Annotated in this window: 52 protein-coding genes and 1 tRNA gene (1 of these 53 running past the window's edge); 17 read left to right on the top strand and 36 right to left on the bottom strand. The window is 64.3% G+C overall.

Annotation, left to right across the window (positions count from 1 at the left end; genetic code table 11):
* The 9 genes from ABFC66_RS06050 to ABFC66_RS06090 all read right to left on the bottom strand — a co-directional run.
* Positions 1-1,474, bottom strand: the 5' portion of a protein-coding gene (locus tag ABFC66_RS06050; protein WP_346740072.1) for a molybdopterin cofactor-binding domain-containing protein. It extends 785 nt beyond the left edge of the window; the window shows 1,474 of its 2,259 coding nt (coding positions 1-1,474); it begins with the start codon at positions 1,472-1,474; its stop codon lies off the left edge, out of view.
* Positions 1,475-1,486: 12 nt separating this feature from the next.
* Positions 1,487-1,951, bottom strand: a complete 465-nt coding sequence (locus tag ABFC66_RS06055) for a (2Fe-2S)-binding protein (protein ID WP_346740073.1) — start codon at positions 1,949-1,951, stop codon at positions 1,487-1,489.
* A 110-nt stretch (positions 1,952-2,061) separates the two neighbouring features.
* On the bottom strand, positions 2,062-4,641 hold the full coding sequence (locus tag ABFC66_RS06060) for an ATP-binding protein (protein ID WP_346740074.1): 2,580 nt from the start codon (positions 4,639-4,641) through the stop codon (positions 2,062-2,064).
* A 156-nt stretch (positions 4,642-4,797) separates the two neighbouring features.
* Entirely contained in the window at positions 4,798-6,195 is a 1,398-nt protein-coding gene (gene ahcY / locus ABFC66_RS06065; protein WP_346740075.1) for an adenosylhomocysteinase, read from the bottom strand.
* Between the two features lie 238 nt (positions 6,196-6,433).
* Complete coding sequence (locus tag ABFC66_RS06070; RefSeq protein WP_346740076.1) at positions 6,434-6,736, bottom strand: HPr family phosphocarrier protein; 303 nt, start codon at positions 6,734-6,736, stop codon at positions 6,434-6,436.
* Between the two features lie 5 nt (positions 6,737-6,741).
* Positions 6,742-7,149, bottom strand: coding sequence for a PTS sugar transporter subunit IIA (locus ABFC66_RS06075; RefSeq protein ID WP_346740077.1), 408 nt, complete (start codon positions 7,147-7,149; stop codon positions 6,742-6,744).
* 142 nt (positions 7,150-7,291) lie between these two features.
* Positions 7,292-7,774, bottom strand: coding sequence for an HPr kinase/phosphatase C-terminal domain-containing protein (locus tag ABFC66_RS06080; protein ID WP_346740078.1), 483 nt, complete (start codon positions 7,772-7,774; stop codon positions 7,292-7,294).
* A gap of 7 nt (positions 7,775-7,781) precedes the next feature.
* Entirely contained in the window at positions 7,782-9,623 is a 1,842-nt protein-coding gene (locus ABFC66_RS06085; RefSeq protein ID WP_346740079.1) for a sensor histidine kinase, read from the bottom strand.
* 32 nt (positions 9,624-9,655) lie between these two features.
* Positions 9,656-10,357, bottom strand: a complete 702-nt coding sequence (locus ABFC66_RS06090) for a response regulator transcription factor (protein WP_346740080.1) — start codon at positions 10,355-10,357, stop codon at positions 9,656-9,658.
* Between the two features lie 671 nt (positions 10,358-11,028).
* Here ABFC66_RS06090 and ABFC66_RS06095 point away from each other — a divergent pair.
* Positions 11,029-12,642: a phosphoenolpyruvate carboxykinase gene (locus ABFC66_RS06095; RefSeq protein WP_346740081.1), complete on the top strand. Its 1,614-nt coding sequence runs from the start codon at positions 11,029-11,031 to the stop codon at positions 12,640-12,642.
* A gap of 76 nt (positions 12,643-12,718) precedes the next feature.
* A complete protein-coding gene (locus ABFC66_RS06100; protein WP_346740082.1) occupies positions 12,719-14,212 on the top strand; it encodes an acetyl-CoA hydrolase/transferase family protein in 1,494 nt (497 codons plus the stop codon).
* Positions 14,213-14,216: 4 nt separating this feature from the next.
* Here ABFC66_RS06100 and ABFC66_RS06105 read toward each other — a convergent pair whose 3' ends face one another.
* Entirely contained in the window at positions 14,217-14,909 is a 693-nt protein-coding gene (locus ABFC66_RS06105; protein WP_346740083.1) for a YafY family protein, read from the bottom strand.
* Positions 14,910-15,011: 102 nt separating this feature from the next.
* Here ABFC66_RS06105 and ABFC66_RS06110 point away from each other — a divergent pair, with 102 nt between their 5' ends.
* Positions 15,012-15,746: a glutathione S-transferase family protein gene (locus ABFC66_RS06110; RefSeq protein ID WP_346740084.1), complete on the top strand. Its 735-nt coding sequence runs from the start codon at positions 15,012-15,014 to the stop codon at positions 15,744-15,746.
* A 7-nt stretch (positions 15,747-15,753) separates the two neighbouring features.
* Here the strand turns inward: ABFC66_RS06110 and ABFC66_RS06115 are convergent, their stop codons facing one another.
* Genes ABFC66_RS06115 through polA form a run of 3 tightly spaced genes read right to left on the bottom strand, consistent with a single transcriptional unit; the run spans position 15,754 to position 19,905 of the window.
* Complete coding sequence (locus tag ABFC66_RS06115) at positions 15,754-15,912, bottom strand: hypothetical protein (protein WP_346740085.1); 159 nt, start codon at positions 15,910-15,912, stop codon at positions 15,754-15,756.
* Between the two features lie 50 nt (positions 15,913-15,962).
* Positions 15,963-17,018, bottom strand: coding sequence for a hypothetical protein (locus tag ABFC66_RS06120; protein ID WP_346740086.1), 1,056 nt, complete (start codon positions 17,016-17,018; stop codon positions 15,963-15,965).
* 22 nt (positions 17,019-17,040) lie between these two features.
* Complete coding sequence (polA, locus tag ABFC66_RS06125; protein WP_346740096.1) at positions 17,041-19,905, bottom strand: DNA polymerase I; 2,865 nt, start codon at positions 19,903-19,905, stop codon at positions 17,041-17,043.
* A gap of 278 nt (positions 19,906-20,183) precedes the next feature.
* On the opposite strand from polA, the gene ABFC66_RS06130 reads away from it, so the two are divergent.
* A complete protein-coding gene (locus ABFC66_RS06130) occupies positions 20,184-21,101 on the top strand; it encodes an ABC transporter ATP-binding protein (protein WP_346740087.1) in 918 nt (305 codons plus the stop codon).
* Positions 21,102-21,116: 15 nt separating this feature from the next.
* On the opposite strand, the gene ABFC66_RS06135 is transcribed toward ABFC66_RS06130, so the two are convergent.
* Positions 21,117-21,617: a PAS domain-containing protein gene (locus tag ABFC66_RS06135; protein ID WP_346740088.1), complete on the bottom strand. Its 501-nt coding sequence runs from the start codon at positions 21,615-21,617 to the stop codon at positions 21,117-21,119.
* Between the two features lie 468 nt (positions 21,618-22,085).
* Here ABFC66_RS06135 and ABFC66_RS06140 point away from each other — a divergent pair.
* The 3 genes from ABFC66_RS06140 to ABFC66_RS06150 all read left to right on the top strand — a co-directional run bounded on the left by ABFC66_RS06140 (position 22,086) and on the right by ABFC66_RS06150 (position 24,225).
* Positions 22,086-22,162: transfer RNA gene (locus tag ABFC66_RS06140), tRNA-Arg, on the top strand.
* A gap of 345 nt (positions 22,163-22,507) precedes the next feature.
* Entirely contained in the window at positions 22,508-22,660 is a 153-nt protein-coding gene (locus ABFC66_RS06145; RefSeq protein WP_346740089.1) for a hypothetical protein, read from the top strand.
* 206 nt (positions 22,661-22,866) lie between these two features.
* Positions 22,867-24,225 carry a PAS domain S-box protein gene (locus ABFC66_RS06150; RefSeq protein ID WP_293459805.1) on the top strand — a complete coding sequence of 453 codons (1,359 nt, stop codon included), beginning with the start codon at positions 22,867-22,869 and terminating at the stop codon, positions 24,223-24,225.
* A gap of 353 nt (positions 24,226-24,578) precedes the next feature.
* Here the strand turns inward: ABFC66_RS06150 and ABFC66_RS06155 are convergent, their stop codons facing one another.
* Positions 24,579-25,766, bottom strand: a complete 1,188-nt coding sequence (locus tag ABFC66_RS06155) for an NnrS family protein (RefSeq protein ID WP_346740090.1) — start codon at positions 25,764-25,766, stop codon at positions 24,579-24,581.
* 153 nt (positions 25,767-25,919) lie between these two features.
* Positions 25,920-26,624, bottom strand: coding sequence for a Crp/Fnr family transcriptional regulator (locus tag ABFC66_RS06160; protein ID WP_293459809.1), 705 nt, complete (start codon positions 26,622-26,624; stop codon positions 25,920-25,922).
* A 172-nt stretch (positions 26,625-26,796) separates the two neighbouring features.
* Between ABFC66_RS06160 and ABFC66_RS06165 the strand changes: the two genes are divergently transcribed.
* The 10 genes from ABFC66_RS06165 (at position 26,797) to ABFC66_RS06210 (ending at position 37,369) form a co-directional block, all read left to right on the top strand.
* On the top strand, positions 26,797-27,273 hold the full coding sequence (locus ABFC66_RS06165; protein ID WP_293459811.1) for a hypothetical protein: 477 nt from the start codon (positions 26,797-26,799) through the stop codon (positions 27,271-27,273).
* Between the two features lie 84 nt (positions 27,274-27,357).
* The gene (locus ABFC66_RS06170; protein WP_293459813.1) at positions 27,358-29,694 is read left to right on the top strand and encodes a cbb3-type cytochrome c oxidase subunit I; all 2,337 of its coding nucleotides are present in this window, start codon (positions 27,358-27,360) and stop codon (positions 29,692-29,694) included.
* A 57-nt stretch (positions 29,695-29,751) separates the two neighbouring features.
* Positions 29,752-30,099, top strand: a complete 348-nt coding sequence (locus ABFC66_RS06175; protein WP_293459815.1) for a cupin domain-containing protein — start codon at positions 29,752-29,754, stop codon at positions 30,097-30,099.
* A gap of 2 nt (positions 30,100-30,101) precedes the next feature.
* The gene (locus ABFC66_RS06180) at positions 30,102-30,494 is read left to right on the top strand and encodes a DUF488 domain-containing protein (protein ID WP_293459817.1); all 393 of its coding nucleotides are present in this window, start codon (positions 30,102-30,104) and stop codon (positions 30,492-30,494) included.
* Positions 30,475-31,974: a DUF6306 domain-containing protein gene (locus ABFC66_RS06185; protein WP_293459819.1), complete on the top strand. Its 1,500-nt coding sequence runs from the start codon at positions 30,475-30,477 to the stop codon at positions 31,972-31,974. The genes ABFC66_RS06180 and ABFC66_RS06185 overlap by 20 nt, the downstream gene beginning before the upstream one ends.
* Positions 31,964-32,488 (top strand): group III truncated hemoglobin, encoded by a 525-nt coding sequence (locus ABFC66_RS06190; RefSeq protein WP_293459821.1) that lies wholly within the window; start codon positions 31,964-31,966, stop codon positions 32,486-32,488. Before ABFC66_RS06185 ends, ABFC66_RS06190 begins: the two co-directional genes overlap by 11 nt.
* On the top strand, positions 32,485-33,885 hold the full coding sequence (locus ABFC66_RS06195) for a cytochrome ubiquinol oxidase subunit I (protein ID WP_293459823.1): 1,401 nt from the start codon (positions 32,485-32,487) through the stop codon (positions 33,883-33,885). Before ABFC66_RS06190 ends, ABFC66_RS06195 begins: the two co-directional genes overlap by 4 nt.
* Positions 33,882-34,895 carry a cytochrome d ubiquinol oxidase subunit II gene (cydB, locus tag ABFC66_RS06200; RefSeq protein WP_293459825.1) on the top strand — a complete coding sequence of 338 codons (1,014 nt, stop codon included), beginning with the start codon at positions 33,882-33,884 and terminating at the stop codon, positions 34,893-34,895. Before ABFC66_RS06195 ends, cydB begins: the two co-directional genes overlap by 4 nt.
* A 265-nt stretch (positions 34,896-35,160) precedes the next feature.
* Complete coding sequence (locus tag ABFC66_RS06205) at positions 35,161-36,336, top strand: Fic family protein (RefSeq protein ID WP_346740091.1); 1,176 nt, start codon at positions 35,161-35,163, stop codon at positions 36,334-36,336.
* A gap of 112 nt (positions 36,337-36,448) precedes the next feature.
* Positions 36,449-37,369, top strand: coding sequence for a LysR family transcriptional regulator (locus ABFC66_RS06210; RefSeq protein ID WP_293459829.1), 921 nt, complete (start codon positions 36,449-36,451; stop codon positions 37,367-37,369).
* Here the strand turns inward: ABFC66_RS06210 and ABFC66_RS06215 are convergent.
* From ABFC66_RS06215 to parA, 20 genes are all read right to left on the bottom strand, one after another.
* Positions 37,333-37,590 carry a DUF2274 domain-containing protein gene (locus tag ABFC66_RS06215; RefSeq protein WP_293459831.1) on the bottom strand — a complete coding sequence of 86 codons (258 nt, stop codon included), beginning with the start codon at positions 37,588-37,590 and terminating at the stop codon, positions 37,333-37,335. The genes ABFC66_RS06210 and ABFC66_RS06215 overlap by 37 nt on opposite strands.
* Positions 37,587-38,792, bottom strand: a complete 1,206-nt coding sequence (locus ABFC66_RS06220) for a TrbI/VirB10 family protein (protein ID WP_293459833.1) — start codon at positions 38,790-38,792, stop codon at positions 37,587-37,589. The genes ABFC66_RS06215 and ABFC66_RS06220 overlap by 4 nt, the downstream gene beginning before the upstream one ends.
* A complete protein-coding gene (gene trbG / locus ABFC66_RS06225; RefSeq protein WP_346740092.1) occupies positions 38,789-39,862 on the bottom strand; it encodes a P-type conjugative transfer protein TrbG in 1,074 nt (357 codons plus the stop codon). The genes ABFC66_RS06220 and trbG overlap by 4 nt, the downstream gene beginning before the upstream one ends.
* Complete coding sequence (gene trbF, locus ABFC66_RS06230) at positions 39,859-40,548, bottom strand: conjugal transfer protein TrbF (RefSeq protein WP_293459835.1); 690 nt, start codon at positions 40,546-40,548, stop codon at positions 39,859-39,861. Before trbF ends, trbG begins: the two co-directional genes overlap by 4 nt.
* Positions 40,549-40,551: 3 nt before the next feature.
* Positions 40,552-41,913: a P-type conjugative transfer protein TrbL gene (gene trbL / locus ABFC66_RS06235; RefSeq protein WP_293459837.1), complete on the bottom strand. Its 1,362-nt coding sequence runs from the start codon at positions 41,911-41,913 to the stop codon at positions 40,552-40,554.
* Positions 41,910-42,239, bottom strand: a complete 330-nt coding sequence (trbK-alt, locus tag ABFC66_RS06240; protein WP_085772628.1) for a putative entry exclusion protein TrbK-alt — start codon at positions 42,237-42,239, stop codon at positions 41,910-41,912. Before trbK-alt ends, trbL begins: the two co-directional genes overlap by 4 nt.
* 9 nt (positions 42,240-42,248) lie before the next feature.
* Complete coding sequence (gene trbJ / locus ABFC66_RS06245) at positions 42,249-42,986, bottom strand: P-type conjugative transfer protein TrbJ (RefSeq protein ID WP_293459840.1); 738 nt, start codon at positions 42,984-42,986, stop codon at positions 42,249-42,251.
* Entirely contained in the window at positions 42,983-45,421 is a 2,439-nt protein-coding gene (gene trbE, locus ABFC66_RS06250) for a conjugal transfer protein TrbE (protein WP_085772627.1), read from the bottom strand. Before trbE ends, trbJ begins: the two co-directional genes overlap by 4 nt.
* A 7-nt stretch (positions 45,422-45,428) precedes the next feature.
* A complete protein-coding gene (locus ABFC66_RS06255) occupies positions 45,429-45,704 on the bottom strand; it encodes a VirB3 family type IV secretion system protein (protein WP_085772626.1) in 276 nt (91 codons plus the stop codon).
* Complete coding sequence (locus tag ABFC66_RS06260) at positions 45,704-46,045, bottom strand: TrbC/VirB2 family protein (protein WP_085772625.1); 342 nt, start codon at positions 46,043-46,045, stop codon at positions 45,704-45,706. The genes ABFC66_RS06255 and ABFC66_RS06260 overlap by 1 nt, the downstream gene beginning before the upstream one ends.
* A complete protein-coding gene (gene trbB / locus ABFC66_RS06265; RefSeq protein WP_293459844.1) occupies positions 46,042-47,055 on the bottom strand; it encodes a P-type conjugative transfer ATPase TrbB in 1,014 nt (337 codons plus the stop codon). Before trbB ends, ABFC66_RS06260 begins: the two co-directional genes overlap by 4 nt.
* Positions 47,056-47,231: 176 nt before the next feature.
* Positions 47,232-47,678 (bottom strand): CopG family transcriptional regulator, encoded by a 447-nt coding sequence (locus ABFC66_RS06270; RefSeq protein ID WP_085772623.1) that lies wholly within the window; start codon positions 47,676-47,678, stop codon positions 47,232-47,234.
* A 7-nt stretch (positions 47,679-47,685) separates the two neighbouring features.
* Positions 47,686-49,668 (bottom strand): conjugal transfer protein TraG, encoded by a 1,983-nt coding sequence (locus ABFC66_RS06275; RefSeq protein ID WP_293459848.1) that lies wholly within the window; start codon positions 49,666-49,668, stop codon positions 47,686-47,688.
* Positions 49,669-49,709: 41 nt separating this feature from the next.
* The gene (locus tag ABFC66_RS06280) at positions 49,710-51,449 is read right to left on the bottom strand and encodes a VirD2 family relaxase/mobilization nuclease (RefSeq protein WP_293459850.1); all 1,740 of its coding nucleotides are present in this window, start codon (positions 51,447-51,449) and stop codon (positions 49,710-49,712) included.
* Between the two features lie 354 nt (positions 51,450-51,803).
* Positions 51,804-52,520 carry a lytic transglycosylase domain-containing protein gene (locus ABFC66_RS06285; protein WP_293459852.1) on the bottom strand — a complete coding sequence of 239 codons (717 nt, stop codon included), beginning with the start codon at positions 52,518-52,520 and terminating at the stop codon, positions 51,804-51,806.
* Positions 52,521-52,524: 4 nt separating this feature from the next.
* Positions 52,525-52,860, bottom strand: coding sequence for a DUF736 domain-containing protein (locus ABFC66_RS06290; protein ID WP_293459854.1), 336 nt, complete (start codon positions 52,858-52,860; stop codon positions 52,525-52,527).
* Between the two features lie 35 nt (positions 52,861-52,895).
* Positions 52,896-53,441: a S26 family signal peptidase gene (locus ABFC66_RS06295; protein ID WP_293459856.1), complete on the bottom strand. Its 546-nt coding sequence runs from the start codon at positions 53,439-53,441 to the stop codon at positions 52,896-52,898.
* Entirely contained in the window at positions 53,438-53,956 is a 519-nt protein-coding gene (locus tag ABFC66_RS06300) for a DUF2840 domain-containing protein (protein WP_293459858.1), read from the bottom strand. Before ABFC66_RS06300 ends, ABFC66_RS06295 begins: the two co-directional genes overlap by 4 nt.
* A complete protein-coding gene (locus ABFC66_RS06305; RefSeq protein ID WP_293459860.1) occupies positions 53,953-54,207 on the bottom strand; it encodes a hypothetical protein in 255 nt (84 codons plus the stop codon). Before ABFC66_RS06305 ends, ABFC66_RS06300 begins: the two co-directional genes overlap by 4 nt.
* Positions 54,204-54,668, bottom strand: a 465-nt coding sequence (parA, locus tag ABFC66_RS06310; RefSeq protein WP_346740093.1) for a ParA family partition ATPase, incomplete at its 5' end; no start/stop codon positions are given. The genes parA and ABFC66_RS06305, both read right to left, overlap by 4 nt.

Consider the following 54,668-nt stretch of genomic DNA (forward strand, 5'->3'; position numbering starts at 1 on the left):
CTTCCGCGTCGAGCGCCACCTTGAAGACGCTGGTCACGGCAGGGCGATAGGCGTCGTGCTGGACATCGTCCTCGCGCGTATAGACGAGCTTCACCGGCGCATCGACTTCCTTGGCGATCAGCGCCGCGAAATCGATCTCGCTGGGGAAGTCGGCAAAGCCCTTGCGCACCGGAATGCGCCGCCCAAATCCGCCGCCGAGCAGCATCGGATGGAGCGTCACATCGTCGAACGAGAGTCCAGCGACATCGGCAATGCGTCCGCGTGTGCCGAGCGCGTCCTGAGCGCCGACCCAGACCTCCGCCTTGCCGTCCGCCTTGATCCAGACGGTGCAGTTCATCGGCTCCATGCAAGCATGGGCGAGATAGGGTACGCGGTACGTCGCTTCCACGAGCCTGCTTGCGCCCTTCAGGGCCGCTTCCGTATCGCCGATCTCGACATCCTTCGCGCTGTCGTCGGCGGCAATGTCCTTGTCGTGCTGCGCGTAGATCGACGCGGTTGAACGCGTGTCGTTCCCCTTGGTGTCGATCTTGAGTTCGAGCGCAGCTGCGGCTTCCTTCGCGCGCCAGAAATTATTGGCGACGACCGCGACACCCACGGGCAGGCGAACCAGCTTCTTCACGCCGGGCCGCTTGAGGATTTCCGCCTCGTTGTAACTCACGACCTCGGCGCCAAAGACCGGCGCGAATTTGATCGCCGCATGGAGCATGCCGGGAACATGAACGTCGATGCCGTATTTCGCGGACCCGTCGACCTTGGGCGGAATGTCGAAGCGCGGAATGGGCTTTCCGACGATCGTGTAGTCCTTCGGCGACTTGAGCACCGGATTGGAGAGCGGCGAAAGCTCCGCCGCATCGGCGGCAAGCTCCGCGAATGTCGCGGACTTTCCTGAAGCATCATGATGCACATGGGAGAGGCGCGCCACGCATTGCGAGGGATCGACATTCCAGCGGCGCGCGGCGGCGCGGATCAAGAGATCCTTCGCAGCGGCACCGGCGACGCGCATGCCATGCTGCCCCGTCCAGCGCACCGAGGAGGAACCGCCCGTCACCTGGAGATGCATGAGCTTCGCCACGCCATACCAGGCAGCATTGTTGATGCCGGTGAGGATCGAAGGAATCTCGATGCCGTCGGTGAAATTCTGGCTGAGCGATTCATTGGCGAAAGCCTGCTCGGCCGGCGCCTGCTCGGCGCGTACGAGCGACCAGTCGGCTTCCATTTCCTCCGCCGCCATCATGGCAAGCGCAGTGATGACGCCCTGCCCCATGTCGGAATGGGGAACATAGACGGTGAGCACATTGTCCGGCGCAAGCTTGAGCCAGGTCGTGACAAGGCGTTCGCCTTCACCTCCTGCCACAGCCTTGTCCTGCAGACTGAGACGCGAGGGGCCCGACCATGCATAGCCGAGCAGCAATCCGCCGCCGACGAGGCCGCCGCCGATGAGAAAACCGCGCCGTGTAGGTTTCTTGATCTCCATGACCGGCCTCCCTCAGGTGTTCGACAGCGAATGGATCGCGGCGCGGACGCGCGGATAGGTGCCGCAGCGGCAGATATTGGTGATCGCCTCGTCGATCTCCGCATCTGTGGGCTTCGGCTTTTCCTTCAGGAGCACAGACACCGCCATCAGCATGCCCGACTGGCAATAGCCGCATTGCGGCACCTGCTCGGCGATCCATGCGGCCTGAATGGGGGCAAGCGCGGCCCTGGCGCCCGAGGCCTCGGCAAGGCCCTCAATGGTTACAACGTCATGATTTTCGACCGCGCTGACCGGCGTCATGCAGGAGCGTACGGCCTCGCCGTCGACATGCACAGTGCAGGCGCCGCAGGAAGCAACGCCGCAGCCGAATTTCGTGCCTGTGAGGCCGAGTTCGTCGCGCAGCACCCAGAGAAGCGGCATCTCAAGCTCGATGTCGAGCGTATGGCTGACGCCATTGACCTTGATGGTGACGGACATGGGTTCCTCCCCTTCTCGCCCGCGACAGGCAGGCGGCTCCGAACCGAATGACCGAAACTATCAAATCGGTCAGCGGCTGGAAAGAGCGGGTATCGGCCGCCGGATAGCGCTCAGGGCAGCTCCACCGGCTCCGGGGAGAACTGTACATCCGGCGCGGGCAGTCTGGAAAGCAAGGCCGCGCCCGCCACCCGGACCGGAAGGTGGCATGTCACACGCGTCCCCACATCCGGCGCGGATTCCAGTGTGACCCAGCCGCCATGAAGCTCGACGAAGGACCGCACCAGGGAAAGGCCGAGGCCTGCCCCGCGGCGGCGATCCTGGCCCGCCCGCGATTCGAAGCGGTCGAAGACGGTGGCCTGGAATTCCGGCTTTATGCCATCGCCCGTGTCGGCGACGTAGAGCTGAATCGTATTTTCGAGCCGCTCCGCGCCGATGGTGATCGTATCGCCGGGACTGGTGAAGGCGAGCGCGTTCGACAGCAGATTGATCATGATCTGCTTGATGCGCTTCTCGTCGGCGCGGATGATGCCGAGATCCTCCGGCGCCGCCACCTTGAGCACGATCCGGCTCTTCTGGGCAGGGCGCTGCGCAAATTCTTCCGCGGCGCGGATAACGCCTGAAATCTCGACGTCCGAAAGGTCAAGCGTCATCGCGCCGGCCTCGATGACGGTGAGGTCGAGAATGTCGTTCACGATATCGAGCAGCGTGTCCGACGATTCGAGAATGCCCTGCGTATATTCGTGCTGCTTCGGATTGAGTTCACCGAACATCTCCGCTTCGAGGATTTCGCCGAAGCCGAGGATGTTCGTAAGCGGCGTGCGCAGCTGATAGGAAACGTGGCTGATGAATTCGGACTTGAGCCGGTCGGCCGTTTCGAGCGCATCGTTGCGATCGCGCAGCGCCAGTTCCATCCGGATCGAGTCCGTCACATCGACATAGGTGAGAAGGCTCGCACCGTCGGGAAGCGGCACCACCGCGTAGTCGATCACCGTACCATCGGGGCGGTTGAGACGACCTGTCGCCTGCGAACGAACGCCGGACGCCATCATGATGCGCGCCTTGAGATTTTCCGCATCCGCTGCATCGCTGAAGAGCGGACGGCAGGCCTCGACGATGTCATTCACATGAGGCTCGGATGAAAGGGCCTCGGGTGCGAGGTTCCATATCCGCGCATAAGCCGGGTTGGAGAGCTTCAGGCGCCCGTCCGACCCGAAGACCGCCACGCCTTCATAGAGATGGTCGATCGTCTCGCGTTGCACGCGGGCCAGCGTGTTGTAGGAGCTTTCGAGATTGAGCTGCTCGGTCACGTTCTCATAGAGATAGATGACGCCACCGAAGGGATGCGCCTGGCCCAGCACCTTGATGGTGCGCCCATCGGGCAGGTGCCAGTATTCCTCGAGCGGATCGAGAGAGGTGTAGAGCTCCATCCGCGCCTGCTTCCAGGCCTGAAAATTCGCCTGTTCCGGCAGGCGGCGCTGCGCGCGCAGTTCGTCGAGCATTTCGCTGTCGGTCGGCTCGCTGTCGAGCCATTGCGGATCGAGGCCCCAGAGCGTTTCAAAGGCACGGTTGCGGAATTTGAGACGCTTGTCGGGGCCGCAGATCGCAACCGCGGTCGTCACGCGGTCGAGCGTCGCGGCGTGACTCTCGATATGGCGCCGCAATTCCGTCTCCGTCGCCTCCAGCGCCGAAACATCGACGGCAAGCCCCGTCAGCCCATCGGCGACTCGCTGCTCGAAGACCTCGATGGCGCGGCGTTCGCCCGCCATGATCGCATGGGTGCGCTCGCTGGCGCGATTGCGGTCGAGAAGGCGGCGGCGCAGCGATGCGAGCACCTCTTCGCCCAGAAGCTCGAGGCCGCGCGCCACGGCATCGGCCGGCGAGGGCGCATCCACGGCGCGCGCATAAGCGTCGTTCACCCAGATGAGCTTGCCGTCCCCATCTCGCCGCCAGGTGGGGAACGGCGCCGTCATCAGGTGCTCCTCGAAGCGCGCGCGCTGGCTCTCGGCCTGACGGATGCGCTCGTTGAGACGGCTCACCTCCGCCCGTTCGCCGGTCACGTCGCGCAGCCACAGGACCGCGAGCGCGCCCGCCGGCCGCCCCTCGGCTTCGAAGGTTCGGCCATCGAGCGACTGCACGTGCAGAGAGAAACGCGCGCCCCGCGTGCGCAGGCGCTGCACGGCGACGTTGAGACGGCCAGCATTTTCGGGCTCGAGCCGCGTCAGCAGATAGGAGAAATCGAGATCGCCGGAGGCCGGATCGACCAATGTCGCCGTGGAGCCGACGATGCGCGGACGCGACTGAAACGTGCCAGGGGCGGCGCGGAGGCTTTCCGGCGTCCAGATGAAGACGGCATCGGGCTCGGCGGCCAGAATGGACTCCGCCGCGAGAAGCCTCGCGTCCAGACCGGCAAGTTCCTGTTCGCGGGCAAGCGCCACACGGCGCGCGACACGCGCCGCCCTGAAACCGGCGACAGCGGCAAGGACACCGAAGGCGGCGACGCCGAGGGCGCCGAGCATATAGAGGCTGACGACAGGCTCCGCCGGCACGCCGAGCGTGGCCAGTGCCTTGGGAAGGGTCTCCTGAATACCCAGCGTGTCGGCCGAGGCAGGGGCGGCCAGCAGCGCGGTCCCGAGCGCCAAAACGCTCGACCCCAACCGCAGCCCTGCCGGCGGCATTCGCTTATCCGTCATTGTCCCCGCGCCCCGTGCGATTCGCACGGTCCGATCTGCCCAACCGAAGCAATACTACATCATGTCTCAAGGCGGTGCGAAACGGCGCATCGTGTAGCCGCACAAACAAAAAGGCCCGGCAATGGCCGGGCCTTTCAGGTTCGGCCGGGGCCGAAATCAGTAGCGGTAGGCTTCGGGCTTGTAGGGGCCCGCGGCGTCCACGCCGATATAGGCCGCCTGCTTGTCGTTGAGCCTGGTCAGCTTCACGCCGATCTTTTCCAGATGCAGCGCCGCGACCTTCTCGTCGAGCTTCTTGGGCAGCGTGTAGACCTTCTTCTCGTAGGCGTCCGGCTTCGTCCAGAGTTCGATCTGGGCGAGCGTCTGGTTCGTGAAGGAGGCCGACATGACGAAGCTCGGATGGCCCGTCGCGCAGCCCAGATTCACGAGGCGGCCTTCGGCGAGAAGGATGATGCGGTTGCCACCGGGGAACTCGATCTCGTCCACCTGCGGCTTCACATTGTGCCACTTGAAGTTGCGCAAGCCGCCGACCTGAATTTCGCTGTCGAAATGGCCGATATTGCAGACGATGGCGCGGTCCTTCATGGCGCGCATGTGATCGACGGTGATGACGTCCACATTGCCCGTCGTGGTGACGAAGATGTCGCCGCGCGGCGCGGCTTCTTCCATCGTCGTCACTTCATAGCCTTCCATCGCGGCCTGCAGCGCGCAGATCGGATCGATCTCGGTGACGATGACGCGGGCGCCCGCATTGCGCAGCGACGCCGCCGAGCCCTTGCCCACATCGCCGAAACCGGCGACGACGCCGACCTTGCCGGCCATCATCACGTCGGTCGCGCGGCGGATGCCGTCGACCAGCGATTCACGGCAGCCATAGAGATTGTCGAATTTCGACTTGGTGACGCTGTCGTTGACGTTGATCGCCGGCCAGAGCAGCGTGCCCTTCTTCTGCATCTCGTAGAGGCGATGGACGCCCGTGGTCGTTTCCTCGGTCACGCCGCGAATGTTCTTCGCGAGCTGCGTGTACCAGCCATGCTTGTGCTTCAGGCGGCGCTTGATCGCGGCGTAGAGAATTTCCTCTTCCTCATTCGAGGCCGTTTCGAGGAAGGCGACATCGCCACCCTCGGCGCGCAGACCCAGATGGACGAGCAGCGTCGCGTCGCCGCCATCGTCGAGGATCATGTTCGGCGTGCCGCCATCGGCCCATTCGAAGATGCGGTGCGTATATTCCCAGTAATCCTCGAGGCTCTCGCCCTTGATCGCGAAGACGGGCGTGCCGGAAGCGGCGATCGCGGCGGCGGCGTGGTCCTGCGTCGAATAGATGTTGCAGGAGGCCCAGCGCACATCGGCGCCCAGCGCCTTCAGCGTCTCGATGAGAACGGCTGTCTGGATCGTCATGTGGAGCGAACCGGCGATCCGCGCGCCCTTGAGCGGCTGCGCCTTGCCGAATTCGGCGCGGGTCGCCATGAGGCCAGGCATTTCGGTCTCGGCGATGTCGATTTCCTTGCGGCCCCAGTCGGCGAGGTTGATGTCCTTGACGACGTAATCGTTGCTCATGGGGGCTCCTTCGGAATGGACTGGCTGCCGGGCAAAATCCGGCATGGTCCCGCCTTATAACAGCAGGGTTCGGGACGGGCAAGCATGATATAAAGAAGTCTTTATATCTGTTTCAGGGTCATCCGGGACACGCCGGGCAACCCGGGGCGCGCGACAACGGAAATGCCTGCTCGCGGGGAGCAGGCCGCCTTTCAACATGGCTGGATTAAGACAGTCGGAGCGTCGAGCGCGCGGGCGCTTAGTCGCGCTCGCCGAATCCGTCCGACACGAGGGCCTCCAGAGCGTCGAGCGCTTCTTTGGCCTGTGGACCTTCGGCTTCGATCAGGATGCAGCAGCCGGGTCCGGCGGCGAGCATCATCAGGCCCATGATCGAGGTGCCGGAGACGGAGTGCCCCTCCTTCGAGACCTTGACCTCCGCATCGAACTTCTCCGCACACTGAACGAACTTCGCCGAGGCCCGCGCATGCAGGCCGCGTGTGTTCACAATGTTGAGAAGACGGCTTTCGGGGCGGCTGGTTCCAGCCTCGGCATCTGAGGGCATCAGGTTCAGGTCCCGTCGCCCGCGAGAACGCGGCTCGCGATCGAGATGTATTTGCGGCCCGATTCCTGGGCGAGATCCACGGCCTGGCCAAGGCTCGCATGGTCGCGCACGCTTGCAAGCTTGATAAGCATCGGCAGGTTCACGCCAGCGATGACCTCGACCTTCGCCTTGTCCATGATCGAGATGGCGAGGTTGGAGGGCGTGCCGCCAAACATGTCGGTCAGAAGGATGACACCGTCGCCGGAATCCGCGCTGGCCACCGCATCGAGAATGTCGCGGCGACGCTGCTCCATATCATCGTCAGGACCGATGCAGATTGCCTCGACCTGCGGCTGCGCGCCCACCACATGTTCCATGGCCGCAACAAATTGGCTGGCCAATGCGCCGTGGGTTACCAGTACTAGTCCGATCATCAATAGCCCTCTTCGCCGTCCCGGCCCAATACGCAGGCTGGTTCGCCGGCCGCGCCCCCGCGGAGGGGCGTATCGTGCCTCCAATCGCGCTCAAAAGACAAGCGCGCGGAGGCATCACAAACACAAAGATCGCAGACCTCAATCACCGGCCGATACCGGAGCCTCCACCGAGGCGTCCGTCGTTTCCGGGGAAGCCCCCGACCGGGATGGTTTCCAGCGCGAGACGTACCCGGTCTGCCGCCGTCAGGTCAAATGCATGAAGCGCGACAAGGGGGAGGTCCACCCCCTCGACGTCGAGGAAACGGGGTTCAGGCATTCGGGGTACGTCCTCGCGGGAGACCAGATCGACCGCCAGCGCCACCTCCGCCTGCGGAGCGAAAGGAAGCGGCAGGAGGCCGAGACCTCGGATTTCCAGCAGTCCCGCCAGCGCCGCCGGCGGGGAAGCCATGAGCCGCCCCTCTTCCACCCTGAGCGCAACCTGATCGTCGGCGACCAGCATCGCGCTTGGGCCGTCTCCCCGGATGAGCCGGTAGGCAAGATCGGACTTGCCGGCGCCGGAAGGCCCCCGCAGCAACACGGCGCGGGGACCGATCAGGACACAGGTGCCATGCATGAAGATGGTCATGTTCGGCTCAACTCGAGGAGGACGGCAATTCGACGATGAAGCGCGCGCCCGCTACGCGGCCATCCTCCATCCGGTTTTCGGCGCGGATGGTGCCGCGATGGGCTTCCACGATCTGCTTGGAAATGGCGAGGCCAAGACCCGAATGCTCGCCGAAGCTGTCCGGACGGTCGGTATGAAACCGGTCGAAGATGCGCTCGAAATTGTCCGGCGAAATGCCCTGCCCCTCATCCTCGACGCGGATGATGATGCGGCCCGGCACGCGCTCGGCCAGGACATGCACCGTGCCGCCTTCCGGACTGAAGGACAGCGCATTGTCTATGAGATTGCGCATGACCTGGCCGAGGCGCATGTCGAAGCCCTTCACGATCATGCCGGCGCGCCCATGAGGGCCCGGCTCGATGCTGAGCGCGACTTTGGCGGAACCGCTGGCCCCCGTCTCCGTGAACAGATCGCAGACCGTTTCAAGCAGCGTCGCGAGGTTGACGTCTTCCATCTCCTCGCGCGACAGCTCCGCATCGAGGCGCGAGGCATTGGAAATATCGCTGATAAGGCGGTCGATGCGGCGCACGTCGTCCTGAATGATCTGCATCAGCCGCGCCTTGGCCTTCTCGTCCTTGGCCAGCGTGAAAGTCTCAATGGCGCTGCGAAGCGAGGTGAGCGGATTCTTCAGCTCATGCGCGACATCGGCGGCGAAGCTTTCGATCGCATCCATGCGCCTGTAAAGCGCGTTCGTCATGTCGCGCAGCGCGCCGGACAATTCGCCGATCTCGTCGCGGCGTGCCGTGAAGTCGGGAATCTGCGCGCGACGCGTCTTGCCCCGGCGCACGATCTCGGCCGATTCCGCGAGGCGCCGCACTGGCTCCGCAATGGTGCCGGCAAGCAAGACGGAAAGCAGGATGGTGACGCCCAGGTCGATCAGAAAGAGCTGCATGATGGCGAGCCGCTCGGCGCGAACGATGGCGTCGATGTCGCCGCCGCGCGTCGAAAGCATCAGTGTGCCGAGCACCGCGCGGTAACGCTGGATCGGCACGGCAACCGAAACGATGAGTTCCCCGCGGTCGTTCACGCGCTCCATGCTGGAAGGAATGCCGCGCAATGCGCGCGTGACCTCGCTGTAGATCGTGCCGTTCTGGCTGCCTGCTTCCTTGTAGCGTTCGAGGTCGCGTCCGGGCAGCAGGCCCAGCAGCCTGTCACGCAGGTGGCCGAGCGGGCCCGGCGCTTCGGCGCCTGCGGGCGGAGGAAGCTCAAACGCCACGATCTGGCCGGAGGCGGTGAGCTGGCGCGAGTCGAGAATGAGCCAGCCATCCTTGTCGTAAAGGCGCGCGCGAGTCTGCGTCGGCAGAACGAGGCGGCGCAGGATGGGGGCGGCATTTTCGGGAATGATCGGCAGTTCGCCTCCCCCCTCGTCCTCATCCATGTCGCCAGCGACGGGCGGGCGAATGTCGCGCGGCTTGTTCCGCCGGCGCTCCAGCGGATCGACGACCGGCGCCTCCTGATTTGAGGTCGCGCTTTCGGCGATGGCGCCGGCAATGATCTCGGCCTGCGTCAAAAGGCTTTGCCGCCGCGCGTCGATCAGGCCCTCGCGGAACTGGTTGAGGTAGAGAACGCCGCTGACCAGCACGCAAAGCGCGACGACGTTGAAGGCAACGATGCGCCGCGTCAGGCTGGAGAAGCGCCCCCGCAGGAGGAAACCGCGAAAGGCGTTGAAGATCGCCCCCGGCAGCATCTCCGCGATACGCCGAAAATCGCGGCGGGGACCTCGCCTGACTCTTGAAGCAGCGTCTCCCTCCGGCGCGGCGGATTGCCGCGCCGCCGATGGCGGAACCTCATGCTCGCTCACGCTCGCCATGACGGGGTCATCCGGGGCCGGCCTCTTGCCTCTCAGCTTTCACGATAGCGATAACCGACGCCGTAAAGCGTCTCGATCGCATCGAAATCGTCGTCCACTTCCTTGAACTTCTTGCGCAGGCGCTTGATGTGGCTGTCGATGGTCCTGTCGTCCACATAGACCTGATCGTCATAGGCCGCGTCCATGAGGGAGTCGCGGCTCTTCACATAGCCGGGCCGCTGCGCCAGCGCCTGCAGGATCAGGAATTCGGTCACGGTGAGGACCACGGGCTTGCCGTCCCATGTGCAGGAGTGCCGCTCCGGGTCGAGGACCAGCTTGCCGCGTTCGAGGACGACCTTTTCAGCGCCTTCGGGCGCGGCGCCTTCGACCTTGGGGCTCGAACGGCGAAGCACAGCCTTCACACGCTCGACCAGCAGTCGCTGGGAGAAAGGCTTGCGGATATAGTCGTCCGCCCCCATGCGGAGCCCGAAAAGCTCGTCGATCTCGTCGTCCTTCGAGGTCAGGAAGATCACCGGCAGGTCCGACTTCTGCCGCAGGCGGCGTAGCAGCTCCATGCCGTCCATGCGCGGCATCTTGATGTCGAAAACGGCGACATCCGGCGGATTGGCGGCCAGCCCCGCAAGGGCGGCGGCACCATCCGTATAGGTCTGGACATGATAGCCCTCGGCTTCGAGCGCCATGCTCACCGAGGTGAGAATATTCCGGTCATCGTCAACCAGCGCGATGGTTGGCATTCGGCCCCGTCCCTTTTCAAGAGCGTCGTTTCCAACATTGTCCATCGGCGAATCCCCTCGGGCAGGCGCTATGCCTGCATGACTGCACGAGCTAAGGCTCGGGAAGGCTTAGGGTCGCTTTTGGCCTAAAATGTGGCGGCAGTATAAGCACTTGCGCCGTGGCACGCCATGGATCGTACCCATAATCCTGAAGGCGCCTGGAGCAGCCCGACCGGCCCGGTACATTGGGTGAACATGAGGCACCCGGCGCCTGGCCGAGCCCGATCTGAGAATCATTCTTTTCGAGTCGGTTGCACCCGGAAAGCCGGGCAATTATGGTGCGCGCCAATCTGAACGGGAACACCGGGGGAAGCCTGGCCGCGGCGGGAAGTCGAGCCGGCCACCATGAGCCCCCCGCAAAAGAAAGAAACTGCATTGGCAGCCGGCCGGTCCCGTGGGACCGGGAGGGCCATGCTATAATCCCGCCTTATTTCTAAGGCCCTATGCGGCCGCCCAAACGACCAGACCCAGACGACCAGGCAAAGACGACAGAAACATTTTTTGCAAGACGAGGCAGCAACACACCGGCGGTTCCCGAAAATTCCGGCGACGGCAGACTTTCCGCACCGGCTCCCGAACCCGAAGCCCAATACGGCGACCGGCGCTGCCAGGACCATGACAGGAGAAAAGGTGTGAAACAGACCGGGCCCTACATCAGCAAACACGGCGTGGACAAAAGCGGCTTCAAAAACCTTGCCGCCGCCCATTGGAATTACCGCCCCGCGGCGCTTTATGAAGAAGCCGTCCGCCGCAACGAGGGCCTGGTCGCAGCCGATGGCCCCTTCGTCGTCAAGACCGGCGTTCACACCGGCCGCTCCGCGAAGGACAAGTTCATCGTCCGCGACGAGAGCACCGAAAACACGGTGTGGTGGGACAACAACAAGGCGATGACGCCGGAAGCCTTCGACCTTCTCCATCAGGACATGCTGAAGCATGCCGAAGGTAAGGAGCTCTTCATTCAGGATCTCTTCGGCGGCGCCGACAAGACCCACCGCCTCGCCACCCGCGTCTACTCCGAATATGCCTGGCACTCGCTGTTCATCCAGAACCTGCTGATCGAGCCGAAGTCTGAAGAGCTTGACGACTTCCTCCCCGAATTCACGATCATCGACCTGCCGAGCTTCGAAGCCGACCCGGCGAAGTACGGCGTCCGCACCTCGACGGTCATCGCCTGCAACTTCACGAAGCGCATCGTTCTGATCGCGAACACGTCCTATGCCGGCGAAATCAAGAAGTCGGTCTTCTCGATGCTCAACTATGAGCTGCCTCCGAAGCGCGTCATGCCGATGCACTGCTCGGCCAATATCGGCCCGAAGGGCGACACGGCTGTCTTCTTCGGCCTTTCCGGCACCGGCAAGACCACGCTTTCGGCCGACGCGAGCCGCACGCTCATCGGCGACGACGAGCATGGCTGGTCGGAGAACGGCGTCTTCAACTTCGAAGGCGGCTGCTACGCGAAGATGATCAAGCTCTCGGCTGAAGCCGAGCCCGAGATCTATGCGGTGACGAAGCGCTTCGGCACCGTGCTCGAAAACGTCGTGATGGACGAGCAGACCCGCGAGCTCGACCTCGACAGCGCCGCTCTTGCCGAGAACAGCCGTGGCGCCTATCCGCTCGCCTTCATCCCGAATGCGAGCGCGACCGGCGCCGGCGGCCATCCGAAGAACATCATCATGCTGACGGCGGATGCCTTCGGCGTGCTGCCTCCCATCTCGAAGCTGACGCCGAGCCAGGCGATGTATCACTTCCTCTCGGGCTACACGGCGAAGGTCGCCGGTACCGAGAAGGGTGTGACGGAGCCGGAAGCGACCTTCTCGACCTGCTTCGGCGGGCCGTTCATGTCGCGCCATCCCACCGAATACGGCAACCTGCTGCGTGCCCTCATCGCCGAGCACAAGGTCGACTGCTGGCTCGTCAACACGGGCTGGACGGGCGGCGCCTATGGCGTCGGCTCGCGCATGCCGATCAAGGCGACGCGCGCGCTTCTCGCCGCCGCTCTCGACGGATCGCTCGCGACGGTCGAATTCCGCACCGACAGCAATTTCGGCTTCCAGGTGCCGGTGAGCGTGCCGGGCGTCGACACGAAGATCCTCAACCCGCGCGAGACCTGGGCCGACAAGGCCGCTTACGACGCGCAGGCGCAGAAGGTCGTCGGCATGTTCATCGAGAACTTCGCGAAGTTCGAAGATCATGTCGATCCCGAGGTCCGCGCTGCGGCCCCGGCGCTGACGCGCGCCGCGGAGTAAGCGTGACCACCGCCTGAAACAGAGAAGCCCGGACCGAAAGGTCCGGGCTTCTTGCTTTCCAGTTCATGGGACGAAAATGTATCGCGATCGCATTCGCAATGCCGGCCTTTACAACCGCATCGTCACCGCAGATGAAGCAGCCCAACTCATTCGCGACGGCATGACCGTGGGCATGAGCGGCTTCACGCGTGCAGGCGAAGCCAAAGCCGTGCCTCTGGCGCTGGCCGAACGCGCCAGACGCGAGCCCATGAAGATCACGCTGATGACGGGCGCCTCGCTCGGCAACGATCTCGACAAGACCTTCGCCGAAGCCCATCTGCTCTCGCGCCGCATCCCCTTCCAGTCCGATCCCGGCCTGCGCAAGGCGATCAATGCCGGCGAAGTGATGTTCGTCGACCAGCATCTCTCGGAAACGGTCGAGATGCTGCGCACTCACCAGCTTCCCGATGTGGACATCGCCATCGTCGAGGCGGTCGCTATCACCGAGACGGGCGGCATCGTACCGACGACATCGGTCGGCAATTCGGCGAGCTTCGCCATCCTCGCGCCCAAGGTCATTGTCGAGATCAACCTCACCCAACCGCTGCTGCTGGAGGGCTTGCACGACATCTACATCCCGACGAAGCGTCCGCATCGCGAGCCGATCCCCATCGTCGCGCCGGAAAGCCGCGCCGGCCTTCCCTATATTCAGATCCCGCCCGAGAAGATCGCCGCCATCGTCATCACCGAGAAGCTCGACAGCTCGGCCAAGGTCACACCGCCCGATGACGACACACGCGCCATTGCCGGCCACCTGATCGAATTTCTCAAGCACGAAGTGAAGATGGGCCGCATGGATAGCGACCTGCGCCCGCTGCAGGCGGGCATCGGGTCGGTCGCCAACGCCGTTCTGCATGGGCTCATCGACTCGCCCTTCCACGATCTCAAGATGTATTCGGAGGTCCTGCAGGATTCGACGTTCGACCTCTTCGACGCAGGCAAGCTCGTCTTCGCCTCCGCGTCGTCGATCACGCTTTCCGCCGAGAAGCACGACGCGGTCATGTCGAATATCGGTGCCTATAAGGGCCGCCTTCTGCTGCGCCCGCAGGAGATCAGCAATCATCCAGAAGTCGTGCGGCGCCTTGGCGTCATCTGCATCAACACGGCGCTCGAATTCGACATCTACGGCAACGTCAACTCGACGCATGTCGGCGGCACGCACATGATGAACGGCATTGGCGGTTCGGGCGATTTCGCGCGCAACGGCTTCCTGTCGATCTTCGTCAGCAAATCGACGGCGAAAGACGGAAAGATTTCAAGCGTCGTGCCGATGGTCAGCCATGTCGACCATACGGAGCATGATGTCGGCATCCTGATCACCGAGCAGGGTCTTGCCGATCTGCGCGGTCTCGCGCCCCGCGAACGTGCGGCGCTCGTGATCCGGAATTGCGCGCATCCTTCCTATCGCGACGCGCTTGAGGATTATTACGCCCGCGCCGTCACGCGTGGCGGGCATACGCCGCATGTGATCGAGGAAGCGCTTTCCTGGCATGCCCGCCTGCGCGAACACGGCACGATGATGAAGGGCTGAGCGTCTAGCGCGAACGCGGCATGTCCGGTCGGGCGTAGAAATCCTCAATCGTCTTTCCTGCCTCGTCGCGAAACGTCTCATCGCTCAGCTTGAGAGCGGCTATGCGCTCGATGCGAAAGGTGCGGAAATCGCGCCGGAGTTCGCACCAGGCGGCAAGCATCCAGAACGGACCGAAGAAGGCGAGGCCGAGCGGACGCACGGTGCGGCTGCTGCGCTCGTCGGAGAGCGCCGCGTAATCCATGACGAGCTTTCGCCGTTCGCGGATAGCGCGGCGGATGGGCGTGAGGTTCTTGTTGAAGGCATCCTTGCCTCGCGCCGGCGCGACAGTGACGCGACTCGTCTCGGCTATCCGTGTCAGACGCTCTGGCAATACCGCCGTGATCTTGGCCAGCGCCGCATCGGCGGCTTGCGTGAAATTCGCATCGCCCCAGGCTCTGACCATACGCGCGCCGAAGACCAGCGCCTCGATCTCGTCTTCCGTGAACATCAAGGGCGGCAATTCATAGCCCGCGCGCAACACATAGCCGAGCCCCGCCTCGCCCTCGATGGGCACGCGGCTTGCCTGCAAGTCGGCAATGTCGCGATAGATCGTCCGCACAGAGACCTCAAGCTCCGCGCCAAGCTCCTGCGCAGTTACCACGCGCTTGTTGCGGCGCAGAAACTCAATGATGTCGAACAACCGGTCGGCACGACGCATCGCAAACCCCTTTCACGCCTTCAAGCGTCGCAGATCGCTGCTGACGGCATGGTGTCAGTAGCATGTCAGTATAAGGGATGAGGCAACAGAGGAGAGAGCGCCATGATCCGTCTTTTTCAGTTTCCCCCGACCCTCAAGGGCACGCCCAATGCCAGCCCATTCTGCGTCAAGCTCGAATGCGCGCTCCGGCTTTACGGCCTCGCCTATGAGACAGAGGTGGTTCCCAACCCCGCCGCCGGCCCCAAGCACAAGGTTCCCTACGTCGAAATCGACGGTGAGCGCGTCGGCGATTCGGCGCTCATCCTCGACCTTCTAAAGTCGCATCATGGGCTCGACCTCGATCGCGGCCTCGACGTGCGGAAGAGGGCCGAAAGCCACGCCCTGCAACGCATGATCGAGGAGCGGCTCTATTGGGTGATGGTCTATAGCCGCTGGGTGGAACCGGAAGGCTGGGACATCATCAGGCCGCTCTTCTTCGCGGCGCTACCCTGGCCGATGCGCGAGCTCATCCCCCGCATGGCGCGGAAGGCCGTGCGGCGAAAGCTGGACGGTCAGGGCATCGGCAGGCATACGCGCGAGGAAATCTACGCGCTCGGCGCGCATGACCTCGCCACACTGTCGGCCTTTCTCGGTGACAATCCGTTCCTCTTCGGTGAAACGCCGACGCTTGCCGATGTCACGATGTACGGGTTTCTCGTGAACATTATCGGGCCGGACATTGCGAGCCCGCTAAAAGACGCCGCGCTCGGCCACAGGAACCTCGTCACTCACACGGAACGCATGGGCGAACTCTTTGCCTCGACGCGGCGGCCGCGCCGGTTCAAGGCTGCCGCCTGATCGCCAGTCAGTGCTTTTTCTTGTGCTGGTCGGCGGGGTGTTTTGGCTCGCCCGCATGGGTGCCCGTCCAGGCGGGCGGGTCACTTGCCGGGAAGGTTTCCTCGCCGGTCTCGTCGACGATGTCGTTCTTCTTCGGCGAAGGTTTCTTCTTGTCGGAGTTCGGCATTGGAACCTCCTTCTCTCATCGAAATGAGATAGGGCATTGTTCCGCGCTTTTCAGCCCATGACGAGAGCCAAAATGCGCTCCACGATGGCGCCGCCGAGCCAGGAGCCGAGCGGCAGCGCGAGATAAAGCCCGAAGCGGAAGACAGTCGGCATGTCGAGCGGCCATTCGCGCGCCTTTTCGACACGTCCTTCGAGCGCGAGAAGTGCGGAAAGCCGCGGCGCAGCACGATCGCTTTCGGCGCCCTGGCTATCAAAGACGGCGCGCGTCTCGAAGATCTCGCGGCGAAGCCGTGCAAGCTCGACCTTTTTTGCATTGTCGATGAGCCTGTGCACACGCCACATGGGCCAAGCGAAAACGATGGTCGCGCTTGCGACGAGCCCGGCTATCAATGGCAGGAACAGCTCCGTCGAGCGCTGGCCGAGAAGAAGAAGTAACACGATGGTGCCGGTAAGAAGCCAGGGAAGCGCGCCGCGCAGCGCGATACGTCCGAAACCGTCGAGTTTCGATATGTCGAGAAGGTCGATCGCCACGCGGTGATCGAGGTCACGCACAAAGACCGAGGTATCCATGCGCAGGAAGGAGAGGCTGCGGAAAATCTCCGTGAAGAGGCCGAGCGTCATGACGAAGAACCAGGCATTGGTCAGCGTCATGTTGGAAGGCCAGACCACCTGCCCATCGGGGCGATAGACGATCGTATAAAAAACAAAGCCCGCCGCCGCACCAATAAGGCCGAAGAACGCGGCGCGGCGATGCGCGACGCGCGTCGGCCCGCGCTCAAGTTCGGCGAGCCTTTCGACACTCATCGAAACGCCGAGCTTCGAAAGCTTCCAGGCTTCCGCCAGATTGGCGCTCCGGGTGTACTGGCCAAGGCTGATGATGGTCCACCAGAGCAGCGACATACAGAGTGCAGTCCACGCGTCGGATGAAAGCGTCGGATCGCCCGCGCGGTCGATGACAATGTTGAGGCCGTTCCAGAGCGCGCAGGACATGAAGCTCAGATAGAGCAGCACCGCAATGGCGGCGCCCGTCCAGAACAGATTGAGGGGCGAGGCAAGCACAAGCCGCGTCTCCCAGCCGAAGCTCCGGTCTTCTCCCTTTTTGCTCACGAATCCCCCGCCACGCTCTCGCTCAATGCGCCTCGTCCCAATTGTTCGCCGCGCGCGCCTCGACGTCGAGCGGCACGGATAGTTTGACCGCAGGCTCCGCAGCATCTGCCATCACCTTCGAAACGAGCTTGCAGGTCGCTTCCGCCTCGTCGTCGGGAGCCTCGAAGATCAGTTCGTCATGCACCTGAAGCAGCATGCGCGCCGAGAGCCTCGCGTCGCGCAGCGCGTCGGGCATGCGGATCATGGCGCGGCGGATGATGTCAGCGGCGGCGCCCTGAATGGGGGCGTTGATGGCGGCGCGCTCGTTGAAGGCGCGCTCGGCCGGGTTCTTCGAGTTGATGGCGGGCAGATGCACGCGGCGGCCGAAGATCGTCTCGACGAAGCCATGCGTATGCGCCTGCTCCTTGGTCGCCTCCATATAGGCGCGAATGCCGGGGAAGCGCTTGAAATAGCGGTCGATATATTCGCCCGCCTCCTGACGCGGAATGCCGAGCTGGTTCGCGAGACCGAAAGCCGAAATGCCGTAGATGATGCCGAAATTGATCGCCTTGGCGCGGCGACGCACCGATGGATCCATTCCCTGGACCGGCACGCCAAACATTTCGGAGGCCGTCATGGCGTGAATGTCCATGCCTTCCGCGAAGGCCTTCTTCAACGCGTCGATATCGGCGATGTGCGCGAGAAGACGCAACTCGATCTGGCTATAGTCCGCCGAGATGAGCTTGTTGCCTTTTTCCGCGACGAAAGCCGTGCGGATCTTGCGGCCATCCTCGGTGCGAACCGGGATGTTCTGCAAGTTCGGATCGCTCGACGAAAGTCGGCCCGTGGACGTCGCGGCGAGTGAATAGCTCGTATGGACGCGGCCCGTCTCGGGATGGATGAAAGAAGGAAGCGCGTCGGTATAGGTGCTTTTCAGCTTCGACAGCCCGCGCCAGTCGAGTACACGGCGCGGCAGATCGTGGCCTTGCGCGGCGAGCGCTTCGAGCGCGTCGGCGTCGGTCGACCAGGCGCCGGTCTTGGTCTTCTTGCCGCCTTCATGGCCCATCTTGTCGTAGAGGATTTCGCCGAGCTGCTTGGGCGAGCCGATGTTGAAGCGGTGGCCCGCGAGTTCGTAAATCTCCTCCTCGTATTGCGCCATCTTCTGCGCGAAATCTCCGGAAAGCCGCGCCAGCACATTGCGATCGACCTTGATGCCTGCGCGTTCCATATCGACGAGAACGGGCACGAGCGGACGCTCCAGCGTTTCGTAAACGGTCAGGCGATGCTCGGCGACGAGGCGCGGGCGCAGCACATGAAAAAGGCGGAGCGTCACATCTGCATCTTCGGCGGCATAGGCCACCGCCTTGTCCACCGTCACCTGATCGAACGTCACCTGCGCCTTGCCGCTCCCTGCGACTTCCGAATAGGGAATCGGCTTGTGGCCGAGATGAAGCTCGGAAAGCTCGTCCATGCCGTGACCGTGGAGTCCGGCGTCGAGCGCATAGGACATGAGCATCGTGTCGTCATGCGCAACAAGCGTCAGACCATGCTGCGCAAAGACGGTGAGGTCATATTTGAGGTTCTGGCCAACCTTGAGGATCGAGGGATCTTCAAAGAGAGGCTTCAGCGCGGCGAGCGCGTCGCGCATGGGAATCTGCGCCTGCATCGCCGAATTGTCGAGATCGAGACTGCCGCCGCTCCCATGCTGCAGTGGCACATAGCAGGCAAGGCCCGGCTCATAGCAGAGCGAGAAGCCGACGAGGCGCGCCTGCATCGGGTCGAGCGAGTCCGTTTCCGTATCGACGGCGACAATGCCTGCCTCACGCGCCCGCGCGATCCACGCCTGCAACTCGGCAAGCGTCGTCACGGCGACGTGCCGTGCATCCTTGAACGGCGCGTCGAGTCCCGCAAGCGTGGCCCCTGGAACGCCGCCCACCTGCGACGGCGTTGCTTCGGCGCGGGCGGGCTTTTCTTCGGCAGCAGGATGCGATGGATGCTCGCCCGCAGGCGCGACCTTCTCGACATCGACCCCGAAACGTTCGCCGACGCGGCGCGTCAGCGTCGTGAATTCCATGTCCTTCAGGAAGGCGATGAGCTTTTCGGGATTGGGGTCGTGAATGCCCATCTCCTCGACGGGAACATCGATCGGCACGTTCTGATCCAGCGTGACGAGCTTCTTCGAGATGAGTGCGAGTTCGGCATTCTCGATCAGATTCTCGCGGCGCTTCGGCTGCTTGATCTCGGAGGCGCGTGCGAGCAGCGTTTCGACATCGCCATATTGATTGATGAGTTCTGCCGCCGTCTTGATGCCGATGCCCGGAACGCCCGGCACATTGTCGACGCTGTCGCCCGCCAGCGCCTGCACATCGACAACCTTTTCCGGCGGTACGCCGAATTTCTCGATCACTTCGGCGTGGCGGATCGTCTTCATCTTCATGGTGTCGAGCATGTCGACATCGTCGGAGACGAGCTGCATCAGATCCTTGTCGGAGGAAACGATGGTGACGCGCGCGCCCGCTTCCCGCGCAAGCCGCGCATAGGTGGCGATGAGGTCGTCGGCCTCATAATTCAGCATCTCGATCGAGGGCACGGAGAAGGCGCGTACCGCGTCACGCACCAGAGCGAATTGCGGACGCAGGTCTTCCGGCGGCTCGGGGCGCTGCGCCTTGTAAAGCGGGTAGAGGTCGTTGCGAAAGGTCTTGCCCGAGGCATCGAAGATGACGGCGAGATGGGTCGGCTCGAACTCGTCCTTCGTGTCCTCGATGAGCTTGTAGAGCATGTTGCAGAAGCCCGCGACGGCGCCGGTGGGCAGGCCGTCGGACTTGCGCGTCAGCGGCGGCAATGCGTGATAGGCGCGGAAGATGTAGCCGGACCCGTCGACCAGAAAGAGATGGTCGCCCTTCTTCAGGGGTCTTTCCGCCGCTTTTTCTGCCGGTCCGCTCTTCGCCACGCCGATTGCCTTCCTATATTCACTCCGGAGGGTCGCATCATAGCGCCTCCCGCCAGAGCCCAAAGCACTGGATTTGACCCCGTTCAACGGCCGGTGCTACCAGTGTCGGGCCGATACATAAAGAGCCGCCAATGGCCGAAATCCTGCCGACAGAGTCCTTGCCTTCCAGAGCCATGACCAGTCCGGGCGCACCCTCGCCGGAAACGTCCGCGCCTTGTGCGATCGAGGTCCGGTCCTTGCGCAAGATCTACAAGGCGAGCAACGGCCAGCCGGCCAAGGAAGCGCTGAAAGGCATAGACATTTCCGTGCCGCAGGGCTCGATCTTCGGCCTTCTCGGCCCCAATGGCGCCGGCAAATCGACGCTCATCAACATTCTCGCCGGCCTCGTCGTCAAGACCTCGGGCACAGCCTCTGTCTGGGGCTTCGACATCGACGACAATCCGCGCCAGGCGCGGGCCTCCATCGGCATCGTGCCGCAGGAACTCAACATCGACCCGTTCTTCACGCCCGCCGAGGCGCTGGAGCTTCAGGCGGGCCTTTACGGCGTGCCCAAGCGCGAGCGGCGGACGATGGAAATCCTCCGCGCCATGGGGCTCGAAGACAAGGCCGATGCCTATGCGCGAACGCTTTCGGGCGGCATGCGGCGGCGCCTGCTGGTCGCCAAGGCGATGGTTCACAATCCGCCGGTGCTGGTCCTCGACGAACCCACCGCCGGCGTCGACATCGAACTGCGCAAGCAGCTCTGGGATTACGTCAAGCACCTCCATGCCAATGGCACGACCATCGTGCTGACGACCCATTATCTCGAGGAAGCGCAGGAGCTCTGCGACACCATCGCCATCATCGACAAGGGCGAGGTGGTCGCCTGCGAACCGACGCAGGCGCTGATTGGCCGCGTCACCGACAAGAAGCTCATCATCCGCACCGTCTGGCCGGTGACGGCCGAGAATGCGGCGATCGAGGGACTCAGAACCGAGATCACGCCGAGCGGCGCGCTCGCCATCCTCTACAATCCGGTCGAGGCCGGCGTGATGGACATTCTCGATCGCGTACGGGCGAGCGGAATGGAGATCGTCGATATCTCGACCGAGGAATCGGACCTCGAAGATGTATTCCTGCAACTGACCGGAACAAAGCGCGCCCAGGGCGCCTGACGGCACCCCCGCCCTTCAGGCCGACGCGCGCTTCACCAATTCGCCCATCGCCATTTCGACCCGTGCGCCGGCGAGCGTCAGCGGCATGAAGACGGCCTCGATCTCCGTTGGTCCCTGCTCCTCGTCGAAAACCGCCTGTCCATGAAGCCGCAAGGGGCGGCGCAGCTCGCAGACGACGCCCAGCACCTTGGCCAGCGCCGACGATGCCTTTTCGGGCAGCCCCTCATCGAGCGTCCGGCCCGTGAAGTCGGCGGCGAATAGCTCGTTCAGCGCCGTCCCCATCAGCCTCACGTGAAAATGGGCCGGGCTCACCGCCGGAGGCTCCGCCCCGATCAGAAAGACCGAGGGCAGATGGCTCACGATCTCGGCCGGGCTCACATCGGCCCGGGCCGGCATGGCACGGCCCGCCCTCTTGCCATTCCAGTAGGACAGCAATTCGCGCAGCCTCGAGTCCTGGAGGTCGAGAAGCGGATCGAGAAATATATCGAAAGGAGAAAGCCGCAAATGCGCAGACATCAAAGCCCCAGACCCACGCCGGCAGCCCCCCGGCGGCCGTTCAAACCCGGCGTCGGGTATAGATCAATTCGCATGGCGGTCCAAGCGGGGCCGGATTGGCCGATTGTCATGCCCGCCGCTTTCCTCTAGTTTGCGCCCAATCGCGCGGGGTCAGCCCCGCCCGGGCACCCGTAGCTCAGCTGGATAGAGCGCTGCCCTCCGAAGGCTGATGTCAAGGGGATTTGGCTTGGAAGAAAGTGGAAAAAAGCAACTAGTTTCAGTAGGTTGAGAGCCTTTCGGTGAGTTACCCGATCTGAAAAAATCTTCGCGTAAGCACCGCGTAAGCAGTTTTCGGAGAACGGCGGCGAACGAGCGCGTAGCGAAGCGTGCGCCAGCACGGCGGTTTCAGCGTTCGGAATGAGAGGCTCGATTGAAGTTGTCCGAGTCCGTTGACCTCTGAAGGTCGGACGGGCTAGGCGAATGAGAGATGCACCCGTAGCTCAGCTGGATAGAGCGCCACCCTCCGAAGGTGGAGGCCACAGGTTCGAATCCTGTCGGGTGCGCCATCTCTGACATGAGAGATTGGACGTTTGCTGGCGCCGCGCATTGCGGCGCCTCTCCCTGAGGACCGTTGCTTGTCCTATCCATCCTTTGCGCCAGGACGGCGCGGCCGAAGGCGAAGCCTTGGCTATGATCGGTGTCCTCAACATGTGGAAGAACCCAGATCGTCGACCGACCGATCCGCGCCCTGTCGCGCGAGCGGCGATGGGGTTCGTGGATCTGGCTGGTAAGGTGGTCGGAGTCAAAGATCGCCCCGACTTCGGTCGGTTGGTCCCCATCTGAAGATGCTCAGCAAAACGACCGTCCTACAGAACGCGGCCAGCCCAGTGACGGATGACGCCGCGAACAAGGTGACTGAGCTCTACGTGGCCTGCCTCGCGATGACCTTCGGCTCCAACATCGCGCTCGACCACCCGGTCAATTCCAAGGGCGACAACCCGGACGTGATGTTGGATTTCCGCGGCCTGCCCGAGGCAGAAGTGGGCGGTCTCGCTCACGGCTAGCTCCCGGAAGAGACATGAGCTTGATAGACTTGGGCCGGGCCTGAACCCTATCGATCCTGGCGGCAGTTCGATCTGTGCGAATTAGGGGCTTAGCTCGCCATCTCAACCAGCTGAAAGCCCAAAGAAGTGGAAAAAGCGAAAGTTCCGCAAGTTCGGCATAACCGGGATAGAGTAAGCCTGAACAGGCTTCAGCACGATGTCATCAAATGCCCTTTCGTCCCGATCGCTTCCTGACTCGACTCGAGCGGTTGCGCCGGCTCCGGCGCAGACCGTGGATCGGCTACGGCGTGGCAATCGTTGCCGTCGGGGCTTCCATCCTTGCGGGCATGGCGGCAAGCGAACTGCTAGCCGCCGGTCCGTTCCTCATCTTTTGTTTGGCGATCATACTTGCCGCGACCATCGGAGGCCCACGAGCCGGCGTGTTGGCCGCGATCACATCCAGCTTCGCGGTAGACTACTTTTTCCTTTCGTCGCCCCACGCCTGGACGTTCACGCCGTCCGCTTTGATGCCGCTTGCTTTGTTTGGGATCGTGGCCTTCATGCAAGTCGGGCTGGTGAGCCTCCTCGACAGGGCGATCGATCGGCTGTGGAGGCAAGCCGACAACATTCGATTCGTCCTCGACGCTGAACCGACCGGCGTAATCGCCGTGGATGAAGCTGGCCTTGTTCAATTGGTCAACAGGGCCGTCGAGCAACAGTTCGGCTATCTACGCAGCGAGCTCTTGGGGCAATCGGTCGACATACTTCTGCCCAAGGAGCTGCGTGACGGGCATTCGAAATTGCGGGCGACTTTTCTTCAAAACCCAGAAACCCGACCGATGGGCGTCGGTCGCGATCTGCAGGGCCGTCACAAGGACGGAACGACAATGCCGGTCGAGGTCGGGCTGAACCCTTTCGAACGGGATGGCCGCCGCGGGGCTCTGGCGACGGTCGCCGACATCAGCGAGCGCAAGGCCATCGAGCGGCGCCAGCAGGTATTGATGGACGAGGTTCGCCATCGCGGTCGCAATCTGCTCGCCGTCGTCCAGGCGATCGCTATGCGAACGATGACCGACGACCGGACCGTCGCTCAGGCGCGCAAACAATACCTAGCCACCATTCAAGCGCTGGCTCGCACCCACGACCTGTTCCTGGCGACCACCACCGCGCCGCTCGCCAGCATCGTCAAGGGAGAACTCGCTCCGTTCGCAGACCGCGCGACTATCGAGGGGTGCGACGTCATGCTTTCCCAGACCGCGGCCCAGGATTTCGCGCTCATCGTTCACGAGTTGACAACGAACGCAGTCAAGCATGGCGCCCTGTCGGCTCCGGAGGGTGTCATTGCGGTTTCCGGCCACCAAGATGGCGAACATCTGAGGTTCGTCTGGGAGGAGTCCGGAGGACCGCCGCCGAAGCAACCGACGCGACAAGGCTTCGGCCACACGATCCTCAATGACGTCGCACATGGATTCTGCATCCATGTCAGCGTCGACTACCGTCCCGAAGGTCTGCGATACGAGCTCGAGGCTGAGCTCGGACGGGTCACCAATTTGGTAGAACTTTCCATCGGGCGAACCCCGACTTGAATTCGCCTCACGGCCGCTCCAAGGGCTGAGGTGGTCCCGGTTTCTGAGACAGCCTGGTAGGTGGATTTGATGAAGAGGACAATCCACCATGAGGACACGTAGACGGTTCACGGCTGAGTTCCTGTTTCGTCCGACGACGCACCTCATGAAGCTGATGGAATGATGTGGGAGATGCTGCAAGGGGGCGACACGGAAGCGCATGTCGAGTTGGCGTCAGCGCATCGGTCACATGTCGGGGAAGGCACTATAGCATGGTAACGAAGCCTGACCCTCGCGCCGCAGCGTGTGGGTACGGAAGCTGATCACGGTAATCGTGTGCTGGCAGGATGCTGAACTTGCGGCGGGTGCGGATGTCAGCTGATGCGCGGCGAAACCAACATTGGCCCGTAGATGGCGGCGAACAGTAGGAAACTCATCACCCATAGCAAAGCTGAGAGATCGAGCACGGGCACAGCGTATGAGACTGCAAACGCGGCCGCGATTCTCGAGAGACCCGCAACCGTGATCATTGCATAGATTAGCGTCGTGACTCGGTCGGCTTCGAGCGCGCGGCCGGTGTGTCCGCGCGCCACGCGCGTCATGACGGCGAGCACCATCGTGCCGATGGCCCCGGCTGTGAATGCGTGGATCGCCGCTGCTTCCGGCACTATGTTCGTCAGCAGGCTGGCGCCGAGAAACGCGGCTCCCAAAATCACCCAGGCATATCCCACGTGCAGGATCGCGAGCAGTGGCTCGGCGATGGTCGCGAAGCCACGCCAACGGCAGAGCCGCCAGAGATTGAGCACGGCACCCGCTACTAGGATCGCGCCGACCGGCTTCGAGGTGGGAAAAATTGCCCAGCCGAGAAGACCGGTATGGAGGACCGCAAGTGCGAGACGGTCGATCACGTCACGCGCGGCGGGAAGCACGGTGACGCCGCGCTTCACCAGCCAGTTGCGGGTGAAGGCCGGAATGATGCGGCCGCCAATCGCCGAAATGAGCGCGATGATGGCGACGATTCCGAGGCGCCATCCGAGACCCGCCCGCAGGTCGTACCCCGCGAGTTCAAGATACATAAGCAGGTTTGCGATAGCGAGCACGGCAATCGGGACCGGCATGATCAGGTTGCGCCAGTTTCGCGCCGCGACGATCTCGCGCGTCGCGACGGCACAGAGCATGACGGGAAAGGCCAGATCGGCTGCGGCGGCCATCCAGAGCGGCATTGTTGCCGACACGAGGCAGGCGATGCGACCGAGCAGCCAGAGCAGGACCAGCGCAATCAGCCGCCCGCCTTGGATCGGCGGGCGGCCGGTCCAGTTGGGAATCGCGGTCAGCATGAAGCCGGCAATCGCCGCTGGCACGAAGCCGAACAGCATGGCGTGGATATGCCAGGAAAGCGGATCGAAGCGGCTTGGCAATATGCCGCCGGTCATGAAGACGACGATCCATAAAGCGAGCGCCAGCGCCGCCCAGATTGCCGCCGCCAGGAAGAATGGCCGAAAAGCCAAGGACCATAAGCTGGCCGGAGGCTTGCTCATCGAAAGGGGCGCCGCTGTGGCCACCATACACCTCGTTCGCTGGTGGATTCTTCTCCGTCGCGGTTCCACCGAGACCGCACTGGCGTCGCGAACAGACACCGCCGCCGCACGGTTCAACAATATGGCGCGAACCGGCGCGAAGGTTTGCGCCAGCGCAACCCTGCTTACGGCGCGATGTCAGTCGGACGCTTCCTCCGAGATTCTTAGAATCTCCGATGGATGACGGATCGTCAGGCGTCGGTCGCGCGTCGTTAGGAAGCCTGCCTTTTCCCAGCTTGTCAGGATGCGGCTGGCAGTATGGAGCGTCGTGCCGGAGATATCCGCCACATCCTTGCGCCGTAGAGGAAACTCGATCGCCGTCCCGTCAATCGTACTATGGCCGGCCTGGTGCGCCAGCCGCAGCAGCGCATGAGCCACGCGCCGTTCCGCACGTTGGGTCGCGAGCTCGCGCACTCGCTCCTGCACCTCCTGCAGGCGCCGCCCGATGATGCGGATGACGTTGACGCCGATCTGCGGGTGACGGTGGATCAGGTCGAGCAGTTCAGCCTCGCTCCAGCTCGCCTCCAGGGTTTCGGCCAACGTAATCGCGTCGGCGGGATAGCGCCCGTCGGTGAATAGCGAAACGGTCCCGAACATTTCGCCGGGTCCGATGAAGCGGATGACGACTTGGGCGCCGTCGCTGCCGGATTGAGTGATGCGCACGCCACCCTCGATCACGGCATGCGCGCGGACCTCTTCATCGCCCTGGCTGAAGATGCGCAAGTCCTTCGATAGCCGCCGCACCCGCGTACGGGCGGCAATCGTCTCAAGCGCCGAGACCGCGAGCCCCTGGAAAAGCTCCATTGCGGCAAGGGTTTGGGGGGCGAGCGCAAAGTCCATCATGGAAATACATTACCTGCCTCCGGCGCGGAAGGGGAGCAGTTTGCTCCAGCGCAAACTCGCGGATCCATGTTCACCGTAAGATTGCGTCAGATCAAAGGGGGGATTTGATGGATGGGTACTTTGAATTGGCGCTCTGAGCCCGGGGCTCGCCCACGCAGAGACGAGTTACCTCGTGACTGACGTCATCGTCGCCCGGGCGTTGCATATCCTCGCCGTCGTCATCTGGATCGGTGGCGTGTCGATGGCGACCACCGTCGTGCTGCCGGCCGTGCGGCGGGGCGATCTCGGCGAGGACCGGATGCGCGCATTTCAGGCGATCGAGCATCGGTTCGTCTGGCAGGCGCGGACGGCTGTCATCCTGGTCGGTTTGACCGGCCTTTACATGACTTGGCGGCTTGACCTTTGGGAGCGGTTCCGCAGCGCCGGCTTCTGGTGGATGCATGCCATGGTCTGTCTTTGGCTGTTGTTCGCCTTTATCCTCTTCATCGCTGAGCCTTTGATTCTGCATCGTCATTTTCGACGATGGGCGAGCAATCGACCGCAGGCGGCCTTCGCCTGGCTGCACCGCGCGCATGGGGTGCTACTGGCGTTGAGTGTCCTGACAATCCTGGGCGCGGTTGCCGGAAGCCATGGATGGTCGATCTTTTGAATAGGTCGGGACTCGGTCACAAGCGGCCGGCCGGGCAAACACGCTGGGAGGACGGGGCATGAACGCTGAGCACGGACTGAAATCATGACATTGGCAGCCGAGCAGATCGACCCGCCGGTCGAAGATCCCGTCAGCAACGTCCTCAAGTGGGTGCTGCTGGTCGTCGCCATCGCCACGTTCGGTCTGCTTGCCTGGGCGACAGTTGAGACCTACCGCACCGCGCCGCCGCAGCCGGACAGTTTCGTCACCGCGAACGGGTCCGTGCTGATGACGGACGACGACATCGTCGCGGGCAAGGGCGGCTTCCAGAAAGCCGACCTGATGGATTACGGTAGCCTCTACGGGATGGGCTCCTATTACGGCGAGGACTACACCGCCTCGACCCTGGTGGCTCTGGGTACGACGACCCAGAACAATGTGGCGCTGGCCACGTTCGGCAAACCATTTGTCGAGCTGACGGCCGATCAACAGGCCTCTGCCACCGCCGCGATGCGCCGCGCGCTGCAAGGCGTCGATCTGACCAAGCCGGAGGTCGTGCTTCCTGGCCCATTGGCCGATGCCCTGGTGACGGTGCGCGACGCACTTGCGAAGTCGTTGAACACCGCCAATCCCGCCAAAGGATGGACGCCAGCCTACAGCCTCGCGCCGCAGCTCGCGGTCAAGACGGCGGATTTCCTGGTGTTCTCCGCACTGACGACGGTGGCGCGTCGGCCTGGCGTGACCTGGTCTTGGACCCAGAACTGGCCCTACGAACCCTTGGTGGGCAACACACCCACGACCAACACCTTCATTTGGACCTGGGCCAGCTTCTGCTTCACCTTCTTCGCCTTCGGCGTGGTGCTGTTCATCTACGAATTCTTCTTGAACAACCCAGACGACGCGCCGATGGACCCGGTGCTGGCGACGTTCCGGCCGCTCACGCCAAGCCAAAGGCGCATAGGCAAGTATTTTCTAGCCGTCGCCGCGCTCCTTCTCGTGCAGATCGGCGCCGGCATCATCATGGCGCATTCCTATTACGATCGGACGAGCTTCTACGGCATCTCCATTAACGACTGGCTTCCCTTCAACTTCCTGCGCGACGTGCATATCCAGGCGCCGATCGTCTGGATTGGCCTGTCTTGGATCGGCGCGGCGCTGTTCCTGGCGCCCGCCATCGCCGGCGGCCAGGAAGCCAAGGGACAGCACTGGCTGGTGGATTTCCTGTTTTGGGTGACGCTGCTCGTCGTCGCCGGGGCGCTGATCGGCGATTATCTCGGCATCATGGGGGTGATCGACCAGAACTGGTTCTGGTTCGGCAACCAGGGCCTCTCCTACATTCAGCTTGGTCGGTTCTGGCAGATCGGCTTCTTCATCGGGCTGGCGCTGTGGAGCCTGCTCGTGATGCGGGCGCTCTGGCCGAGCACGGCGCTCTGGCGGAAGGCGGCCGGACAGTTCTGGACCGGCCGTATCCGCATGGAGCACCTGATCTGGGCGTCCACGATCAACATCGCAGTTCTCTACGTGTTCGGCATGATCCCGCTCACCGGGATCGAGAAGACCTTCACGCTTACCGACTTCTGGCGCTGGTGGGTGGTCCATCTGTGGGTCGAGCAATCGTTCGAGTTCTTCGCCGCCACGATGAGCGCCTATCTCCTGATGTCGGTCGGCTTGGTCTCGCGCAAGCTCGCCGAACGGGCGACCTATTTCGAGATCATCCTGATCTTCCTCGGCGGCGTCATCGGCACCGGCCATCACCTTTATTGGGCCGGCGGTCCTAGCATGTGGGTACCGATGGGGAGCATGTTCTCCTTCATCGAGGTGTTGCCGCTGGTGCTGCTGATCATCGAGGCGATCAATCACTACCGCCTCATCAAGGCGCATCAGGAGTTCAAATACCGGCTGGCCTACACATACGTCATCGGGGCGGCGTTCTGGAATTTCGTCGGCGCTGGCGTGTTCGGCGGCGGCACGCTCAACGCGCCGCTGGTGAACTATTACGAGCACGGCACCTTCCTGACGCTCAACCATGCCCATACCGCGCTGTTCGGCGCGTTCGGCGAACTGGCGATCGGGTTGATCTATTTCTGCCTGCGGTACATCCATGCGGAGCGTCCCGCCTTCAGCGAAAAGCTCGGGCTTTGGGCGTTCTGGCTCTACAATGGCGGGCTGGTGCTGTGGATACTGCTCAACTTCTTCCCAATCGGCTGGGCGCAGCTCGACGCCGTTTATGAGCATGGCCTTGCCTACGCCCGCAGCAGCGCCTTCTACGACACGACGTTGTTCTGGCAATGGATGCGGCTGCCAGGCGATGTGTTGTTTGCGGCCGGCGCGTTGCTGATGGCCTGGGATTTCATCGTCAAGCTGCGGCCGATTTATCCCCTGGTGGTAGATCGTCTGATCTTCCGCAAGCCGTTGCCTACCAGCCCTCAGGCAGCGGAATGACTATCGGCGCATCCTGCGAACCCGACCGGTATCGGAAGAATATGAGGACCACGGCTTATGGCGTTGCATCACGCGAAACCCGGTGAGATCGTCGATCTCACACCGATTGGCGTTGGACTGAAGGAGGCGACAACCGCGGCCATCGTCAAGACCGATCATTTCGAAGCCATTCGACTGGTTGTCCACGCGGGCGACGAAATACCCCAACACAAGGTCTCCGGCGAAATCACGCTGCACTGCCTCGAAGGTCATGTCGAACTCGACGTCCACCCCAGGCCCATCACCTTGCGGACCAATGAGTGGGTCTATCTCGCGGGAGGCGCGCCGCATTCGGTCAAGGCAATCGAGGACACGTCCCTTCTTCTGACAATCTTCCTGGATCACGCTCCAGCGGAAATCGGCTGACCATGGCCCGTGCCGTCTCCGACATCCGCGTCAAACGCGTCTACGATCCGCCGGACAAGGATGATGGCGCGCGCGTGTTGGTGGATCGGCTCTGGCCGCGCGGCCTGGGCAAGGAGCGTGCCGCGCTGACGTTGTGGCTCAAGGAGATCGCGCCAAGCACGGAATTGCGAGAATGGTTCGGTCACGATCCGGCGCGTTGGGCCGAGTTTGGCCACCGCTACCGCGCCGAACTGACGCGAAATGACGAAGCCGTCGCCCAACTCGCCGATTTGTCGAAGCTCGGTCCCCTGACGCTGCTCTACGCCGCGCACGACACGGAGCATAACCAAGCCGTCGCGCTCGCTGCCTATCTGAGCGACCATCTGAAGGACAGGCATGGCCATCATATTGCATAGGCCGGTTTGCGATCTGCTAGGCTGCACCTATCCGATCATCTTGGCCGGAATGGGAGGTGTAGCCCGGTCGGAGCTCGTTGCTGCCGTAACGAAGGCCGGAGGCTTCGGCTTCCTCGGCATGGTGCGCGAGCCGGTGACGCTCATCCGATCCGAGGTAGAAGCTTTGCACGCACAAAACGTGCAACGCTTCGGCGTCAATCTCATCCCCGTGGCGACGGATCGCGCTCTGCTCGACGCCCAGGTCTTAGCGTGCATCGAACTCGGCATCCCGGTCGTCGGTCTGTTTTGGGATGTCCCGCTTCCGCTCGTGCAGCGGCTGCGCGATGCGGGGATCATGGTGGTGTGTCAGGTGGGATCGCTCGCCGAAGCGCGCGCGGCGGAACATGCCGGGGCGCAGGTCCTGATCGTCCAGGGCGTCGAAGCCGGCGGTCATGTCCGTGGCGATGCACCATTGCATGAACTTCTTCCCGCTATAGCGGAGCAGACAAACGTGCCCGTCCTGGCGGCCGGAGGACTCACGGACGGCGCTGACCTCGCCACGGTAATGTCGCTCGGCGCCCAAGGCGGGGTCTTCGGCACCGTGCTGATCGCGACACCGGAATCCTTTGCTCACGATTATCACAAGCAGCGCCTGGTCGATGCTGGCGGCGAAGAAACGGTCCTCACCGACGCCTTCCACATCAACTGGCCGTCAGGTGCGAAGGTGCGCGTGCTGGCGAACAGCGTCACGCGTGGGGAGCGGGGTGATCCATTCTCCAAGGCCCGCACGATCATTGGCGATGAGGCGGGCCGCCCGATCTACCAATTCAGCACGGACTCGCCGCTGCGCGCGATGACCGGCAGGTTCGAGGCGATGGCGCTCTATGCGGGCATGGGCGTCGGCCGGATTACGCAAATCGTCGGCGCGCGGGATCGTGTGCGCGCCATCGCGGCCGAAGCCGCGCGTCTTCTCGATGCAAACGCCACGCTGCCGAAGGAGCGCGCCGAGTTGGCGTCGCCCGCTTGCCGGGCTCACGAGATGGACGACAGCTATATGGGGTTCGCGAGCCGCGAGGAGCTTCTGTCCGCGCTGAACGAACTGCTGGAAGCCGAGCGCGCTGGCGCACGCGTCACGCTGCGCACGGCGGCGGAATCGCCGGCCGAACTGAAGCCGCTCGTCATGGCGATCCATCGCGACGAAGCACGCTGGTGCGGCGTGCTCACCAGGGCGGTCCAGCAACTCGCGGGCGAGCCGTCGGGGAAGACGGGCGCCTTCCATGACAAGGCAATGGCGATCGCGGACATCCCGGCCCGGCTCGCCTTCCTCAATCGCGGCCAGGGCTGGGTCGTGCGCAAGCTCAAGGCGCTGCTGCCGACCATCCGCGACGACGCCATTCACGCCGACCTCACGGCCATGCTCGCGTCGCATGAAAGCAATATCGAGCTTGTCGCGGCCCAACTGCCCACGGCGCCGCATACCGGAGCGCCTCATGAGCGATGACGCGAAGTCGGCGCAGGCCCGTCGAGCTGCCATAACATCTCAGATTCAGGCTGAAACCGGGATCGACGAGGCGATGATCGAACGTCTCGTCCGTGAGTTTTATGTCCGGGTTCGCGATGACGCAGTGCTGGGCCCGGTCTTCGCTGCGAAGATCGACGACTGGGAGCCGCATCTGCAAAAGATGTTTGCCTTCTGGTCTTCCGTTGCACTCATGAGTGGCCGCTATCATGGCCAACCGATGGCCAAGCATCTGCCGCTGCCTATCGACGCGCGGCACTTCGATCGTTGGCTGGCGCTCTTTGCCGAAACCGCGCGGGAGGTCTGTCCACCATCGGCCGCGGAACGCTTTATCCTCTTGTCGCGTCGGGTCGGGGAGAGCCTTGAGCTTGGAATTGCCAATACCCATGGAATACTTCTGAATAAAGGCCAACGATATTTTATAGATGCTGGGAAGTTGACGCCGAGTGATACCTGCGGCTCGGCCGACGACAATCGAGGGATGGACGCCAAATGACGCAAGAGGCCTTACTTCTGTCCCGACTGCAATTCGTGTGGGTAATCGCCTGGCACATTCTGCTACCGGCTTTCACCGTCGGGCTTGCCTCCTTTATCGCGTTCATGGAGGGCTTATACTTCGCGACACGGCGGGAGGCTTATCTCCGCATATCGAGCTTCTGGACGAAGATTTTCTCGGTCTCTTTTGCGATGGGCGTGGTGTCGGGCATCATCATGCCCTTCCAGTTCGGAACAAACTGGAGCCGGTTTTCGGACGCGACCGCCAACATCATTTCACCGCTGCTGGCCTATGAAGGGCTGACTGCCTTCTTTCTCGAAGCTGCGTTCCTTGGCGTCCTGCTGTTCGGGCGCAGCCTCGTCCCGCGCTGGGTGCATTTCTTTGCCGCTCTGATGGTTGCCGCCGGTACCTTGTTTTCGTCCTTCTGGATTCTGGCGGTCAACAGTTGGATGCAAACACCGGCCGGCTATGAATTGGTCGACGGACGATTCTTCCCGAAGGACTGGACGGCGATCATCTTTAATCCGTCCTTTCCATATCGTCTCGCGCACACCGTCACCGGCTTCTACGTGACCACGGGTTTTGTGGTGATCGGCGTTGCCGCGTGGCTGCTGCGAAAGGGGCGCGCTGCGGATGAAGCCAGAACCATGCTGTCGACGACGCTTTGGGTGCTGCTCGCGCTGGTGCCCTTGCAGGTCTTGCTCGGCGATATGCATGGTTTGAACACGCTTGAATATCAGCCGACCAAGCTTGCGGCCATCGAGGCGCATTGGAACAGAGAGGCGCGCGCGCCGTTGGCGCTGTTTGCCATCCCGGACGAGAAGCAAGAGACCAATCGTTTCAGTGTCGACGTGCCGGTGCTGGGCAGCCTGATCCTGACACATGACCCCAACGGGGTTGTTCCCGGCCTCAAGGAGGTGCCGCCCGATCAGCGTCCGCCGGTCGCAATTCCTTTCTTCGCTTTTCGCATCATGGTCGGGATTGGTTTGATCATGCTGGCGGTGGTGATCGCGGGAAATGTCCTGCGCCGCGGCGGACAGCTCTACAGCAGCGCCGTGTTCTTGCGCATCTGCGAATGGGCCGCGCCGCTGGGCTTCATCGCGGTCCTGGCAGGTTGGACCACAACAGAGGTCGGCCGGCAGCCATGGACGGTCTATGGCCTGCTGCGCACCGCGGATTCGGTGTCGCCGTCGCTGACTGGGCTCGATGTCGCACTATCATTCGCCGGATACATCGTAGCCTATCTCATCATGTTCCCGGCGGGCGTGCTGTTGATGGCAAGGATTGTGCGCCGAGGCGTGGGGGCGACTACAACCGAGGGGCCGGTCGAAGGCGGCCGTCCCGATCTGCCGGTGATCGCGCTGCCAGGCGCACGCGAAGAGGGAGGGCGGTCATGATGCCGTTCACGCTCGATCTCGTGCCGATCTGGACGTTCATTCTCGGCGTCGGCGTCTTTCTTTACGTCCTCCTGGATGGCTTCGATCTCGGCGTGGGCATCCTGTTCGGCTTCGCGCCGGATACGCGCTCGCGCAACCTGATCATGAACTCGATAGCGCCCATCTGGGACGGTAACGAAACCTGGCTGATTCTTGGCAGCGTCGGCCTCATGGCGGCGTTTCCGCTTGCGTTTGCGATCATCATTCCCGCCGTCTATTTCCCGATCGCGATTATGCTACTCGCGCTAGTGTTCCGAGGCGTGGCCTTCGAGTTTCGCTATCGGGATGCCGACCACAAGAGTTTCTGGGATCACGGGTTCTCCTGGGGGTCGGTGATCGCGACCTTCGCCCAAGGCATTGTACTTGGTGCGTTCATCCAGGGCTTCAAAGTCGATGGACGTCATTTTGTCGGCAGCAGCTTCGATTGCTTTACGCCGTTTTCGTTGCTGACGGGCTTGGCGCTCGTGTTGGGGTATGCTCTGCTGGGTGCTGGATGGCTCGTGCTCAAGACCGATGGTGATATCCAGTTGACGGCACGCCGTCACGGCCGGACGGCGCTCGTCGGCGTCCTCATCGCTGTTGCCGCTGTCAGCATATGGACGCCGCTCGCCGACCCGGACATAGCCCATCGCTGGTTTTCCTGGCCGAACCTTATCTTCCTAGCGCCCGTTCCCGTCGTCACGGCCGTGATCGCGTTCTTCGTCTGGCGTTCGCTGAGCGGCCAAAGCGAGGCAGGTCCCTTCATAGGCGCGATCGGGCTTTTCCTGATGTCCTACCTCGGCATCGCCATCAGTCTATGGCCGATGATCGTCCCGCATCACTACACCTTGCGTGAAGCCGCATCGTCCCAGAGCACCCAAGCCTTTCTGCTTGTCGGCACTTTGTTCTTGCTCCCGATTATCCTTCTTTATACGGCGTGGTCGTATTGGGTGTTTCGTGGGAAGGTGAGAGCCGATATCGGGTACCATTGAGATGCGGATCGGGACGGACCCGAAAGCAATGCTTACAATTTGAGGGTGCGCCAACCTCGCTAGATTTGCGCCTTGTGGTGCAACGCGGATTAGGTTGGATGCGGGCTCGAAGATGTCGAGCCAACCCACATCCTCTCCTGTCGTGCTCCCAATCGCCACCCGTGCGGATCGCGTGTCACGCCGGCAGACTTGAATTAGCTCCACTCGCTATTAATATATACGACGATATGCTTTAATAGCGGCGAGGCTAATTAAAGGATCGCGCGTGACGGACGGAGAGAACCAAAGGCTCGGCGCCTATGTCGAGACGAGCACGGGAGGCGAGCGCGTGCGCGCCTATGTGCCTGCCCCGCTGCCGCCGAATCCGCCGCTCGAACTCGGACGGTTCATGCAGGTCTACGAACGCGCCATTGCCGCGGTCGGGCGCCTCGACGGCGTAACCACGATCCTGCCCTCGACGCCTTTGTTCCTCTACATGTACGTCCGCAAGGAAGCCCTCCTGTCCTCGCAGATCGAGGGCACGCAATCCTCGCTGTCCGACCTGCTGCTGTTCGAAAATCACGAGGCGCCAGCCGTCGGACTCGACGACGTGACCGAGGTTTCGAACTACGTCGCGGCGATTGAGCATGGCGTCTCCCGGATGCGGGGCGGATTTCCGCTGTCGCTCCGGTTGATCCGCGAAATGCACGCCATCCTGCTCAAGTCGGGCCGGGGCGCAGCGAAGCAACCGGGCGAATTTCGCCGCTCGCAGAACTGGATCGGCGGAACCCGGCCCGGCAACGCCCTGTTCGTGCCTCCGCCGCCGAACCGGCTGGACGAGTGCCTCGATGCGCTGGAGCGCTTCCTGCACAGCGAGGATACGGCGCTGCCCCCGCTCATCCGGGCGGCCCTGGCCCATGTCCAGTTCGAGACGATCCATCCCTTTCTCGACGGCAACGGACGCCTGGGCCGGCTGCTCATCACGCTGATCCTGTGTGAGGCTGGAGTGCTGCGCGAGCCGATCCTCTATCTCAGCCTGTTCCTGAAATCCCGGCGCGACGACTATTACCGGCTCCTGCAGGAGGTCCGGCAGGCCGGGACTTGGGAGACCTGGATGGAGTTCTTCCTGACCGGCGTGGCGGAGACCGCCGAACAGGCTGCCGCGACCGCGCGCGATCTGATCGCCATGTTCGACACCCATCGACAGGAGATCGCCGGCCTCGGCCGAGCGGCTCCGTCGGCGCTCCGGGTCCACGAACTCATGCAGGCCAGCCCGATCGTCACCATCCAGACTGTCTCCCAAAAACTCGCCGTCTCCTTCCCGACCGCCAGCACGGCGCTGGAAAATCTCGCCAAGATCGGTGTCGTGCGCGAGACCACGGGACGGCAGCGCGGCCGGATCTATGCCTATTCGGACTATCTGGCCTTGCTCGACCGCGGCACCGATCCGTTGCCGACCTAAAAAGTTAAGGGCTTCTAAACAGCGGCCGCATAGCGTGGCGGTCGAATTGGTTTCGGGATGGGGAGGCGAAATTTTCTGGGAGGCGGCCCGCTGCGGGCCGACGAAGTGAAGTGTGGACATAGAGCTTCGAGATTTGCGTCTGGCGGTCGTAACGTCACAGTACCGCAGCCTGAGACAGGCGGCGGAAGCCCTGAACATACGCCAATCGACCTTGAGCCGCCGGCTGCACGAGATCGAGCGCCAGCTTGGCGTGGTGTTGTTCGAAAGGACGAATGGCGGCACCCACCTCACCACGGTGGGGCTGGAGTTCGTCGCGAGCGCCAAGCGGATACTCGATGATGTGGACACGGAACTTCGGAGGCTCAGGAGCAGAAGTCGTGGCGAACTTGGCCTATTGACGATCGGCGTTCATGCCTCCCCTTCGGCCGGGAACATGCACGCGACGCTGGTCGAATACCACCGGCGCTTTCCGGATGTGGATGTACGCACCGTCGATGGTAGCCATGATCGGCTGCTTGTTGCTCTCGCGGGAAACGCAGTCGATGTCGCGATCATGACGGGTCATGCGACGGCATGGGACGGCCGGCTGCTTCCGCTTTGGAGTGAGCGGGTGATCGTCGCTTTTCCGGGGCATCATCCGCTTGGCCATAATTCGAGGATTCGTTGGGCGGATCTTGCGAACGAAAAGTTCCTCGTCCCGCAGCAAGGTCCCGGACCAGAGCTTGAGGGGCTGCTCGCTGCGAAGCTCCGTCATGCCATTGGTTCTCAGCATATCATCCATCAGGACTCGTCACTGGACAGACTGCTGAGCCTAGTCAGTGCGAACTATGGCACGCTCTTGATGTTCGAGGGCGCGACGGGGGTGCGCCACGAAGGCGTGGTCTATAGGGAGGTCTGGGACGACGACGGCCCGACCCAGACCAATTTCATGGCGTACTGGCGAGAAGCGAACAGCAATCCCGCCTTGGGATCGTTCCTGGCCATGTTGCACGAACACTATCCCGATTTCTCGGCCGAACCGAAAGCGACCTGACCGCTCCGATCGCGTCGCGCCTTCGCGAACGCGCGGTCGGTCGCCATGAATCGCTCGACCATCGGCACGATGAGCTTCGAGGGGGCGGGAGCCGTTTGGCCAGTCGTCCGGCCGAGCACTTGAGCATAAGCGACAAGATCCCGATGCACGGCAGCGGGCAATTCGATGCTGATCTTGACCGGCTTGTCGTCGGCCAGCGGCCCAAGCTTTAGCTTCGTCATGGATTCCCTCCGTGTCCGTAGGGCGTCAACACCAGATCGCGGGTGACGATGACACGAACCGGGAAGCCCGGGCGGATGGTCAGCGTCGGCTGAATATTGAGCTGGCGCTGAACGATCTGCTGGCCGGTCTGGCTGATGCTGTTCGAGGCGCCGCTGCGGATCGCCTGCACGAGATTGTTCTCGTTCTGGCTGGTGCCGGCTTCGGCGCCGACACTGAGTAGCGTCGACAGCAGGGCGGCCTTGAACAGCATACCCCAATGGTTGTCGACCGCGTCCTCGAGCCCGGCATAGCCTTCCGTGTCGGCGCCAGGCTGGCGCTCCAGCACGATCGACGTGCCGTCCGGCATGATGATGCGGGTCCAGACCAGCAGGATGCGGCTCTGACCGAAGGCGACGGAGCTGTCGTACTGGCCGATCAGCTTCGCACCCTGCGGGATCAGCAGATATTGGCCCGTAGGGCTATCGTAGACCGCCTCCGTCACCTGGGCGGTGATCTGTCCGGGGAGGTCTGAGCGGATGCCGGTGATAAGCGCCGCGGGAATAACCGTTCCCGCCTGTACCACGTAGGGCGAGGCTTTAGCTTCGATCCGATCCGGACTCACTGTACGCTTGTCGGTCGAAGCATTGAGAAATGCCGTCTTGCGGTCCTGCATGTTCTGCGCAGCGCCGGCGTCGACCGGCGGTGTGGGCGTCGGACCCACCGTGGTCCCCGTCGCAGCCGGCGTGGCGAGCCCGACCGGCTGCGGCTGCTGATTGGTCTGGGCGAAGAGACGGCTGAGCCGCGCCGCCTCGATCTCTTGCGCCCTGCGCTGTGCCTCCGGATCAGGCGTCGTCCCGGGAGTCACGGTATTGGGCGCAGCCCCGGCATTGAGGATCGGCTTGCCGAGATCGCCGGGCAGCGGCGGCCCGAGCGGGGGCGCCTGGCGCGGTAGGCCGGTGTAGTCCTTCGGTAGGCCAGCGAGGCCCTCGGCGGAGGGACGGTTCTGCGTGGAAAGCAGCTCCTGGCCGCTCTGCGCCGCGTTGCGAGTCTGGAGCGCGTAGCCGAGCGCGCCCGCGACGGCGAGCGCCGAAACGGCGCCCAGGCCAATCAGCACCCTGCGCGACAAGCGCGTGACGCGCGGCCGTTCGCCCCGAAGCCGCAGATCGGGCGGTACGACGGGCGTCGGCGACGGCGGTTGTTCTTCAGGACCTTTCGCCGTCATGACCGCGGCCTTCCATCGGTGCGGACGATGCGCACGCGCCGCTCGCTATCCTTGTCGCCGAGACGCAATTCGGCGGCTGCGAACAGGCGGTCGACGATGTAATAGTTGCGGTTGACCCGGTAGTTCACCAGCTCGGAGCCGCCGGCCGGTCCGATGACGAACAGTGGCGGCATCTCGCCCTGGGCAATACCGCTCGGGAACTCGATGTAGACCTTGTGCCCGTCGTCGAAGGCGCGCAGCGGGCGCCAGGCCGGATTGTCGCCCTGGATGGCATAACGGAAGTTGATCGAGGCGAGATCGACGCCGCTGGCAATCGGCGCCGCGACGTCGGCCTCCTGGTTCTGCCGCCGAAGCGCGATGAGCTGATCTTCGGGATACTGCCAGGAGACTGAGGCCATGTAGGTCTTCTCGGTCGAGCGCAGCTCGAGGAGGTAGGTCCGCCGATCCGTGTTGATGACCAGATTGGTGAGCAGATCGGGTCTCGTCGGCTTGACCAGGATGTGAACTTTCTTGGTGACGCCCGTGCCGCTCTCGGTATCGCCGATAATCCAGCGCACGGTGTCGCCGGCGGCGACGGGGCCGGAGCCGACGAGCTGCTCGCCGTCCTGCAGCGCGATGTCGGTGATCTCGCCGGGCGCCGTATAGACTTGGTAGAGCGCCCCGCCGGAGAACGGATAGACCTGGACCGCGTTGATGAAGCCGTTACGCACCGGCTGAATCCGCGCGGCTGCGTTGGCCTGGTTGACGCGCACGGTCGGGTCGGCGGCTTCCGGCGTCGGCTTGCCACCGTCGATCGGCTTCAGTTGTCCGGGCAGCGGAAGCAGCTTCGGCAGCTCCACGATCTTGATGGGGGCCGGCGGCTCGACGGTGAGCTTCGCTGGCGCTGCGCTGTCGTAATTGATGTCGGGCGGAATGAAGTTGTGCGCGCAGCCGCCGAGTGCGGTCACGGACATCATCAAAGCCGCGAGGCCGACTTTACGGAAAGCCGCATTTGCTCCTTTCCGGCTTTGCTGAATGACGGAGAAACGCGAAGCCGGACCGCCGGCTTCCATGGAAATCGGCGAGGTCATTGTCCTAGCTCCTTCGACCAGTTGATGGCGGTGACGTAGATGCCGAGCGGGTTCTTGCGGAGCACGTCGGCGGAGGTTGGCGTCTGGATGGCGATGGTGAGAATCGCGGTCCAGCGCGTGTTGTCGGCGAGTGCGCCGTCCTGGTAGCGATGCTCGACCCACTCGATGCGGAAGCTCGAGGGCGAGGCGCGGATCACGCTCGAGACGTCGATGGCGATCTGCTGCTTGCCAAGCTTGGCGAAAGGGTCGTTCGCGCGGGCGTAGTCGTTGAGCGCTTGGGAGCCCGAGGTGGTGGTGAAGTCGTAGGCCTGCAGCCAGTTCTGCCGCACGATGATCGGATCGGCCGGCAGGGCGCGGACCATCTGGACAAAGTGGGCGAGATACCAGGCGATTTGCGGGTCGCTGGGCGTGTAGTCGGCGGCGGCGGGCGCGACGGCCTGCGCCTGGCCGAGCTTGTCGACCTGCACCACCCAGGGGACGATGGTGCCGTGGGTGGATTGCCAGACGAGACCGCTGGCGAGACCCATTGACAGCGCGAGCGAGCCGAAGGCCATCAGCCGCCAGTTCTTCGCCTGCACCCGGGCCGAACCGATGCGGTCGTCCCAAACCTGGGCGGCGCGCTGATAGGGGGTCTCAGGCTCGGGCGTCCGGCCGTAGCGAACCGTGGGGCGGCGGAACAGCGCCATGTCTTATTCTCCTCCTGAGAGATCGACGGAATGGCCGCCGCCATGGCTGTCGCCGGACCTGAGGACCTGCGCGGCGGTCTGCGCCCCGTGGACCATCGACTGGTTGCGCTTCATGCGCTGGGCCCAGGCGGGTGGGCCGGAACCCTCCGATCCGCCCGTGGGCGCCGCGGGCGTGCTTGGTGAATTGCCGCCGACCGTCCCTCCGGTCGACGAGCCGCCGGTTGCGGCGAAACTGGACCGAGCGCCGGCGGCGAAGCTTTCCCGCATCGAGCTGCCGGCTTGAGCGGCGGCGCGCCGCACAGGAGCCGCGGCGGCTGAAGCGGCCGCTCGCCCAACCCGGCCGAGTCCGGCCGCGACGCCCGACGCGCCGGACCGGCCGGCCGAAGCGAGGCTGTAAGCGGAGGATGCGCCGCCCGCCATCGCCGCGCCGCCGCGTGCGGCGGCGGCCGTGCCAGAGGCAGCCGCCATCGCCCCTCTCCCGGCCAGGCCGAGCGCACCGGCGCCGGCCATTGCCGTGCCGGCGACAGCGAGGCCGGTGCCGACAGCGGCGCCTGCGCCGAGCTGGGGCGCGCCGGAGACCAGGCCGGTGGCGATCCCGGGGCCGAAGATGCCGAGGCCCAGCATGGCGAGCGCAGCCAGCACGACGGACAGCGCTTGCTCGACCGTCGGCTGGCCGCCGGCGTAGGTCTGTGTGAACTGCGAGAAGAGCCCGGTGCCGATGCCAACGATGACGGCCAGCACCATCACCTTGATGCCGGACGCGACGATGTTGCCGAGCACCTTCTCTGCGAGGAAGGCAGTCTTGTTGAAGAGGGCGAAGGGAATAAGGATGAAGCCGGCCAGTGTGGTCAGCTTGAATTCGATCAGCGTGACGAAGAGCTGAACCGCCAGAATGAAGAAGGCGATCAGCACCAGGACCCACGAGACCATCAGCACCGCGATCTGCACGAAGTTCGCGAAGAAGCTGGTGAAGCCCATCATCTGGTTGGCCGCATCGAGCAGCGGCTGTCCGGCGTCGAGCCCGACCTGGGCGAGCTTGCCCGGCCGCAGGAAGTCGGCGGTGCTGATAGACGAGCCGCCCGCCTTCAGGCCGAGGCCGGCGAAGCTGTTGAAGACGATGGCCGATAGATTGTTGAAGTTGTTGATGATGAAGGCGAAGAAGCCGATGTAGAGGGTCTTCTTCACCAGGCGCTGGAGGATGTCCTCGTCGGCGCCCCAGGCCCAGAACAGGCCTGCAAGGGTGATGTCGATGACGATCAGCGTGGACGAGAGATAGCCGACTTCGCCCTTGATCAGGCCGAAGCCGGAATCGATGTAGGTGGTGAAGGTGTTGAGGAAGGTGTCGATGACGCCGACGTTGTTCATCGCGCATCTCCCTTAGAAGGGGTGGCCGGCGCGGCAGCGCCTGGGGGCGTTTGTGGCGGCAGAGGCCGCGCCGGCCTGCCGAAGAATCGCTGGCGGTTCTCCTCCCAGACCGCGACGCAATGCGGATCTTCGGCATCCTGGGGACCGAGCGCGCTGCAACGGCGCAGCTCGGCCGAGAGGTCGTCGGATGCTGGTGTGACGATGGTCGGAGGGGTCTCGGCAATGGGGGCCGAGTGGCGCCGGTTGGTCACCACAAGAGCCGTGATGGCGACCGCGATCAGGGCGACGATCGCGGCGGCGCGGAAGATTTCCGACCGTCCCAGCATCGCCGCGCCTCAGTTGCCGCTGAACATGGTGACGTTTCCGGGCTGATAGCCGGTGCGCGTCGAGAAGGTCTTGTAGTTCTGCTGGCCTTGCGCCTCGGCCGAGGCGGTACGCGCCTGCTCCAGGGCGTCGGCCCGACTCTTGGCCGACAGCACGGCGACGAGATCGGAAAGCTGCTGAGATTGCAGCGCCAACAGTTGGTTGCCGGCCTGTGCCGCCTGCAGCGCGCCGGTGGCGCTCTGGCTGGCCGTGACTAGCGAGGTCATCGCACTGGAGTTCGTCGGGATGTTGCCGACCACGCCCGCCTGTACCTTCAGGCTGTCCTCGAAGGCGGCGACGGAGTTCTGCCAGCGGGTCTGCGCGTTGGCGACCATGGCGGTGGTCGAACCTGTGCCGGCGGCCGAACCGTAGCTCGTAGAATAGGCCTGCTCGATGCGCTGGACGTTGAAGGCGATGTTCTGCGCCTGACCTAGCAGTGACTGGGTCTGGGCGATCGACGACTGAAGCTGGGTCAACGTCGACATCGGCAGGTTTGCAAGGTTGCGCGCCTGGTTGACCAGCGACGTCGCCTGGTTGGTCAGCATCGTGATCTGATTGTTGATCTGCTGCAGCTCGCGCGCGGCGGTGAGCACGTTCTGGCCGAAGTTGGTCGGGTCGTAGACGATCCACTGCGCCGATGCGGGGGGCGCGCCGACGGCCAGGGTGAGCACGGCGGCGCTTGCCGCCGCCAGATGGCGCAGCTTGATCATGATGATGTCTCCAGGTTGATCAGGTCAGGGATGAGATCGGCGGCCCAGAGGAGCTCGTGGTCCGCGAGCCAAGCGGGCGTGAAAGCATCGCGGCCGTGCTCGGCGACGACGCGCTCGATCGCGGCGTGGTCCGCCTTGGAGGAAGCGGCACAGAAGGCGAGCGCTACGGGGCCGAGACCTAGCTCGAACAGGCGATTGCCGCGGCGCGACTGGCAGTAGTAGTCGCGCTTCGGCGTGGCGCGGGCGAGGATCTCGATCTGGCGATCGTTCAAGCCGAAGCGGCGATAGATCGCGGTGATCTGCGGCTCGATCGCGCGCTCATTCGGCAGGAAGATACGCGTCGGACAGCTCTCGACGATCGCGGGCGCGATGTTGCTGCCGTCGATATCCGACAGCGACTGCGTGGCGAAGACGACGGAGGCATTCTTCTTGCGCAGCGTCTTCAGCCACTCGCGTAGCTGCTGGGCGAAGGCCGGATCGTCGAGGACCAGCCACCCCTCGTCGATGATGAGCAAGGTCGGCCGGCCGTCGAGGCGGCCCTCAATGCGATGGAAGAGATAGGTCAGCACGGCGGGCGCCGCTCCGGCGCCGATCAGGCCCTCGGTCTCGAACGCCTGCACCGGAGCGGAGCCGAGCTGCTCAGCCTCGGCATCGAGTAGGCGGCCCGAGGCTCCACCGACGCAATAGGGCTGCAACGCCTGCTTCAGCGCCGTCGACTGCAACAGGACCGCCAGGCCGGTGATGGTGCGCTCGCCCACGGGCGACGACGCCAGCGAGCTCAGCGCCGACCAGACATGCTCCTTGGCGGTCGGATCGATGGTGACGCCCTCCTTCGCGAGGATGGCCGCCACCCACTCCGCCGCCCAGGCGCGCTCCGACTGATCGTCGATGCGGGCAAGCGGCTGCAGCGACACCGAATGTTCCGATCCAGCCGACAGGCTGCCGCCGAGATCGTGCCAATCGCCGCCCATGGCGATCGCCGCGGTGCGGATCGACCCGCCGAAATCGAAAGCGAAGATCTGGTTGTTGCGGTAACGGCGGAACTGCATCGCCATCAGCGCGAGCAGCACCGACTTGCCCGCGCCGGTCGGGCCGACGATCAACGTGTGGCCGACGTCGCCGACATGCAGGCTGAGTCGGAAGGGCGTCGAACCTTCCGTCTTGCCGTAGAGCAGCGGCGGCGCCTGGAAATGCTCATCCCTTGCCGGCCCAGCCCAAACTGCCGAAAGCGGGATCATGTGCGCCAGGTTCAGCGTCGAGACCGGCGGCTGACGGACGTTGGCGTAGGCATGGCCGGGGATGGAGCCGAGCCAGGCCTCCAGCGCATTCACTCCTTCCGGCATGCAGGTGAAGTCGCGGCCCTGAATCACCTTCTCCACCAGCCGGAGCTTTTCAGCGGCGAGACCCGGGTCCTCGTCCCAGACAGTGACTGTCGCAGTGACATAGGCTTGGCCAACATCGTCGGAGCCCAATTCCTGCAGGGCGAGATCGGCGTCGGCGGCCTTGTTGGCCGCGTCGGAGTCGACGAGGGTCGACGCCTCGTTGGTCATCACCTCCTTGACGATGGCGGCGATGGACTTGCGCTTGGCGAACCACTGCCGGCGGATCTTGGTGAGCAGCTTCACCGCTTCGGTCTTGTCGAGGAGGATCGCCCGGGTGGACCAGCGGTACGGGAAGGCGAGCCGGTTCAGCTCGTCGAGGATGCCGGGATGCGTCGTTGTCGGGAATCCGACCACAGTGAGCGTGCGAAGATGATGGGCGCCGAGGCGGGGCTCGAGGCCGCCGGCAAGCGGCTCATCGGCGAGCAACGCATCGAGGTGCATCGGTGTCTCGGGCACGCGGATGCGCTGCGCACGGGTCGAGATTGTCGAGTGCAAGTAGGTCAGCGTGTCGCCGTCGTCGAGCCAGGCCACCTCGGGCATGAACCCCTCGACCAGTTGCAAGACGCGATTGGTCCGATCGACAAAGCCGCGCAGCAGCTCCCACGGATCGACGCCCGTCTGCGCGCGGCCCTCGTAGAGCCAGCCCTCGACGCGGGAGGCGTCCTCGGCGGGCGGGAGCCAGACGAAGGTCAGGAAGTAACGGCTCTCGAAATGAGCGCCAGCCTCTTCGAAGGCATCCTGGCGCTCGAGATCAACCAGCGCTGACGCCGGATCGGAAAAGCTGCTGTGCGGATAGGTCTGCGCGGCGATCCGTTGCGCCTCGACAAAGATCGCCCAGCCGGAGCCGAGACGGCGCAGCGCATTGTTGAGTCGGGCGGTCACGCCCACCAGCTCGGCCGGCGTGGCGCTATCGAGGTCCGGTCCGCGAAAGCGCGCCGTGCGCTGGAAAGAGCCATCCTTGTTGAGGACAACGCCCTCTTCGACCAAGGCCGCCCAGGGCAGGAAGTCGGCGAGACCGGCGGGACGACTGCGATATTCTGCAAGGTTCAGCATCGGAGCCTCAGACGCCGAGAAAGGCTGGGTAACGAAGGTGCCGGCGCACCACGTCGACGAACTGCGGATCGCGCTTCGCCGCCCAGACGGCCGCAGTGTGACCTACCGCCCAGATCAGCGCGCCGGGGATCCAGAGCCGCAGGCCGAGGGCGATCGCCGCGGCGAGCGTGCCGTTGGCGATCGCGACGGTCCGCGGCGCGCCGCCCATCAGAATTGGGTCGGTAAGCGCGCGATGGACCGGCGCGAAGAAGCCGGGCACGTCGGGATCGACGATCGCGGCCATCAGACCAGCGCTCCGCCGGAGAAGGAGAAGAAGGACAGGAAGAAGCTCGACGCGGCGAAGGCGATCGACAGGCCGAACACAATCTGGATCAGCCGGCGGAAGCCGCCGCTCGTGTCGCCGAAGGCGAGCGTCAGGCCGGTCACGGTGATGATGATGACCGAGATGATCTTCGCGACGGGCCCTTGCACCGACTCCAGGATGGAGTTGAGCGGGGTCTCCCACGGCATGGAGGAGCCGGAGGCGTAAGCCGCCGGGGCGAAGGCGAGCGTCAGGGTCGCGAGCGTAACGAGCTCGGCCACGCGGCGACGCGAAGAATGAGCGACAGCGAGAACACGGATCATGATGGGTCTCCGGGGGGCAAGAGGTCGCCGCCCGCCCCGGCGGACTGGACGCGGTAATCGCCGGTGGCGGGATCGAGACCGGCGATGAGTGCGAGTTCGGAAAGGCGGCGTTCGCTGCCGCGCCCGCGCAGCACCGCGACGAGATCGATAGTCTCGGCGATTAGCGCCCTGGGGACGGTGACGACGGCTTCCTGGATGAGCTGCTCGAGGCGGCGCATCGCGCCAAGCGCGGTGCCGGCGTGGACCGTGCCGATGCCGCCGGGGTGGCCAGTGCCCCAGGCCTTCAAGAGGTCCAGCGCCTCCGCGCCGCGCACCTCGCCGATCGGGATGCGATCGGGGCGCAGGCGTAGCGAGGAGCGGACCAGATCGGAGAGCGAGGCGACGCCGTCCTTGGTGCGGAGCGCCACAAGGTTGGGCGCGCGGCATTGCAGCTCGCGGGTGTCCTCGATCAACACCACGCGGTCGGTGGTGCCGGCGATCTCAGCCAGGAGGGCGTTGGTGAGCGTGGTCTTGCCGGTCGAGGTGCCGCCGGCAACGAGGATGTTCTTGCGATCTGCCACGGCGGCGCGGAGCGCCGCGGCCTGCCCGGCGAGCATGATGCCGGCGGCGACATAATCGTCGAGGGTGAACACCGCGACGGCAGGCTTGCGGATCGCAAAGGCCGGGGCGGCCACCACCGGCGGCAGAAGTCCCTCGAACCGCTCTCCCGTTTCGGGCAACTCGGCCGAGACACGCGGTTTGTCGGCATGGACCTCCGCGCCGACATGGTGCGCGACTAGGCGCACGATCCGCTCGCCATCGGCGGCGGACATCGTCCGGCCGCTATCCTCCAGACCCCCCGACAGCCGGTCTATCCAAAGCCGGCCGTCGGGGTTGAGCATCACCTCGACGATCGACGGGTCTTCGAGGAAGCCGGCGATGGCGGGACCGAGCGCGGTGCGCAGCATGCGCGCACCGCGGGAGAAGGCCTCGGAATGAAGTGGTGTGACCGCCACGATCGTCCCCGTCATTGGCAAATCGCGACACGCGACTAGCGACGGGGACGATTAGAAAAGGCAGTAAGTAGGGCGATTCAACAAGTATTCATATGGCGTAGGGGCCGGGCGTAAAGCAGCGAAAAAATACTTGCTGGGTGCGGACTTGGTTTCGACGGCTTCGGTGACGCTCCGGTTATTCGGGATCGCGTCTAGTCGGTGTCCGCCGATCGAGTCGGGTCTTCCCGCGCATCGTCGGGGATCTCTTGCCGAAGCTTTGGCCCCTGGCTGAGGCGCCGGCCAAGCGCGGCGACGAAGTTGTCGTAGCGAGGTCCAGCCTGCGCCCGCGCCGCCTTGGCAGCCGGTTCAGGAAGCGCCGGTGTCGTGGTGAGCCAGAAGCGGATGAACAGGGCGAGCGTCTCGACGGCGATGCCGACGTCGCGCTCGAGCCGCGCCAGGCGCCGGTCCTGCTGATCGAGGCGTTTGGCGATGGCAGCCTCGCGCCGCTCATCTGCGTCCGGCGAAAGGAACGAGGCGATGGCGGCCTCGGCGATCAGCGACATCGGTTGCTCTCGCCGCGCCGCGTAGACGGACAGGGACCGCATCACGTCCGGATCGAGATAGACGGAGATCTGGGCCTTCTTCTTCGGCGCCGGCATCCCAGCCTCACAGTCCCAGGTCGTCGCCGGGGTCGAGGGAGGCTTGGCGCGCCAAGCCCTGCATGAGGTCGTTCATCCGACCTACGCGGGGCGCATCCTCCTCAAGCTCGTCGGTCGGATCGAGGGCGAATTCGTTGTCGATCGGCTGCTTCTTCTCGACCGTCTCCTGGTTCAGTTCAGGCTGGCGACGGCGGTCCGAGTTCTTCGGGTCTTCATCGTCGGCCTCCTCGCCGTCACGCGCAGCTGGCGCCGGCGGCCGCGGGGGCAATGGCCGTGAACTCCAGTCGTCGGAACGACTCACTTTCGGCTGCGTCGGCGCAGGCGGCGGCAGGATGCGCTCCTGCAACCGCGCATCCTCGTAGTAGCGCGCCTTCCTCGCGCGGATCGGATGGACGCCAGACACCATGACGATCTCGTCGGTAGGCGGGAGTTGCATGACCTCGCCCGGCGTGAGCAGCGGGCGCGCCGTCTCTGATCGGGAGACCATCAGATGTCCGAGCCAGGGCGACAGCCGGCTGCCGGCATAGTTCTTCATGGCCTTCATTTCGGTCGCCGTGCCGAGTGCGTCGCTGACCCGTTTGGCGGTGCGCTCGTCGTTGGTGGCGAAGCTGACCCGCACATGGCAGTTGTCGAGGATCGAGTTGTTCGGCCCGTAAGCCTTCTCGATCTGGTTCAGCGACTGGGCGATGAGAAAGCTCTTGATCCCGTAGCCCGCCATGAAGGCGAGCGCGGACTCGAAGAAGTCGAGCCGCCCCAGCGCTGGGAACTCGTCGAGCATCAGGAGCAGCCGTCGCCGACCGGCCTTGGCCAGCAGGTCCTCCGTGAGCCGCCGGCCGATCTGGTTGAGGATCAGGCGGATCAGCGGCTTGGTGCGGTTGATGTCCGAGGGCGGCACCACGAGGTAGAGCGTCGTCGGCCGCTCGCCGGCCACGATATCGCCGATCCGCCAGTCGCAACGCCGCGTCACCTCGGCCACGACAGGGTCGCGATAGAGGCCAAGGAACGACATGGCCGTACTCAAGACGCCGGAGCGCTCGTTGCCGGATTTGTTCAACAACTCCCTGGCGGCGCTTGCGACGACGGGATGAACGCCAGCCTCGCCAAGATGCGGCGTGCGCATCATGGCCGAGAGCGTGGACTCGATCGGCCGCTTCGGATCAGACAGGAACGATGCGACGCCGGCGAGCGTCTTGTCCTCCTCGGCATAGAGGACGTGAAGGATGGCGCCGACCAAAAGCGCGTGGCTGGTCTTCTCCCAGTGGTTCCGCTTTTCGAGGCTGCCTTCGGGATCGACGAGGATGTCGGCGATGTTCTGGACGTCGCGCACCTCCCACTCGCCTTGGCGCACTTCGAGCAGCGGATTGTAGGCCGATGACTTCGCATTGGTCGGATCGAACAGGAGCACGCGGCCGTGCTGGGCGCGGAAGCCGGCGGTGAGCTGCCAGTTCTCGCCCTTGATGTCATGGACGATCGCCGAGCCCGGCCAGGTCAAGAGCGACGGGATGACGAGGCCGACGCCTTTGCCCGATCGCGTCGGCGCGAAGCACAACACATGCTCCGGCCCATCGTGGCGCAAATAGCTGCGCTGGTAGCGGCCCAGCACGACGCCATCGGGTCCGCTGAGTCCAGCGGCTTCGATCTCCTTCGGTTGCGCCCAGCGGGCAGAGCCGTAGGTCTCGGCATTCTTCGCCTCGCGGGCGCGCCAGACGGACATGCCGATCGCGACAGCCGCAGCGATGATCCCACCCGATGCGGCGATGTAGGCTCCCTCGATGAAGATGTCGGGCGCGTAGGCGTCGTAGGCGTACCACCACCAGAAGAAGGCCGGCGGAAGGTAGAACGGGAAATGCAGCAGCTCGAACCACGGGTGGCCGAGCTGTGGCTGGAAGCCGAGGCGCCAGGCCGTCCACTCCGTCGCGCTCCAGATCGCCAGCAGGACGATCGCAAAGACGGTGATGACCTGGCCCCAGAGAATCTTGGTCGCGGACATAGAAGACGTCCTTTCATGAGGTCGATGATTGTAGGGATCAGTCACAGACCGAGCCCCCGGTTGCGGCCGAAGCCCCAGTCGATCCCGCCATCCGCGCGGGCGACGCCGGAGACGTGGCGGCCGAGCTGCTTTTCGAGGGTGGGCGTCCAGGGCACGAGCTGGAAGCCAAGGCCGTCGTCGATCATGGCGAAGCGGCCGGAGGCGAGCGCGAAGCGTTGTCGGTAGGTCCCGGCGACATACTCGCCCGTCGCCGCGCCATTGAACGGCTGGCCGGTTTCGGCGGCGAGCCGCTCGCCCAACGCCTCCACCTCCCGCTGTCGAAGCGTTCCGATCAGGCCGGAGGCGAACACGATCCCCCGCGCCTGTCGCTCGGCGAGGCCCTGCTCGATGAGCCGGTCCGCCCGGCGATCCATCGCCTCGCGGACCTCGGCCCCGAAGCCGGCCTGGCCGAGCGCCACCGGATCGCGCGCGACCGCCTGGCGATCAAGCCAAGTCGCGCCGCTCGCCGTCACCTGGTCTTCGATGGCGAGGTCGGAGCGCGCCGCAATGGCAACGCGACGCCGGCCTTGCGCGTCGTCGAACTTGCGCAGCTCGACGATCGAGCCTGGTGCGCTGTCGCCGGCGGCCTCGAGATCGGGAAGCTTGATGTGGTGGGTCCGCCCGTCGACACCGTCGACGACAGCGTAGGCCGTACCCTTCAGCTCATCCTCGAGGCCGCGATCGACCAGGCGGCCGATGATCGGGACATCCAGGCTCTCGCCAGCGAGCACATAACTCGCCGCGGCTCGCTCGATGCCACGTTCTGTCAGGCTGCGGTGGATGCGCTTGATGATGTCGCCGCGCTCGCCCAGCTCGCGCAAGGTCGTCTCCGCGGCCGAGTCCATCGTCCATTGGCCCGGCCCGTGCTGGTGCGCGAGACCAAGACCCTCCAGGCGCCGCAACCGTCCGACCTTGAGAGCTTCGAACGGATCAGGCTGACGTCCGGCATCTGGTGCGAGATCGATGACGCCGTGTCGATCGGCATCGCGGGCGAGCTGCCGGTCGAGTTGGGTCCAGCGCTCGGCGTCGACCTGGCGCTCGAGCGCGCGACGGATGTCGAGATCGCTGCGCAGCCCCAGCTCTTGCGTCACCAGGTCCTGGGCCCGGGCACGCATCCCCTCCTTGATGTAGTCGCGCGAAATGACGAGGTCCTGGCCGTCGTCGGCGACGCCGCGCACGATGATGTGGACGTGGGGATGCTGCGTATTCCAGTGATCGACGGCGACCCAATTGAGCTTGGTGCCGAGATCCTTCTCCATCTGGCCGACCAGCTCGCGGGTGAAGCCTTTCAGGTCGGCCATCTCCGGCGCGTCCTCGGGCGAGACGATGAAGCGGAAGTGATGGCGGTCCTTCTCGCCCCGCTCCGCGAAGGCCTTGGGGTCGGCGTCCTCGGTCTCGGGACCGAACAGCCTGGCCTTCTCCCCGTCCCGGGTGACGCCCTCGCGCCGGAGGTAGCCGAGGTGGGCTGCGAGCGGCGCAGCGCGAGCGGTATGGCGGACGACGCGGGTCTTCACCGTGACCAGACGAGAGCGGCCAGTCAGCAGATGGTTGGCCCGAACGCTGGCGGCTCGGCCGCGGCCGAAGGTGGAGCGCCGTCCGCTGCGCAAGAGACCTTGGCGCGAGACGCCGCCGCCGGCGCGTTGCGCTGCCGCGAGCGCCTGGGCGACGAAGGGCTTCGTGCGCTGGTTGCGGGTTGAGCGGATGCGGCCCGGGCGAGGCTGGAAATCGTTCTCGTCAGCCATCGCCGGCCCCGGCAATGTGCGGAAAAGTCAGCTCCGGCAAAGCGTTGTGGGTCCGGCGCACCTTGCGCGCCAGGGCCGCACATTGCCGGATCGCTGAAAAATCCCAATAAAAACAACCGACCGACCGAGCCGCACCTTGCGGCCTTTTATCTCGCCCTCGGTCGGTTGGTTTCTGCGTTCCTTCCCTGCCTGCCCTTCCTTCTTCCCGGAAGGACGCTGTGCCGCGCCCGCCTGCGAAATCGCGCTCTATAGCTGCGATGTAGCCTCCGGGGACGTCAGACGCCGCCGAGCGGACAGGGAAAGCGCGGGCCGACTGAGGTGATGTAGCGGCACATCGGCGGGAGAGCGGCGCGATCACGGTTTCGGCCCCGCTGCGGAAACGTGGACGAACAGCCCATCGGATTGCGGTGCGATGGCCGACAGGTCGCGCACCGCGATGGCAGCCGGCGCATCGCTCGACGGCTGTTTGGATGGCGCGCCATCGACAGGCTCAGCGCTTGCCGATCGCGTGATGAAGAGAGGGGCCTGTGTCCAAGACGGCGGACCGGAGGCCGCCACGAGGACAGGCCCATCGGTCGCGCCGTCCCCGACAAAAGGGACAAGCGCCGCGACGTAAGCGACGGTTTCAGGCGGTAGCGGACGATGCCGGTCGCGATAATCTTCGTATCGCCCCGGCCCGGCATTATACGCCGCGAGGAATCCCGGCGATCCGTAGCGGTCGTGCATTTCCCGCAGGAAAGCGGCGCCCGCCAAGATGTTGTCGTGCGCATCGAACGCGTCGCGCCCGAGGCCGTAGCGAGCGCGAAGCGCAGCCCAGGTTTCGGGCATGAGCTGCATCAGGCCCATCGCGCCCTTGGGCGAGACGGCACGGCGATCCCCACGACTCTCGATGCGCATGATCGCCCGTATCCACGCCTCAGGGATGGCGAAGCGCTGGGCCGCTTCGGCAATCAGACCGGCGTAGGAATCGCTCGCCGACCTCACCGCGATCGGCGTTGCCTGGGCGAAGACGGCGACGGCGGGCATACCGAGCGCCGTCACGCTGGCGAGCAGAAGAAGCGCGCGCCGCATCCGATCAGCCCCGATCGCCGCGCTTCGGCGGGCGGTTCCAGTTCAGCACCCAGGCGGACTTGTCGTCGCCCGATTGGAAGAGGTTGGCGCGGATCGCCTGCGCGAGTGCGGGATCGTCGATGACGAGTGAGACGTACTCGCCGGCCTTTTCGCCGGTGCGCTTCCAGCCCGCGCCGATCTCAGGGCCGTCGCCGTCGCCGAGATGGACGCGATAGTCCGGCGCGTTCTCGGCATCGGAGGATTCGGCCGGAACGAGGGAGAGGTCACGGTAGAAGAAGAGCGTCTGGATACGCCCGGTGAAGCCGGACTTGTCGCGGGTGAACTGACCAATCTGCGCCATGGGAAACCTCCGTTGTTGGCGGGTTGAGAAGCGGGTCAATCAGTGGCGGCGCGCCACACGAAGCGGCCGTCACCGGCCTCGTCGGTCCACAGCGGGACCGCGCGGGCGACAATCGCAGTGGTGGGAAGCGGGCCGAAATAGCGTCCGTCCAGGCTGTCCGGGACGGTCGGGTTCATGAGAAAGAGTTCACTGGGGCCGAGCGCATGGCAGCCGCTCCAACGCGGCAGCGGACGGCCGAGATGGTCGCGTTCACGCGCCGCGCCGACGGCGATGTGATCGACGGTGATGGCGTCGCCCGCGCGGCACACCGTCTGCCCAGGCAGCGCCATCACATGCTTCAGCAGCGGCACGCCCTTGGGCAGAAAGCCGCCATCGGCCAGGTAGCTGGCGATCGGTTCGGGCGCGCGCACGGCGACCAGCTCGAGCGCATGGAGCTGTCCGGCTGGGCGGAGCGCATAAAGCCCGGTCGGCGTGCTCGCCGTGGCATTCCAGATCAGGCGCGGCGCCGGATGGACGAAAGCCAAGCCGATGAAGACGAGCATGGCGAAATACGTCGTCATGACGTAGCCAAAGCGGGTCATAGCGTGACGCTCCGGCGCTTGAGCCAAGCGGCATGCTGATCGCGCGTGTAGGGGCGCGCTTCATGGCCGGCAGCGAGACGGTTGTGGAGGTGGCGCCAGTATTCCGGCGCGGCGTCGGCGGGATCGATGTCGAGTGTCTCGACGGCGTCGATCGCCTGCAGCACGCGCTCGACCTTGGGCCAGCTATCGACGCGCAGCAGGATCTCGCCGCCAGGGCGCACGAAAGGCAGCGTCTGGAGACGTGCGCCAGGCTCGACCGCGCGCACGATGTCCATGCGCGAGATAACGGTGCCGAAGTCGTTCGACGCCCAGCGCACGAACGCGAAAATGCTGCCTGGCTTGAAGCTCGAGATGCTGCGGCGGCGATCGAGGATTTTCTCCTCGGCACGCCGGCCGAAGCGTAGCCAGTGCTCGATCTTCTTCTCGATCCAGGTCAGTTCGACATGGGTGAGTGCGACGGTGCGCCGATGCGATGGCGGCACGACACGCGGCGGCGACGGCTCGTTGTCGTTCATGAGGACTCTCCGGGATCGGCGGGGAATTCGCGCGCGAAGAGGTCGCGCAGCATGTCGGCGACGGTGACCCCGCGCTGGAACGCGACGACTTTGATACGGCCGCGCAGCGCCGGCGTGACGTCGATCGTCAGGCGCGCGGTGAAGGCGGAGGGCTCGTCACCGCGACGGCTTGAGGCGTCAGGCGTCTTGATCCAGCTCTCGGCGTCGCCGGGCCGGGCGGCGAAGCCGCGTCGGGCGCCACGCGCGTTCATGGCGTAATCCTCGAGACTTCAGCGGCGAGCGCCGCGATCTCGCGCGCTGCGGCGCTCTGCTCGGCGAGCTCGAACACAAGCCGGCCGGACTGTGCGGCGTCGGCGAAGATGACGCGCTGGCCGATGGTGCTGGTGAGCACCGGCGGATCGTGATCGGCGAGCGTTTCGGCGGTCTCGCGAGCGATGATCGTGCGGGCCGCGCAGCGGTTCAGCACGAAGCGCGCCGCGATCTGTGGGCGATAGATGCGCGCTTCGCGCAGCAGCTCCAGCATCTCGGCCGAGGCCCAGCCGTCGAAGGGCGACGGCTGTACCGGGATCAGCACGAGGTCGGCGGCTAAGAGCGCCGAGCGCATCAGCCCCGCGATGCGCGGCGGTCCGTCGATGACGACATGATCGGCGGTGAGCGCGATCTCGGGCGCCTCGCGATGGAGCGTGTCGCGCGCGAGACCCACCACGCCGAA

The sequence above is a fragment of the Parvibaculum sp. genome (assembly GCF_039680535.1).
Classification (GTDB): Bacteria; Pseudomonadota; Alphaproteobacteria; order Parvibaculales; family Parvibaculaceae; genus Parvibaculum.

Excerpts from the sequence above, each read along its gene's own strand:
- ABFC66_RS06055 (WP_346740073.1), bottom strand. The coding sequence starts at position 1,951 with ATGTCCGTCACCATCAAGGTCAATGGCGTCAGCCATACGCTCGACATC.
- ABFC66_RS06060 (WP_346740074.1), bottom strand. The coding sequence starts at position 4,641 with ATGACGGATAAGCGAATGCCGCCGGCAGGGCTGCGGTTGGGGTCGAGC.
- ahcY (WP_346740075.1), bottom strand. The coding sequence starts at position 6,195 with ATGAGCAACGATTACGTCGTCAAGGACATCAACCTCGCCGACTGGGGC.
- ABFC66_RS06070 (WP_346740076.1), bottom strand. The coding sequence starts at position 6,736 with ATGCCCTCAGATGCCGAGGCTGGAACCAGCCGCCCCGAAAGCCGTCTT.
- ABFC66_RS06075 (WP_346740077.1), bottom strand. The coding sequence starts at position 7,149 with ATGATCGGACTAGTACTGGTAACCCACGGCGCATTGGCCAGCCAATTT.
- ABFC66_RS06080 (WP_346740078.1), bottom strand. The coding sequence starts at position 7,774 with ATGACCATCTTCATGCATGGCACCTGTGTCCTGATCGGTCCCCGCGCC.
- ABFC66_RS06085 (WP_346740079.1), bottom strand. The coding sequence starts at position 9,623 with ATGGCGAGCGTGAGCGAGCATGAGGTTCCGCCATCGGCGGCGCGGCAA.
- ABFC66_RS06090 (WP_346740080.1), bottom strand. The coding sequence starts at position 10,357 with ATGCCAACCATCGCGCTGGTTGACGATGACCGGAATATTCTCACCTCG.
- ABFC66_RS06100 (WP_346740082.1), top strand. The coding sequence starts at position 12,719 with ATGTATCGCGATCGCATTCGCAATGCCGGCCTTTACAACCGCATCGTC.
- ABFC66_RS06105 (WP_346740083.1), bottom strand. The coding sequence starts at position 14,909 with ATGCGTCGTGCCGACCGGTTGTTCGACATCATTGAGTTTCTGCGCCGC.
- ABFC66_RS06110 (WP_346740084.1), top strand. The coding sequence starts at position 15,012 with ATGATCCGTCTTTTTCAGTTTCCCCCGACCCTCAAGGGCACGCCCAAT.
- ABFC66_RS06115 (WP_346740085.1), bottom strand. The coding sequence starts at position 15,912 with ATGCCGAACTCCGACAAGAAGAAACCTTCGCCGAAGAAGAACGACATC.
- ABFC66_RS06135 (WP_346740088.1), bottom strand. The coding sequence starts at position 21,617 with ATGTCTGCGCATTTGCGGCTTTCTCCTTTCGATATATTTCTCGATCCG.
- ABFC66_RS06150 (WP_293459805.1), top strand. The coding sequence starts at position 22,867 with ATGCCCTTTCGTCCCGATCGCTTCCTGACTCGACTCGAGCGGTTGCGC.
- ABFC66_RS06160 (WP_293459809.1), bottom strand. The coding sequence starts at position 26,624 with ATGATGGACTTTGCGCTCGCCCCCCAAACCCTTGCCGCAATGGAGCTT.
- ABFC66_RS06170 (WP_293459813.1), top strand. The coding sequence starts at position 27,358 with ATGACATTGGCAGCCGAGCAGATCGACCCGCCGGTCGAAGATCCCGTC.
- ABFC66_RS06175 (WP_293459815.1), top strand. The coding sequence starts at position 29,752 with ATGGCGTTGCATCACGCGAAACCCGGTGAGATCGTCGATCTCACACCG.
- ABFC66_RS06180 (WP_293459817.1), top strand. The coding sequence starts at position 30,102 with ATGGCCCGTGCCGTCTCCGACATCCGCGTCAAACGCGTCTACGATCCG.
- ABFC66_RS06185 (WP_293459819.1), top strand. The coding sequence starts at position 30,475 with ATGGCCATCATATTGCATAGGCCGGTTTGCGATCTGCTAGGCTGCACC.
- ABFC66_RS06190 (WP_293459821.1), top strand. The coding sequence starts at position 31,964 with ATGAGCGATGACGCGAAGTCGGCGCAGGCCCGTCGAGCTGCCATAACA.
- ABFC66_RS06195 (WP_293459823.1), top strand. The coding sequence starts at position 32,485 with ATGACGCAAGAGGCCTTACTTCTGTCCCGACTGCAATTCGTGTGGGTA.
- cydB (WP_293459825.1), top strand. The coding sequence starts at position 33,882 with ATGATGCCGTTCACGCTCGATCTCGTGCCGATCTGGACGTTCATTCTC.
- ABFC66_RS06215 (WP_293459831.1), bottom strand. The coding sequence starts at position 37,590 with ATGACGAAGCTAAAGCTTGGGCCGCTGGCCGACGACAAGCCGGTCAAG.
- ABFC66_RS06220 (WP_293459833.1), bottom strand. The coding sequence starts at position 38,792 with ATGACGGCGAAAGGTCCTGAAGAACAACCGCCGTCGCCGACGCCCGTC.
- trbG (WP_346740092.1), bottom strand. The coding sequence starts at position 39,862 with ATGACCTCGCCGATTTCCATGGAAGCCGGCGGTCCGGCTTCGCGTTTC.
- trbF (WP_293459835.1), bottom strand. The coding sequence starts at position 40,548 with ATGGCGCTGTTCCGCCGCCCCACGGTTCGCTACGGCCGGACGCCCGAG.
- trbL (WP_293459837.1), bottom strand. The coding sequence starts at position 41,913 with ATGAACAACGTCGGCGTCATCGACACCTTCCTCAACACCTTCACCACC.
- trbK-alt (WP_085772628.1), bottom strand. The coding sequence starts at position 42,239 with ATGCTGGGACGGTCGGAAATCTTCCGCGCCGCCGCGATCGTCGCCCTG.
- trbJ (WP_293459840.1), bottom strand. The coding sequence starts at position 42,986 with ATGATCAAGCTGCGCCATCTGGCGGCGGCAAGCGCCGCCGTGCTCACC.
- trbE (WP_085772627.1), bottom strand. The coding sequence starts at position 45,421 with ATGCTGAACCTTGCAGAATATCGCAGTCGTCCCGCCGGTCTCGCCGAC.
- ABFC66_RS06255 (WP_085772626.1), bottom strand. The coding sequence starts at position 45,704 with ATGGCCGCGATCGTCGATCCCGACGTGCCCGGCTTCTTCGCGCCGGTC.
- ABFC66_RS06260 (WP_085772625.1), bottom strand. The coding sequence starts at position 46,045 with ATGATCCGTGTTCTCGCTGTCGCTCATTCTTCGCGTCGCCGCGTGGCC.
- trbB (WP_293459844.1), bottom strand. The coding sequence starts at position 47,055 with ATGACGGGGACGATCGTGGCGGTCACACCACTTCATTCCGAGGCCTTC.
- ABFC66_RS06270 (WP_085772623.1), bottom strand. The coding sequence starts at position 47,678 with ATGCCGGCGCCGAAGAAGAAGGCCCAGATCTCCGTCTATCTCGATCCG.
- ABFC66_RS06275 (WP_293459848.1), bottom strand. The coding sequence starts at position 49,668 with ATGTCCGCGACCAAGATTCTCTGGGGCCAGGTCATCACCGTCTTTGCG.
- ABFC66_RS06280 (WP_293459850.1), bottom strand. The coding sequence starts at position 51,449 with ATGGCTGACGAGAACGATTTCCAGCCTCGCCCGGGCCGCATCCGCTCA.
- ABFC66_RS06285 (WP_293459852.1), bottom strand. The coding sequence starts at position 52,520 with ATGCGGCGCGCGCTTCTTCTGCTCGCCAGCGTGACGGCGCTCGGTATG.
- ABFC66_RS06290 (WP_293459854.1), bottom strand. The coding sequence starts at position 52,860 with ATGGCGCAGATTGGTCAGTTCACCCGCGACAAGTCCGGCTTCACCGGG.
- ABFC66_RS06295 (WP_293459856.1), bottom strand. The coding sequence starts at position 53,441 with ATGACCCGCTTTGGCTACGTCATGACGACGTATTTCGCCATGCTCGTC.
- ABFC66_RS06300 (WP_293459858.1), bottom strand. The coding sequence starts at position 53,956 with ATGAACGACAACGAGCCGTCGCCGCCGCGTGTCGTGCCGCCATCGCAT.
- ABFC66_RS06305 (WP_293459860.1), bottom strand. The coding sequence starts at position 54,207 with ATGAACGCGCGTGGCGCCCGACGCGGCTTCGCCGCCCGGCCCGGCGAC.